A 57,671-nucleotide genomic window follows, 5' to 3' on the forward strand; every position below is an offset into this window, starting at 1 on the left:
ACGGCGTTGGCGGGACTCCGGCGGGCGGCGTGAGACGGGCACAGCGTTGGCGGGACTCCGGCGGGCGGCGTGAGGTGGGTGCGGCGGGGGCGGGACTGGGGCGAGTTTTGTGTTTTAGGTAGCTTTAGGTGTATTTGGTACAACTAAAAGCGGCCAAAATGGCTCGTTAACAGGTTTAAGTGTATTCTCTGCAACTAAAAATCAGATTTTCATCTCCACAGTTACTCCGAGCCGATTTTAATTGTACAGAATACACCTATCTCAGCTATTCTGGTTTTGGGCGGTCTTTTAACTGTACCAAATACATCTATTTGTATTAGTGCTAACGACCGTTTCCCTCCTCACACAGAACATTTTCCACCCTTCCCTTCCCCCACTTGCATACTCGTCCCTTAGCCCTCCTCTCCGGACCCATTGTGTTCGGTTTTTCGCTATTCGGTTTCTCGCACACATTCGGCCGGTCGACTTTTGCGGCGTGGGCCAATAGACTACTTTCTTATTCCCCTGCCCAGCCTCACCACGGGGTGTCCACGTATGGTTGATGAAGATAGGAAAACTGCTGATTTTGAGTCTGAACCCTATAAAAAAAGAGCCTCTATAAAAGAGACTCTTCCCGCAAAACCGGCTGGCCCGCCGGGTCTGAAACTTCTATTTGCTGTGCACCTCAAAGATGGCGAACTTCAGATAATGCCCCTCGTCCACCCCGAGAATCTGCGGATGGTCCTTGCCTGCGGCCCGCCATTCGATCAGTCTCAGCACCTTGCCGGCATCCTTGGCCGCTTCCATGATCGTATCGAGGAACAGCTGCGGCTGCATGTGGTATGAACAGCTGGCCGTGACCAGATATCCCCCGTCATTCACCAGCTTCATACCCTGCAGATTGATGTCCTTGTACCCGCGTACGGCACCTGCCACTGCGCTTTTGGTCTTGGCAAAAGCGGGCGGGTCCAGAATCACGACATCCCATGTGCGTCCGCCCCCGGCGGTCATCGGCTTCGCGGTATCTGCCTTGGCAGCCGGTTTGCTTCCGCTTGTCCCTTCTGCCGCCGCGCCGCCCGTAGCACGCTCGGTGCGTTCCTCCTGACCCTTGACCTGATTGCGCAGGAAGGCAAATGCATCATCTACCACGAATTCCACCCGGTCGCTGAATCCGTTGATCTCCACATTGGCCTTCGCACTCTCGATGGCATGCGCAGACACATCCAGGCAGGTTACCTTCTTGGCACCGTACTTGCAGGCATGCAATGTGAAGCTCCCCGTATGCGCAAAGCATTCCAGCACAGTCGCACCATCCCAGTACGGGAAGGTGACAGGCTTGCCGCTTTTGTTGACCGGCAGCGTCTGAAGTGAACCATCCTCGGCTGCTACGTTCTGCAGTGTAATTCCGCTGCGCCCGCCCCAGCCCTTCATCAGCGGAGCAATCGATGCTCTATTCTCCCGCTGATCGAAGAAGTAACCGGTCTTCTGCCCCTCTTCAATATCAACGATGACCTTCAGCCCGTTCTCACTTACAGTAATGTGGCGCGGGCATTCGCCGTAGAGCACACCCGTGGTCTGTTCCAGTCCCTCCAGCTCCCGCACACTGACATCGCTGCGCTCATAGATGCCACGCGGCGCCATCACCTGCACCAGTGCCTCCACAATCTCGGAGCGGTGCTGATCCATAGCCAGTGTCAGCAGCTGCACCACAAGGACTTCACCGAAGCGGTCAATGATCAGCCCCGGCAGAAAATCCGCTTCCCCATAGACCAGACGGTAAGCGTCCGCCCCCGGCAGGAAGCGTTCCCTGTGCTGCAGACAGTCCGAGAACCGCTGTGCAAAAAACGCCGTGTCCATCGCCGCCAGCTTATGCTGCGACAGAATTCTCACCCGGATCTGTGAAGCCGGATTATAATACCCGGTAGCCAAGTACCGCCCCTGATGGGTCAGAACATCCACCAGTCCGCCTGGCTGCGGATCTCCGTCTACAGATGCTACTTCACTGGCGAAGACCCATGGATGGCCCTGCTCCAGTCTTTTTTTACGGTTGCGTTCCAGAATTACTGATGCCAATACCTTCAACTCCCTATTCTTGTTGCCAGATTAATATACATGTCCTATGCCTGGCGTTCATATATTGGTACAACCCCCGTTCAAAAAGGAGCCTGTCCTTATGATCCGTGAACTGTTATTCCCTGTCCTCTACGGTCTTGTCATATTCCTCGCCGGCATGAAGGTGATGGAAGCCTCGTTGTCGCGGCTGGCCGGTCCGTTGCTGAAGCGCAGCCTGCACAAGGCGACCTCCACACCAGCCAAAGGCCTGATCGTCAGCGCCCTGCTATCGGCGCTGCTGCAGAGCAGCACCGCTGTAACGGTGCTGACCATCGGCATGGTCAATGCCGGGCTGCTGACCTATGTCCGCACGCTTGGCATTATTCTCGGCAGCAACATCGGCACCTGCCTGACAACGGAGCTGATCAGCCTGCAGATCAGCATGCTGGCCGCGCCGCTGTTGATCGCGGCGCTCTGCCTGTGGGCCGCTGCCGTGATGGCCGGCGAGCTGGCCCCGCAGTCCTGGCGGCTGCTTGAAGCCTGCCGCCGGATCTCGGGACCGCTGCAGTTCATCTGCCTCGCGGTCACCGGCTTCGCGCTCGTCCTGTGGGGCATCGCGGTCATGCAGTCCATCGGCCCTGCTCTGGAAGGCAGCACCCTGTTCAGCTGGTTCCTCAGGCATGCCGCAACCAGCGCACTCTGGGGGCTGGCCGCCGGGGCTGTGCTGACGGCGATGGTGCACAGCAGCGCCGCAGTCATCGGCATGGCGATGGGCCTCGCCGCCAGCGGCGTGATGCCGCCTGGGCTTGGCATCGCCATCGTCCTCGGTGCGAACATCGGCACCTGCGTCACTGCCGTCATTGCCGCCATCGGCAGTACGCCCTCCGGCGTATTCGTCGCCTGGTCGCATGTGACGCTGAATGTCGGCGGCGCCTTGCTCTTCCTGCCCTTCACCCAGCCGCTGCAAGCCCTGTCCGCCTCGATCGGCGGCGGACCTGCCGCCCAGCTCGCCCATGCCCAGACTATTTTCAACGTCGTCTGTTCGCTTGGTGTACTGCCGTTATGCTATCTGCGCGTCTGGTCCAGGCTGGAGCAACGGCTGCAGTCCTGAGTCTTCCAAGAATCGTAATCGCAGTCCTCATTATACTTCAAATCCGCCCTGCAGTACTAATCCAAAGCTTTATTGCATAAGAAATTTATCCTTTATTGATTTTATGGGATTTATACGCATAATTGTAACTAAGGGAGATGATTTCAAGGTTGAGTAAACAAAATATCAGCACAACAGTTTCAGGAGATTTAATTGTTACCCATCTAATTGGCAAGATTAACACAGATGATGTGAATGAATGGTTCCATGGGTTCGAGCATGCTTGCCAACAATTCATTTCCGAGAATCGGAAATACAAATTGCTGGTGGACCGAAAAGGATACACGCCAGATCATTTTTCTGTTCAAAAAGCATGGAAAGATAAGTTCTTCAATGAAACCCTATTGAATCACAGCAAGGCAATTGCGTTTCTCCTTGAGGAAGGGGAGATCATGAATTATTTACAACAATCCAACACCAAAAAATCCGTGAATTTTTTTGATAATTATGAACAAGCATTGATTTGGTTGAATGAGTATTCAATATAAAGCCTTACAAATTTCCAGTTCATTGTGAGTCAGCGCTCTGTCATAGCAACAATTTTATAGAATTACAGAAAAGATCCTAAAAAAAGACCTAGGGCCACCGATATTGGCTCCGGGTCTATATTTACATCAGCTTCTTAATCTTATCCAGCGGCATTTCAACAGCCTTAGAGACCGCTTCGGGAGAAAATCCATTAAGCAGCAATTTACGGATGAGCTCCGCCTGACCTTCTTCTTTTCCTTCCGCTTTTCCTTCAGCTTTGCCTTCCTCAATACCTTCCGCTTTGCCCTCTTCGTATCCCAACGCTTCCAGGCTGGCATCAATTCCATAATGACTTCTCCCTCCTCGCTCCTTATTAATCTTGAGCATTCCGATTCCTCACCATAAACAAAAAAAACTGCACACCGTCCATATAGACGAATGTGCAGGTCTTGTTGCCGCTCAAACCGCAAGCAGTATTACACTATTTCACGCTAACAGATACCGAGACTGTCTTAGTCCCCAGTTTTCCTTTAATAGATGCGGTTCCCTTGCTCACTGCTGTAATCATCCCGGTGGCATTCACCTTGGCGACAGCAGGCTTGGAGCTGGTCCAGACCATGCTTCCTGTGACAACTGCAGTGCGGCCGGTATCATACAGCGCGGTTACCACTACGTTTTTGCCTGCGCCTGGTGCAAGACTTAGCCGGTTCTCACTGACCGTAAGCTTCATCAGTTTGGGAACAACCGTAATCTTAATCGTCGCCTGAATGCCCTGATAGGAACCGGTTAAGGTAGTTGTACCCTCTGCCAGCGCTTTGACGGAAGTACCCTTAATGGAGGCCACGGCAGGGTTCGAGGATTCCCAGTTCATTGCCCCCGAGAAGTTGGCAGATTTGCCGTTAGAGAAATACCCTGTGGCCTTAATGCTCTTGGAGGCCTTGATATTCATCTCCAGCGTTGCCGGGTCCACCACCAGCTTCACGACCTTCTGTTCAATCGTTACCGGAACACTGATGGTCTTGTTGGAGTAGGTTCCCTTTAGAGTTGCCGTACCTTTGACCAGTCCCTTGATGGTCTTGGCGGCAGTTGTCTGCTTAAGGACGGCATTGCTGCCGCTCAGCTCCCATTTGATGGTTCCCGATACATCCAGCTCGTCGCCATTCTCCAGCACAGCCTGGACAGCGGGCAGTGGCAGCTCTTCACCAATCACTACTCCCAGAGCAGCATCGGGTCCGATCAGGACAAGCACTTTATTCTGAACCGTTACATTAAACTGAACGCTCTTGGAGCGGATCGTTGCAGCCGAAGCGGAGGTCACTTCGCCAGTCTTGAGCTTCCCGGTCAGGATGGCCGTACCTGCCTTGCCGCCGACAAACTTCCCGTCCTTGATGGAGACAATCTCTTCATTCGCAGAGGTCCACTCCATCTCATCGCTGATATCCAGCTTGGTGCCGTCATACTTGGTTCCGGTCACCTTCGGCAGGCTTACTGCATCCGCCGTGTAGATTTCCTGCTCCGTCTTCTCCAGGCCCAGCTCCGTCAGGGTTGGATAGACGGTGATCTTGAAGCTTTTGCTGATGCCCAGATAGCTGGCCTTAATGATTGAAGTTCCTACCGCTTTACCCGTAACAGTGGCATAAGCGTTGCTTGCATCCGCCGAATTGGCGGTTACTGTAGCATTCATCAGGTTATCCGAGGTCCAAACGGCGGACGCTGTTTCGTTCGAGGTTGAATTGACGGCATTCCGCATTGCTGCGGTTACGTTCAGACTCTCCCCCAGGAAAAGCGACTGGTCGCCGGAAGGCGTCAGCAGCAGCGCTTCATAAGGCGCACGCACATAGACATCCACCGACTGGGTGACACCCAGATAGCTTGCGGTGATGACCGTTTTACCCACGCCCAGGATGGTAATCTCACCGTCTTTAACAGTAGCTACGCTCTCGCTGGAGCTGCTCCATTCCACCTCATTGCCCAGGGTAATCTCCGGACTTGCCGAAGTGGCTTTGGTCTTGGCGGTCAGCTTGGCCGGATGGTCCCCGACCAGCATTTCCATTTCCTTGACGATGGTGTCATTCTTGTCTTTCAGCACGATAGCGGCATAAGGAAGCTCTACCACCGCTTTGATCGTTTCGGTTAATCCTTTGTACTTGGCGGTAATGGTAGCCTTACCTTCACCGACCAGCGTAATCTTGCCTGCAGCAATGGTCAGCACGCCTGTATTCGAGCTGCTCCATTCCGTGTCCTTCGTGACATCCTTCTCCGCAGTGGCCGATGTTCCGCCGATGGCGGTGGCCGTAACAGACAGCAATTCCTCTTTGTCACCTAATTTATAGCTGCCCTCTGTGCTGCGGGTCAATTTCAGTTCCTTAAAGGCATGGGTGACCGACACCTCTACAGAGGCTATCGCATTATTGAGAGTTGCTGTAATTACCGCCGTTCCGGAATTCACCGGTGTAAGCTGGCCATTTAATACTGTAACTACTTCTTTCTTGGAAGAGGTCCATGTTGCGGCTGCCGTCACATCCCGTTTGGAAGCGGAGCCCTCTACATTGGCATATAGCTTAAGCTGCTTCGGTGACTGGCCAACGGTAAGCTCTACCTTGGCTGAGCTGTCGAATTCAATAGAGATAGTGTCTCCAGCAGCGGCAAAGACGTTTACCGGAAAAGCGGCCACAACGAGCAATATCATAATGAGGAGCGTTTTTGTCATTTTCCTGTACACGGTCATCTGTTCTCTCCTTAGACGGTCTGATTATCGGTGGACTTTTTGCCACTCTCTTCCACTATATCGACAAATCCGGCCCAAGTCTTTACCCCATTTTCCATATTTCACGATTCCCGGGCAAATTCAGGTCTTTGTAACTATATAAATTGTATTTAAAAAGCACTTAAGATTAGCAATTGAAGCATGGTCGTCGTTGCGGTGAACATTTGGCCCTCCGGCCGCTGTTGTATTTGGATTTCTTGATTAAAACCGCTTCTCGCGGTAGAAATCCAAATACAAAGGCGGTCGCTATCGCTCCTACAGTTCCAAATTTCCCCTCCACTTCTTTTGCTCTTTTGATTATTTATATATTTTTTAAGTCCAATTTAAATAGCTAATTACGGGATAACGAAAAAATGGATGTCTTCCTGCCGTCAAAGGCATAGAAGACATCCTGTAGCAGTCTGTCCGGTCAGGGGGTTGCCACTGCCCGGCTAACACTGACAAGCTCGCCCCGGCATTCATTCACGCCGGCTTCGGTTACCTTCACCTGGCACAGCTCGCCCTGCAGCGAATCGTCGCCGTCAAACAGAACCTGCAGATAGTTATCGCTGAAGCCGTGCTGTACGCTGCGTCCCGCCGAGCCTTTGGCAGCCCGTTCTGGAATGACGGACAGCGTCTTGCCGACGAACCGCCGGGCATAAGCTAGCTGCATCTCTTCAGAGAGGTCAATCAGCTCCTGCACACGCGCATTCTTGATCTCCTCATCGACCTGATTCAGCATCCGCGCAGCCGGGGTTCCGGTCCGTTTGGAATACGGGAAGACATGCATCTCCGAATAGTTGACCGCCTTCATGAAGTCGTAGCCTGCCCGGAACATCTCATCCGTCTCGCCCGGGAAGCCGACGATCACATCCGTTGTGATCCCCACATCCGGCATAGCCTCTCGGATCAGCTGCATTTTGGCAAAATACTCTTCCGTGGTATACTTCCGGCGCATCGCCTTCAGCACCTCGTTATGGCCCGCCTGGAGCGGAATATGCAGATGGCGGCACATCTTGGTGCTGCGGTTCAGCACCTCCAGCAGCTTCTCATCAATCTGGCTCGCTTCAATGGAGCTGATGCGGACACGCTCCAGCCCGTCCACCTTATCCAGCTCCCAGAGCAGGTCAGCGAGGCGGTAGTTGTCCAGATCATCCCCGTACCCGCCAGTATGGATGCCGGTCAGCACGAATTCCTTGTATCCGGCCTCCACCAGCTGATGCGCCTGGGCGACAATCGATTTCGGATCACGGCTGCGCGACAGACCGCGCGACCAGGGAATAATGCAGAAGGTACAGAAGTTGTTGCAGCCGTCCTGTATCTTCATGAACGCCCGCGTCCGGTCAGCGAACCCGGGCACATCCATCTCCTCGAACTCACGCGTCTTCATAATGTTGCGGACCGCATTCACGGGCTGGCGTGACTCCTGAATATTCTTTACATGCGTCATAATCTGTTCACGGTCCTGGTTGCCGATCACCAGATCGACTCCGGGAATATCGAGAATCTCTCCAGGTGAGGTCTGCGCGTAGCAGCCGGTAACCGCTACGATGGCGTCTGGATTGCGGCGCACTGCGCGGCGGATCATCTGCCGGCTTTTTTTGTCGCCCGTATTGGTCACTGTACAGGTGTTAATCAGATAGACATCGGCGGACCCCTCGAAATCTACCTGCTCGTATCCATCATTCTTAAAGAGCTGCCAGATGGCCTCGGTATCATAGAAATTGACTTTGCAGCCCAATGTATAAAAAGCTACAGATGGCATGGTTTAAGCTCCTCCCATTTCTCCGGATTCATATAAAATGCAGGCGGCGGCAACCATACCTGCGGTTTCACAGCGCAGAATACGCGGCCCCAGCCCGACAGAGACGGCTCCGGCCTCCTCAGCCAGTCGGCATTCCTCCGTACTGAAGCCGCCCTCCGGCCCTACAACAATCATCACTTTAGCCGCAGCTTCCTGCGGAAGCGATGCCAGCCATGGCGCGGCTGCGCTGCGGAGCTGGAGGCCCTCTTCCTTCTCATAGCAGAAATAGACGGCGTCATAGCTGCTGAAGCTCTGAAGCAGCTGCTTCCAGCTGAGCGGTGAATGCACCTGCGGAACAATATTCCGGTGCGCCTGTTCGGCAGCCTCCTTGCAGATTTTGCGCCAGCGCTCTAGCCGCTTGCTCTCCTTGCGCTCATCGTACTGCACGATGGTCCGCTCTGAGAGGAACGGCGTGAAGGCTACAGCCCCGATCTCCGTGCATTTCTGAATGACTGTCTCCAGCTTGTCCCCTTTGGGCAGGCTCTGGGCGACAGTAATCTGAATGCGCGCTTCATGAGTCATGGCCAGAGGCTCCAGTATGTTCACGGTGACGAGGCCGATCTCTATGTCAGCAATCTCGGCCAGCGCCTCGCGGGCCACGCCGTCGCTGACGATCAGCTTGTCTCCGGCCTTGCCACGCATGACCTTGGCGATATGGCGGGCGTCTTCACCGTCAATGCTAACCTTGTCTTGTCCGAACTGTGCCGGAGTTACGAAATAACGCTGCATCTCTCAACCTCATTCTGTCCGTTATTCAGCGTAAAAGCGGCGTAGTCCCCGCCAAATCAGGTCCCGGCCGCCGCTTCACACGTATCATTCATCTACTTAATAATCACATTATATTCTACAACGTTTGCCATGCACTGAACAGTCCCTGTCCGTAATGCCGTACTCAGACCCCGAACATCTTTAGGAACAGCTGGAAGAAATCATTACCCGTACGTGTCGCCCAGTAGCTAAGCGGTTCTATCGTATAGGCGCGCAGACCCGGAATGAAGATGATCAGCAGGAAAAGGAAAACCGTATACTGCTCATACTGCTGAAGTCTTCCACGGATCGGACGCGGTGCGATATCCTCTACAATCCGGTAACCGTCCAGCGGCGGCAGCGGAATCAGGTTAAATACGAAGAGGAAAAAGTTGAAGTGAATGAACATCCCGAAGAACCAGATCAGCGCCCGGAGCACCTGCTCGTTCTTAATCGAATCCATCGTGCCCGTTCCCACAAGAATCGCATAGATCAGCGCGCCCAGAATACCGAGCAGCAGATTGCTGATTGGCCCGGCGGCTGAGACAATGACACCCATCAGACGGGGACGGCGGAAGTTATCCCGGTTCACGGGAACCGGACGCGCCCAGCCGAAGCCGGCAATCAGCAGCAGAATGATGCCGAAGAGGTCAAAGTGCACCGCCGGATTCAAGGTCATACGGCCCAGCAGGCGTGCAGTAGGGTCCCCGAATTTATTGGCAAAATAGGCGTGGGCGAATTCATGCACCGTAAACGCAATAACAATCGTAATCAGAAAAAACGGAAGCTGCTGTAAAGGATATACTAAAAATTGATCCAGGGAACCCATGTCTACCTCTTTCCGGCTGTGAACGCCACCCAATCTTCTTCGCGGGTTACTTCTAAAATCTCGAAACCGGAGGACTTCAGCGCTTCCGCGACCAGCCCCTCCTTATCCTTATAAATCCCCGAGGTAATATAGATCCCCTCCGGCTGAAGTGCACGGTAGACATCGTCCGTGAACAGCACAATAATCTCGGCCAGAATATTCGCCACGACCACACGGACCGGCAGAGTCACTCCCAGCCCGTCTGCCGCCGCGGCAACAACAGGAACGGCCTCTTGGTAAGCCGTATTGCTTGGCCGGGCTGAAGGCCACATCTCTCCGGCTGCGGTATCCGCCGCCCCCTCACCGCCCAGCAGCGAGAGCAGATCGCTCTCCTTCACGGTGATTGCTGACTCCAGCCGGTTCAGCGCCACATTCTCACGGGCACTCTCCACGGCGACCGGGTCCAGATCCAGCGCCAGGACAGAGGCGGCACCGAGCAGCATCGCTCCGACAGCAAGGATGCCGGAGCCCGTACCTACATCGATGACCTCGTCACCGCTGACAATATGCTTCTCAAGAGCGCGAAGGCACAGCGCCGTTGTCGGATGCGTCCCGGTTCCGAAGGCCATACCGGGGTCAATCTCAATGATTTTCTCATCGGCAGAGGCCGGGGTATATTCTTCCCATGTCGGCTTAATGGTCAGCCGCTCCGAGACGCGCAGCGGCTTGAAATACTGCTTCCAGGCATGAGCCCAATCCTCCTCATCCACCGTTTTCCAGGAGATCTGTGCCAGCCCGGGGTCGATGCCGAACTCTCTCAGCTCTTCCACCCTTGGCGTCACCTCGGACACAACCGCGTCCATGTCCACCGATTCCGCATAATATCCTTTAATGACCGCTTCCCCTTCGGGGATGTCATTGAGCGGTTCATCGTATAATTCACCGTAACGTGTATCCCGGTTTTTATTCAGCGTCCCGGATTCTTCAATAGAGACTCCGCCCGCTCCGGCCTCAACCAGCAGATTGGATATCATCTCCTGTGCTTCCTCGGTTGTATGTACCGTCAATTCTTGCCATAGCATGGTAATAAATCCTCCTAAAAGTTTTGCAGCATAGTTTCTAAGTTAGTATAGCATTTCTTACCCGTTCAGCGCCAAACTGCGTTCAACTCTCTACGGCAGACGGGGTGCTGCGGCAATAACAATCCAGCGCATGGTCATCTACCATCCCGGAAGCCTGCATAAATGCATAGCAGATCGTCGAGCCGACGAACTTCATGCCTTTGCGCTTGAGCGCCTTGCTCATCAGATCGGACTGTGGGGTCGTCGCGGGAACCTCGGCTCTGTTCTTCCAGTGATTCACCACCGGCGTCCCGCCGACAAAGCTCCACAGATAACCGGCAAAGCCGCCCTCTTCCTCCCGGCAGATCTGCCGGTACACCTGTGCATTGGTAATCACTCCCTTAATCTTCAGACGGTTGCGCACAATCCCCACATTTTGCATCAGCTCTTCGACCTTGTCCTCCCCATACAGCACGATTTTCTCCGGATCAAAGCCGTCAAAAGCCTCGCGGAAGCCCTCCCGCTTCTTCAGCACCGTATACCAGCTTAGCCCGGCCTGCATGCCCTCCAACATCAGCAGCTCGAACAGCTTCAGGTCATCAACCAGCGGCTTGCCCCATTCTTCATCATGATAAGCTATATATACCGGGTCCGAGTTTACCCAGTCGCAGCGCTTAATTTCCATAGTTATTCTCTCCTTTGTCTTATAATTCTGGCAGCTATTCATAGCCATATCTTCTAACTGTATACGAAAAAAAGAGAAGAACACAAGGTTCTTCCCGTTAAAATAATGAAATAATGTTATTATTGTCCTTGCAGCTGTACCCGTGTCTCTTTGTCCGGTTCATTGGTAGAGTAGAAGAACATGTATATTGAAGCTTCTGTTCCCTTGAAGTTCTCATAAACATCAATGCTCCGGTTATTTCCGTCTCCGCGGAATTTCGTTGAAACGATCTTACTTACGATCCGGTCCTTACCGGTACCGATATGAGTCTGGTTCACGCCGCCAAACTTCGGATCATCGCTCCTCGTCTCCACATAGAGATCCTCACCCTGCATATAGTAGGTCCACTGTACCGGATAACCGCCGGTCTCCCGGATCACCGTCTGCTTCTCGCTGGAGATGTTGGTTAATTGAAGCGGCTTCTTATCATCCCCATGCCGGATAACCTTATAATTACCTACAAGCGTCATTGGCGTGTCTTTGGTAATCTCCAGGTCCGACGGCCGCTCGAAGCGCACTGCAATCAGCTCTTTGTCCTCAGACATGGAATACCATAATCCGCCTTCCAGCGTCCGGCCGCCCACCTCGAGAGAATAATTGACATACGGCAATTCAGAGAACGGCTTAGCTTTGCTGCGAACCGATACACGGACCTGCGTAGGTGTCACAACCATCTGCTCAATACGATTATCTGTATTTCCTGCTTCCAGGGGCAGATCCAGCGCAGTTTTGATTGTCGCGCCCGCCATCTTCTTCTTGCTCAGTTCAAAATCAAACGCCCAAGGACCGTCGATGTTCCTTTCAAGCTTCGTGTAATCCAGCTTATAGACGGTTTGATCCTTCGGCACATCGGCAGGTTTGTAATACTGAACCGAGGTGTATTCTCCGTTATCTCCCGGCTTACCCATTGCTCCTGCCCGGGAGTTCTTTACAAGCTGCCCTCCCCGATAAGCAGTGATTTGCGGAAAGGCCCAGTTCTTGGCTTCCGGATCATCGAAGATGGCGGCAGTGGAGAGCATCAGATGGTCAGTACCTTCCTTAAAGGGCTGTACGCTGAAGGATTCCAGTCCATCCCGGTTCACAGGAAAGCTCTGCCGCTCCGGCGAGTCCGTATCCAGCTTCAAGTCTACCTCCTGCTGCGAGTACAATTGAATCCGCTCAGCCGTCAGACTTACCTTGGCCGTCTCTTGATCCGGCGTCCAGTCCGTCTCGAAATAACCGTTGTACCGCTTGTTCTTCTCGTCCCACTGCTGATTGTTGAATTCCTGGTTGCCGCTGCGTCCCGGGCCATCCTTGAGAGTCATTCCATTGATGTTCCACAGCTTGCCGTCGCCCCCGTCCGGACCCACATCCAGACTATACAGAATCACTGTCCGGTTCTCATCGGTGAGCGCTGTATGCAGCGTCAACGTTACTCCATCCTTGGTGATCGTCTGGCCCAGCGGCTGGCCCAGGTTCTGTGACAGCGCCGCCTCCACCCCGCTCCGGTGGTCCAGCAGGCTGCCCCAATCATATTGCACGGCGGCATACACAGGAACGGCCATTAGCACTACACTGAATGAGGCTGCTACAGTGACCTTGCGCCAGTTGCGGTGGCGGACGCGGCTCCCTGCTCCGGCATGGCTGCTTCCCTTGGAAGAAACATATCCGGCCTGCTCAATCCGGCCCCACATTTGCTCGAAATCAGGGTAATTCAGCTCCTGATCCTCATTTAAGCGACGCTTTAACTGTGCTTCGGTTCTGTCCATATTCATCGTCCTCCTTCGTTATGGGCTGAACGCCCGCTTCTTCCAGAATCCTCTTCATCATCCGTAGCCCCTTATGCTGTCTGGACTTCACAGTTCCCAGCGGGATATCCAGCATCTTGCGGATTTCCTCCAGACTGAAATCATGCATATACCGCAGCGTCAGCACCGCCCTGATCTTCGCCGGGAGCCGGGACATGTATCCCGCCCATTCCAGCTTCGTTTCCTTCTGCTCCACCAGCTTGTCTACCAGCGGCTGCGGATTCTCCCTGAACATATGGAGATGGGCCGCCAGCTTCTGCTGCAGGCTGTTCCTGCGCTTCAGGTGGTTCAGGCAGGTGTTGACGGTGATTTTCATAATCCAGGCCTTCAGATATTCAATGCCCTGCCACTCGCTGCGGAAGAGAGTGATGAATACCTCCTGACACAGATCCTCAGCATCGGCAGCATCGTGCACCATATAATAGCAGGTACGATATACCTCCTTGCTGTAGGTTTGGAATAATTCCCTGTTGCCCACTTGAGCATGCCCTCCTTTCTTGTTTGAATTACCTTTATAACAACCCCGGGCTTCAAAAGGTTCATTTTCAGCAGCATATCCAGCTATATGTACTAAAAAAGCAGCATGTCCACCTGAAAAGCACAGGCTGCATACTGCTTACAATAGATTGTCCGGGAATAACTGCTCTATTTCAGAGCAAGCACAGCTTAGATAATATTCATGACCTCGCGCGCCTGGTTATCCAGTTCCTGTGCAGAGGTAGCGATCAGCGTGAATTCATCCAGCGCCACTTGAATCTGCCGCTGGCTGAGCTGCACATTATCCTGCACCTGGTTCAATCCCGTTGATATTCTGCCGACCTCTTCCGTAATGGCCTGGACACTGTCCCGGACTTCGGTAATCTGATCCTGCACCATCGCAGACAGCTTTCTTACCTCCTTGGCCACCACATCGAATCCCCGGCCGAATTCTCCGGCATGTGCAGCCTCAATCGCTGCATTCAGGGCAAGCAGATGAGTCTGGGAAGCAATATCACGGATGGTCTGCACTACGCCGCGGATCGCCGCAGCCTGCTTTTGCAGACTTAGCAGTGTTTCGGTATTCTCGGTCGACACCTCGGCAATCCTGTCAATACTCAGCAGCAGCTCCTGACTCCGCTCAATTCCTTTGTCCGCACGCTGATTAAGGCTATCCGCCATGCCCTGCATTAGCTCCACGACATGGCTCATGTTGTTTTGTCTCTCCGTAATGTTAGTGGCCACCTTGGATACGCCGATGACATGGGTATTTGTCTCATCAAACACCGGCATATATGTAGCTTCCAGCCAGACCGAATTCCCCTCTGCGTCCATCCGTTCAATTTTGTCCTGGAAGCTCCGGCCAGCCATTAAATTCTGCCAGAACAACTCATAATCCGGACTGTTCACGAATGAGGGGAAGCACAGCTGGCTGTGCTGCATGCCGTACATGTCCTCCGCTTTGTATTTCACTGACTGGGCAAAGATCTCATTGACATAGGCGACACGCCGATCCAGATCAAAGCGGATCATGGCAAGGTTTTTTTCCAAGGCTTTGACAACCAGTTCGTCTGTAACTGCTTGGTCTGCTAGATTTTCCATGTTGACTGCTCCCTATACATCTCAATTTTTAACTGATATGCGGACGACTCTCGCTTATTTCACTTTACTCTTATTAACGGCTGTTTCGGCTTTTAAAATGATAAGATTTTTTAATTCCCTATCTTAATTCCCCACACGCTGTCCTTCCGGTAGGCAGCCGCTTCCTGCAGCTCTGGAAGTCTCGTATCCTGCGGATAATGCCGCTCCAGATACTGGACGAAGGCCTGGCGCAGTCCGATCTCCTTATCCAGCTTGTTGAATTCATTGGGGTGCTTTTCCATTTCGGAGATGGAAGCTTCCCAGCCTCCCAGATCTGACGTCTCCGACTGTTCTGCTCGAACCTTTTCAGCAAGCATTCTTAGCTCCCGGTAAGCTCGTTTCACTTTCGAGGAATAGACCTGCTTCTGGTTCATGAAGGTCAACAGTGCCACTAGCAGCGCCAGCCCTACCCACATTATCACTGTATTCACTTATGTATCCTCCCGGCCTCGCATATCACTCCATTATACACGCCAAAACACAAAAATACCCCACTTACGCAGGGTATCCGTAGCAACAATTCGTCTGCTCATCTCTTCTTGACTTCACCGAATTATTCTTTCTTCATAATCTCTCCCAGCTGCCGCTTATCAGCCTCACGGGAACGGTCCATGGCCTCTATATCATCCTGATCTGCTTCAGCTGCTGAGAATTCAACATCCTCGGCCTTCGCCTCATAGAGCATTTTCATTTTTTCGGTTTTGGAAAAGATCTTCGAGTTCTCTCTGTCCATAGCTTGCCATCAGCCTCCAATGTATTTATCTGATACTCTAAACTTCAGATCAATCCGCCGGCTTCCTCAATCAGCGACATCGCCTGACCATGGACAGCCGCATCAACAATAACCGTCAGCAGAATATTTCTGCCTGTCGGCCCGCCATCCCCGCCATGGCTCATTCCGCTCCCGCTCGTATGCGCCGCAGCTAATATGCCCGTATGGTCACTGACGGCCGTCATCGAATCCATGCTCGCCAAATTGCCGGTAACCGGATTTACTCCCGGCTCCTGCCCGCTTCCCCCAAACCTGCTGAACCGGTCAATGGAAATCTCCTCTGCACGCAGTGCCTGCAGCTTACGGGAGACCCCTTCCGCTTCCTCCGGGGTTTTGAAGTAGGCCAGTATACTTTTTTCAGACATGGGAATTCCCCGCTTTCTGCCTGGTGTCCATAACGTACAAGCTTACTTGGCTATTTTGGATTTCCGGACATGATTTTATACATTTAGGGTGGTTGGCTGTGACTCCAGCGAAGTTCTGGATTTTCACCCGCTGTAGTCCGCAGATTTCATTATCCAGAAGCCACACTTCTAAATTTCAGCCCTGTTTTTCCAACCATCATTCATGTCAGTATTCATGACGATAATTGTTTTTTTCTCTGTTATTTTGTATTTTTTTGTCTTTTAATTTCTTCATAGTAGTTTTAAAAGTCTATTTGTGTCATATAACATTCCGCATGAAATGAAAACATTCTCAAAACTCTATAAATTTTGTGTAGATTTTACAAATAACCAGTGGTAAAATCTTCTTAATATTTTTCCTAGTAATCTTGACGGAAATAAACCGGATTAATAGAAAAGGAGAATCCGGCTACTGTCTGTAGCAGGAGAGATGTAAGCCAGAACCAACATCATATTGTGGAGGGGATTACATTTGGAGTGGACAAAATTACCTCGTAAGCTATCATTACTAACTTTATCATTGGGTGTGGCTGCAAGTATGATTCCAGGCGCGGCATTCGCCGCCAGCAGCTTGAAGACACCCGTATCAGGCAATCATCTTCCAGCCTTGATTCCAGCGAATCAGCCTTATATTTCTCCACAGATTAACACCAAATCCTCAAATCTTGTCCGGGTTATCGTTCAGCTCAGCGGCCAGCCTGCTGCCGTCGGCAAGTATGCTGCCAGACAAGGAATTACAGCGCTCGCCAATACAGCGACTGAAGCTGCAGTGAACAGCCAACAGGAAGAAGTACTGGATAAGGCTGAAGCCAAGAAGATTGACCTGACCGTCAATTACAAGTACGACACGATTCTGAACGGCTTTGAAGTCACCGTTCCGGCTGACAAAATCCCTGAGCTGGCGAAGATTTCCGGCGTGTCTTCCATTTATCCGAACAGCACCTGGTATGCTCTCCCTGATCAGACAGTGACCGAAGTGACTTACAGAAACGACAATGCTCCCCTGAAGCAGATTCATGCCGATTGGGCGGCTGACCAAGGCCTCACCGGGGCCGGACTGAAGGTCGGTGTAATTGATACCGGTGTGGACTATACGCACCCGGATATTGCCCCGGCTTATAAGGGCGGCTATGACTCCTTCTATCAGGATAATGATCCTTATGAAGAAGTTCCGCTGACTCCTGAAGAAGATACCGAGTATGGCGTAGGCTATGCGGGAACTTACCACGGTACGCATGTAGCCGGCACCATCATCGGTCAGTATGCAGCAACCGGCGATATTGCGCAGAAGGGCGTAGCTCCCGGGGCTGACCTGTATGTCTACAAAGTATTGGGCCGTAATATTGATAAGCCGAACACTTCCTCCGGATCTTCCGCTCAAGTCATTGACGGAATTGAACGTGCGGTCAAGGACGGCATGGATGTCATCAACCTGTCGCTCGGCTCCGATTCCGAGAAGGATGTGAATTCCCCAGATTCCATCGCGATTAATAATGCGGTTCTCTCTGGAGTAACTGCTGTAATCGCTAATGGGAACAACGGAGAAGCAGGTTATTTCTCCATGGGTTCTCCTGCTGCCTCCCAACTCGGAATTTCGGTAGGTGCCGTTAATAGCCCTATCAAAGCGTTCTCCGGTGAGTTCAAGGCAGAGATTACGGGTTCAGTCACTTCAGTGACTTATGACACCTATAATCCGTTCCATGTCATGGCCTATGAATTGGGTCAAACAGACTTTGCCGATATTATTGGAACAGAGCCGGTTAAAGTGTTCTACGCTAATTTAGGCGCAAATGAAGATTACCCGGAAGGAAATTTCGGTGAGAAAACTGTTGTTCTGGTATCCCGTGGCGATCTAGCCTTTGTAGACAAGATTGCTAATGCCAAAGCTCACGGTGCCAAAGCTATTGTGATCTTCAATGGTAATTTCCAGACAGTAGACGGTAAGAAAGTAGCTATTCTGGAAGAGAGCTATACTGACCGTTCTGACTTTATCGGTTCCAACCTTGGCGATGGATATGACAACATCCCTACGCTGGACCTGAAGGGCTCCCAAGGCCGCGCTTTAGCCAGAGCCATTGTTGCTAACGGCAACAAACCTGCTTACTTTACTTTCAGCTCCGAATATCCGATGGATATGACCGCCGGCGATGAAGTGACCAGCTTCTCCTCACTAGGACCGAACTTCGACGGTAAATTAAGCATTAAGCCGGACATCGTAGCTCCTGGTGACGGAGTGCTGTCTACGTGGCCTGCTTATGGCAAAGGTCATCCAGGAACTGATTATTCCAAAGCATACAATCGTATTAGTGGTACAAGTATGGCAACACCGCATGTAGCAGGCTTGGCACTGCTGATCAAGCAGGCACATCCAACTTATACACCATTAGACATTCGTGCCGCTCTGGCCAACACAGCAGATCCTGTGTTCTACCAGGATGCGCCTGAAGATTTCTATCTTCAAGGTCCTGGTCGCGCCAATGTAGAAAATGCCATCATCACTCCGGCCCTGCTGCAATCGATAGAGCCGATCTCTATTCTGGACAAGAACTTTATCCCGCAGAATGTAATCAACTACAATCCGTCTACAAGCTTTGGCACCCTGCTTCCCGGTTCTGAAGCTAGCCAAGTGCTGCAATTAAAGAATATGAGCGATACTGCGCTTACCTATTCTGCTTCCGTGGAATGGAATTATGGTGATCCCAAGCATGTATCTGCGACGCTCGACAAATCATCGGTAACTGCCGCCGCAAAAGGTGCCTCCACGTTCAACCTGAAGGTTACCGTCGCTGCTGATACCGTGCCGCAAATGCTGCAAGGTAATGTCGTCCTGGAAGCAGCAGGACAGCCAACTCTGCACTTGCCGTTTGCAATCAATGTAGATAAGACGACCGAACAACCTGATTGGGGCACAGGCATTCAGGAAGCTGCACTGAGCCAGCCGATCGTCTACACCAATTCAAGTGCTATTCTGAACTACAAGCTGAAAGCAAAAGATATTAACTACTATGAAGTGAATCTGATTGGCTTGGATGATATCAAGAAAGGCTCCTTCCAGGTATCCACGACCGGTGCGCCGGATAAGTTCTTCGAGCCTGGGAACTATAGCACGGTTGTATCATCCACCTATCACCCATATGACCACAATGGTGATCCAATCTTGGATGCTTACGGCAACCCTGCGGTGGCCGGTCTGACCGATGGAGTCTACAAGCTTGAGGTTATCGGCATTAAAGCCAAAGATAACACCAAACCGATCAAGATTGACTATAACAATGATGAATACTACAGTACCTACACCTCATTCCGCTTTATCACTGTCTCTGACAGTGGAAACAATGGCGGCGGCGGTGGTGGAGGTGGCGGTACAGTAGTTACGCCAACACCTGTGGTGGTTCCAGAACCTGTGAAGTCCCTTGTTGAAGAAGGCGTTCAGCAAGTAACGGTAACACCTCTAACCGCATCGAAGGATGGTGTAACGACAGTAACCGTGAGCGACAGCGATCTGAAGGCCGCTCTGGCCAAAGCCGCTACTGTCAAGACAGCCGTTGTTATCTCTCTGATCAGCATCTCAGATAAGTCTGCTGAACTGAGCCTGACTGCTGATCAGGTGAAATTACTGTCCGCCATTCAAGCAGGCAGCACCCTTATCGTGAATGTTGGCGGATCTGCTGTAGCCTTGCCGGTATCCTTATTAGCCGCTTCCCCTGCAGGCCAGAGCTTGAAGCTAGTAATTAAGCAAGAGCCAGACGCAGCCAGCAAGCTGATTGCAGGTACTCCGGGTGCCCAGGTTATTGGAACCCCGGTATCCTATGAAGCTTCATGGACTACAGCTACAGGCAGCACTTACTTGAACGTTCCAACCAACGTGTTCATCAAGCGCACCTTTACTGTACCTGGCAAGATTGAATCCAAGACCGCAGGCGTACTGTTTGAGAAAGACGGACTGGTGACCCCGGTTGCTTCTGTCTTCACACCGCAAGCCGATGGAACAACCCTTGTGACCGTAAGCCGTCCAGGCTTCTCCGTGTATGCAGCAGTCAGCAAACCGGCAGCAGCCTTCACAGACATCGCGAATTCCAAATCAGCGGTTGCCATCCAGACGTTGGCCGACAAACTGATTATCCAGGGAACCTCGGCAACAACTTTTGCGCCGCAGAACAATCTGACCCGCGCTGAGTTCACAGCACTCTTAACCCGTGCACTGGGTCTGCGTACCGATGCTGGCGTAACCTTCTCCGATGTGAAAACAACGGACTGGTACGCCAAGGATGTCGCCGCAGCCTCCAAGTCTGGTCTGATTCTGGGCATAGGCAACGGCAAGTTTGCACCTACGCAAAAAGTAACCCGTCAGGAGCTCGCCGTCATTCTGGACAGAGCGCTGAAGCTGACAGGCACTGAACTGAAGGCTGTAGCCAATCCTTCGTTCACAACCTACTCCGATAGCGCTAAGGTAGCTCCTTACGCCAAGGACAGTCTGCAAGCCCTGACCAAAGCCGGCATCTTCGCCAGCGAAACGGGCATTGCCTTCAATCCAACAGCTCCGGCAACCCGTGAGACAGCAGCCGCTGCACTCTATGAATTGCTGAGCAAGAGCGGATTGATTCAGTAGAACGCTCCGCGCAAAGATTAACACATTTAGCCCCTCCACTTCCTGGATAGGAAGTGGAGGGGCTTTACTATTGTTTATGAAGACAGTAGATATTAAGTAATATCTGCAATTCACCCATTAATCCAAAAAGCTCGCTGAGTGCTGCTTCGTTAATCACTTTTTTTCTGAGCGGCACTACTATTTCAATGGTAATCCCATCAAGTGAAGCAATAATTTCTTCCACTCTTTGATCCATAGCTCCTCCTTATTCGTTATAAGGAAAAGGAAGCATTTTATGCTAAAATCTTAATATCCTACATCTATGTATATTGTTTTAACCTAGTAGCTCGTCAGCTCTAAACGTATGAAAATTACTTTAACTAATGGTTTGCTGAGTGGTTACCTCACCCCGATTAGGGGCAAGGGGGAGGCTTAATTGCAATTCGTACAACTAAATCGTCCGATATGCCTCCTAATCTCCGTTTAGATGTAGTTCGTGCAATTAAAATGCCCCTATACCTGGATTTTCGTCCACCCGGGTAAATGTAGTTGCACAAAATACAATTAGAAGAGGATGTCCATCCGTTTCACTGTTTTTAGTTGTACAGAATACACTTATCCCTGTTTTTTCACTACATACTTCACCGCTTTTATGGAATGAAATCGCTTGTTTAATTCTGATGGACTAGAAGATCTAAACACTAGTTTGGGAAGGTAAAGGTGATTAAATAACATGGATAATAAGGTGGTAGCTAGAGTTAGCTGGATTCCAACGGAACAAGGTGGGAAAAAGAGGTTTCCTTTAATAAACTATTCAACAGCTGCACATTTTCATTATGATGTGGCAGATCGGGATTGGAGTGTTGTACTAAATATTATTTCAAACTATGATAACTATGAAACACTCTGTAATATAGAATTTTTGTTTCCTGAGAAGGCACCGGGAAATTTGCTTTTTGTAGGAAGTACATTTGAACTTTATGAACATAGAAAAGTTGCAGATGGAGAAATAATTGAAATCGAAAAAGAAGAAGTAATGCGTTAAAGTGTTAAACATAAAACTAAGGATAAAGCCCCTTCGTTTCCCATACGGGAAGTGAAGGGGCTTTACTTTTGTATATGAAGACATTAGACAAAACTACTCGTATAACTTCTTAAATTCATCCATAATTTCTTGTAAGTTAGCAAAATCCGAATTATCTATAAGCTCTTGAACTGAAATTTCCTCAGTATCTTGCACCCTCTTGCCAAAGATTTCTCTCATCTTGCTTCTCATTTTAGTAAGATAAGCAGTGAATTCATTTTTAACTTTTTCCTCCTTAACATAACCAGCCTGCACATCCAATTGGGTATATATGTGAAATAAGATTTCCACTAATTCTTTCTGTATCCATTTTTCATTAGTAAGTAATTTCTGCAATTCACTCATTAATCCAAAAAGCTCACTGAATGCTGTTTTGTTAATAACTTTTTTTCTAAGTGGTACCACTATTTTAATGCTGATAGCTTCAAGTGAAGCAATTATTTCTTCCACTCTTTTATCCATAGCTCCTCCTTATTCGTTATTAGCAAAAAGCCCCCAATCTCCTCTTCCAAGATTGGGGGCTTGCTCTAGTTGCTACGCTATAAATTCGTTATCTTTCAGTCTCCCCGAAAAGCCCGCTTCACGCGGTCGAAGAACGACTGTTCCTGCTCATGCGTGTTCTCTCCATTGTAGGAGGCGAACTGGCGGAGCAGGTCCTTCTGCTCATCGCTGAGCTTGCTAGGTGTGACTACGATGACGCGGACATGCTGGTCGCCGACGCCGTTGCCGCGCAGATGAGGAACCCCTTTGCCTTTGAGGCGGAAGAAGGTACCGGTCTGGGTGCCTGCCGGGATCTTGAGCTTCACCTTCTCGGTCAGCGTTGGGATCTCAATCTCGTCACCCAGTGCCGCCTGAGCGAACGTCAAGGGAACCTCGCACATAATATCGTTGTTCTCGCGCTCGAAGAAATCATGATTCTTCACGCGAATCACAATGTACAGGTCTCCGGCCGGGCCGCCGCGTGTGCCGCCTTCGCCTTCACCGGTCATGCGCAGCTGCGCGCCGTCATCGACACCGGCAGGGATACGCACATGGATCTTGCGCTGTCTCTTTACCTTGCCCTGGCCTGCGCAGGTGGTGCATTTCTCTTTGATGATTTTGCCTGTGCCGCTGCAATGGGAGCAGGGACGGCGGTTACGCATCTGTCCAAGCGGTGTATTCTGCACGAATTCCTGCTGTCCGCTGCCGTGGCAGACGGAACAGGTCTCCGGCTTCGTACCCGGCTTGGCTCCGGAGCCGAAGCAGGTATCGCAGGTCTCCGTGCGCGGAATGGTAATATCGGTCTCTTTGCCGAACACCGCTTCCTTGAACTCAATGGTCATCGTATACTGCAAATCGCCGCCGCGCTGTGGGGCATTCGGATCACGCCGTCCACCGCCTCCGCCGAAGAACATATCGAAGATATCACCAAGACCGCCGAAATCTCCGCCACCGCCGCCAAAGCCGCCGCCCATTCCCTGATTAGGGTCAATATGCCCATATTGGTCATACCGCGCACGCTGTTGCCCGTCACTCAGGACATCATAGGCTTCCTTAACCTCTTTGAACTTGGCCTCAGCATCACTGGCCTTATTCACATCGGGATGGTACTGGCGCGCCAGCTTGCGGTAGGCCTTCTTCACTTCTTCTTCTGAAGCATCTCTTCCGAGGCCCAGAACCTCATAATAATCACGTTTATCTGCCACTGCTTTCACCTCCGTACATCGTTAATTCTCCCCATTTACAAGGTAAAAGGAAAGCCAAAACCCGGGATGCCCCGGTCTTGACCTTCCCTCTCACCACCATAGAACTTATCGTCTAAGGTTACCCTTGATTCTTCTCATCGTCAACCACTTCGTAATCCGCATCTACCACGTTATCCTTCTTGGCATTGCCTTCAGAAGCATCCTGGCCCGCTTCAGCGCCCTGCTGCTCCTGTGCAGCCTGCTCATACAGCTTCACGGACAACTGTTGCACAATCTCATTCAGCGCCTCTGTAGCGGCAGTGATTTCTTCCAGGTTGTCGGTTTCAAGTGCAGCCTTCACCTTGTCCTTGGCTTCATTCGCTTTGTCGATCTCGGAAGCATCGACCTTGTCACCCAGATCCTTAATTACTTTATCTGTGGAGTATACGAGCTGGTCAGCACCGTTCTTGGCTTCGACCAGTTCTTTACGCTTGCGGTCTTCCTCAGCGTGCAGCTCGGCATCCTTCATCATCTGTTCCACTTCTGCGTCGCTCAGACCGCTGGAAGAAGTGATGGTGATCTTCTGGCTTTTGTTGGTGCCTTTATCTGTAGCAGAGACGTTAACGATACCGTTGGCATCGATGTCGAAGGTAACCTCGATCTGAGGTACGCCGCGCGGTGCCGGTGGAATCTCGTTCAGCATGAAGCGTCCCAGTGTCTTGTTGCCGTTCGCCATCTCGCGTTCACCCTGCAATACGTGGATTTCCACGCTAGGCTGGCTGTCTGCGAAGGTCGAGAACACCTGCGATTTGCTTGTAGGGATCGTAGTGTTGCGCTCAATCATCTTCGTGAACACGCCGCCTGCAGTTTCAATACCGAGGGACAGCGGAGTGACGTCGAGCAGAACTACGTCTTTTACATCACCAGTCAGTACGCCCGCTTGAACAGCAGCACCCAGGGCTACTACTTCATCCGGGTTAACGCCCTTGTGAGGCTCTTTGCCGGTAAGCTTCTTGATCGCATCCTGTACGGCAGGAATACGGGTGGAGCCGCCGACCAGTACGATTCTGTTCAGATCCGCAGGGGTCATTCCGGCATCTTTCAGCGCTTGACGTGTAGGTCCCAGCGTGCGCTCAACCAGGCTTGCAGTCAGCTCGTCGAACTTGGCACGGGTCAGGTTGATCTCCAAGTGCTGAGGCACTCCGTCAACTACCGTGATGAACGGAAGCGATACTGTAGTTGTAAGTACGCCGGACAGCTCTTTCTTTGCTTTTTCTGCAGCATCCTTCAGACGTTGAACAGCAGCCTTGTCCTTGCTCAGGTCAATGCCCTGCTCTTTCTTGAATTCAGCTACGAGGTAATCCATCACCAGTTGGTCAAAATCATCTCCGCCCAGACGGTTGTCACCGCTGGTAGCCTTCACTTCAAAGAAGCCGTCGCCCAGTTCAAGGATGGATACGTCGAAGGTACCGCCGCCAAGGTCATAGACCAGGATCGTGTGATCTTCCGATTTCTCCAGACCGTAAGCAAGAGCTGCTGCTGTTGGCTCGTTAACGATACGCAGCACTTCAAGGCCGGCGATTTTGCCTGCATCCTTAGTAGCCTGACGCTGGCTGTCATTGAAATAAGCAGGAACTGTAATAACCGCCTGAGTTACAGGCTGGCCCAGATAGGCTTCAGCATCGGATTTCAGCTTCTGAAGAATCATTGCCGAGATTTCCTGTGCAGAATAGTCTTTGCCGTCAATGCTTTCTTTGTGGCCTGTACCCATGTGGCGCTTGATCGAAGCGATGGTACGGTCCGGGTTCGTAATGGCCTGGCGTTTTGCCGTTTCACCAACGATGCGCTCGCCGTCCTTCTTGAAGCCTACAACCGATGGGGTTGTACGCGCGCCTTCCGGATTCGGGATAACGACGGCTTCGCCGCCTTCCATAACGGCAACGCAAGAGTTCGTGGTTCCTAAGTCAATACCGATAACTTTACTCACAGTAATGTGCCTCCTCAGAAATAATGTGAAGCCCGGGGCTTCATCCATATTTATTATCTTATATAGAACAGATCTACATGCTGACTTTGACCATGGCCGGACGAAGAACCTTATCCTTCAGGAGATAGCCCTTCTGGACCTCTTCCGTCACGATGCCTTCCTCGTACTCCTCGCTCTCCACCTGCATGATCGCCTGATGATATTCAGGGTTAAAAGGCTGCCCTACCACTTCCATAGCTGTAAGCCCTTCAGTCTTAAGGACTCCCTCCAGCTGACGGAAAATCATATTCACGCCTTTGATGAACGCTTCAGCGTCTGCACCTGCTGCAGGAGTCGCCAGTGCGCGTTCAAAGTTATCCATTACCGGGAGCAGCTCAGTTACGAGCTTAGATGTTGCGTACTGCGCCAGCTCTTCCTTTTCTTTCTGGGTCCGGCGGCGGAAGTTATCGAAATCAGCCTGCACACGCAAGGTACGCGCCTGATGTTCATCTGCAAGCTCCTGCAGCTTTCTGTATTCCTCATTGCCTGAAGCCGCCTCGCCGGCCTCTTCAGCCGTGAATGAGCCGCTGTCTGCTGTGGTATCAGTCTCTTCAGCCGCAAGATTGTCATTCATCGAGGGGTCATTCTTCTCATTCATTTCCTGAACCTCTTCCTCTTTCAAGTTGTCTTCACCTCCTTAGTATCATTCGCGATGGACTAGTACACTCTGTTCACTTATACCAGTGTGCCAGCATCGCTGTCAAATCCCGGGACAAAATCCCCAGAATACCCATTACACGTGCGTACTCCATACGGGTCGGACCCAGGATGCCGATGCTCCCCAGCGGCTTGCCGTCCAGTGAATAAGTGGCGGTAATCAAACTGCAGTTGGCAAAAGCCTCATGCTTATTCTCTGTACCAATGCGCACCTGCATTCCTGCTTCGCTGCTGGCCGGGGTGAGCATCTTGAGCAGCGTAGGCGTCTCCTCCAGCAGATCGAGAATCGTCTTCACCTTGTCGACGTCCTTGAACTCCGGCTGGGTCAGCATATTCGTGGCTCCGCTTAAGTAAATCCGCTGATCATGGTCGCTTTCCAGCGCCTTATCCAGCACCTGCATTAATTCTTCATAATGGGAGATGTGGCGCTGCATTTCTTCGCCCAGCTCGGAATAGAGCTGACTCTTCAGCTTGTAGAGCGGTACATTGACCAGCTTGCTGTTCAGCAGATTCACGACCTTCTCCATCTCGGAGACAGATATCTCCGGGGGAAGACTCACGGTCCGGTTCTCTACCTGCCCGGTGCTGGTAACGATAATCGCCACAGCGGTCTTGTCATCGAGCGGGAGCAGCTGGAAATGGCGCAATGAAGTATGAAAAACCTCCGGTCCCAGCAGGATGGAAGTATAATTCGTCATATTGGACAGGATCATTGCCGCATGTTGGATAACCTGCTCTGTAGCATTCAGCTTCTCGGCGAAAAAAGCGCGGATCGTGCCCAGTTCGGCCGTTTCGGCGGAATTCCACGGTACCAGATGATCCACATAATAGCGGTAGCCCTTATGGGACGGGATTCTCCCTGCCGACGTATGAGGTTGCTCCAGATAACCCAGATCCTCCAGATCGGCCATTTCGTTGCGGATCGTGGCTGGACTGTAGCCCACATCCCCGCGTTTCGAGATACTGCGCGAGCCTACCGGCTCAGCGGAAGAAATATAGTCATCGACAATGGCATTCAGTATCATTCTCTGGCGTTCAGTTAACATGTTATTCCCTCCTATCCGGCTGTGGCTCCGATTCGTTAGCACTCTAGTGAGATGAGTGCTAACCACTAATACAAAAATACCAAACTGACCTCGGCATTGTCAAGTGAGTTCAGCAACTTGATTGCGCCTATTTTAGTCAAAGCAAGATTTTGTATATTTCACCGCAACCATTTCCCGGACAATGCCGTCCAATACTCAGGGAGTGATAAAAATGCGTTTCAAGAAAACAGCATTATGGGCTATAATCGCAGGCCTCTTAACTGCATTAGCACTTACGGGCTGTACTGGTAAAATCTTACCGGTCAAGTGCATCGGTGTGGATGCGGATTATGCATCCATCCTGCAATGGGACAGCGTCATGTACTACGATGATACCGGTCCTGACCCCGCCCCACTGGGCAAAGGCAAGGAGATCGGCAAAATCACATACAGCAAATCCGAGCAGGAGTGTCCACGCGCTGGGCTGCAGGATGGAGATGCGACAACTCTTAAGACAGGCACACCGCTCTACGAGGTAGAAGGCTATAAGACATCGGCGAGACTCTGGGCGGGAGACCGGCTGTATGAAGCACGCAACAACCCTGACGCCAACACCCTTAACGATCTGCTGGATATCGAGGGAAAAATACAAACTGTCCGTTTTGTGAGCGGCAATGACGGTTCTGACCTCATGGACTTTACCCCGGAGGCCAACGCCGTATTCATCCGCGAATTCCCCAAGCTGGAATACCTCCCGTTCGAGCAGCTGTACAAGCAGACCAAGGGCTGGGTAGGAGACAAATACTGGCTGGAGATTGAGATGACGGACGGGTCCAGCATCGGAATTACTTATAATACACTGTCCCCTTCCTTTAACCCTTCCGCATATGCTACACCGGAGCTTGCCGAACTGGTGGAGCAACAGCGCAAGCTTATCTACGCACAATAAACCGGTATCTGCAAAAAACCACTGTCACCCTGAAGCATCAGCTTCCAGGTGAACAGTGGTTTCTTATTATATAGTTTACCGGGGGCTAGAGCCCGCCGGATTAGTCCAGTCTCTTCAGCACGGCGATCTCGTCGCAGGCATGCTGCTTCTTGCAGTTCACACAATCGGTCCAGACCTTCTCGGGGAAAATCTCCTTCTGCACCACATCGAAGCCGTTCTTAAGGAAGAAGTCTACAGCATAGGTCAGTGCCATAATCTTCGGAATCTGCTGGCGTCTCGCTTCTTCAACCAGCTTCTCCAGGATCATCGTTCCTACACCTTTGCCCTTGCCTGCATCATTCAGGCCAATCGAACGGACCTCCACAAGATCACTTCCGAGCCGGAACAAGGAACCGCAGCCGACAAACTTGCCGCCGATCTCAGCGATCACGAACTGGTCGATCTGGCGGGTCAGTGCTTGCCTTGAACGGGGCAGCATAATCCCCTGCCTGGCATACTCCTCTATCATCAGATACAGCGGCTCTACATCCTCCACCGTAGCATTTCTGCATATCACTTGCTGCTCTCCTGCTGGAGAAGCCTCTTGGAAATGATCCGTTTTGACAAGCACCTTGACTCACCCCTTGTTGTTAATATGAATAAATATACAACAAGGTGAATTACAATTCAAGAGGTATTTCAAAATTAAACCTCTGTCAAAGCACCGACAAATTCCCCGAAAACATCGTTGCCGAACAGGATTCCCTGCTTGCTCAGGCGATAGGTGTCCCCGGCCTGCTCCAGCAGCCCGGCCTTCAGCATTTTATGCAGCGGCCCTGCAAAAACAGCCTCCAGCGGCTTTCCGAATTGTGAGCGGAACGCCGCATCCGACACCCCTTCGCGCATCCGCAGGCCAACCATCATGAAATCCTCCATCGCCTCCTGCTCGGAGATCTCAAAGCTGTCCAGACGCGGCAGCCCGCTGCGCGAAGCCTCGTTATACGGGTTCACGCCCTTGATATTCATGTGCCGCTGCCGGCCCACATATCCGTGCGCCCCTGCGCCCAGACCGTAATAATCCTCGTTGCGCCAGTACGTGATGTTGTGGCGGCTCTCCAGCCCCGGCTTGGCAAAATTACTGATCTCATATTGCGTATACCCCGCAGCCTCCATGGTAGACATAAGCAGCAGGTACATCGCCAGCTCATCCTCTTCATTCGGCAGCGGAAGCTTGTTCTTGTTGAACAGAGTGTGGAACAGCGTGTTCTCCTCCACCTTCAGGCTGTAGATGGAATAATGCGGAAGGTCCAGCGCCAGCGCCTTGTCGATACTCTCTCTAAGCATATCCACCGTCTGGTTCGGCAGGCCGAACATCAGATCCAGCGACAGGTTATTAAGCCCGACCGCACGGGCATTCTCCAGACTGCGGTATACGTCATTCACATCATGAATCCGGCCGATTCCGCTCAGCAGCTCATTCTGGAACGCCTGCACCCCGAAGCTGACCCGGTTGACGCCGCCTTCCTTCATGACTCTGAGCTTATCAATATCGGTAGTTCCGGGGTTAGCTTCCATAGAGAACTCAATATTCTCGTCCCACTGCGGAAAATGCCTGCGGACCGATTCCAGGAAATAAGCCATCTCATCAGGCTTGAGGACAGTAGGCGTACCCCCGCCGACAAAAATCGTCTTGATCACACCCGGAGGCGTGTGCTGCACGGTCAGCTCCATCTCGCGGTCAAGCGCATGGAGATAGTCCATCACCGGCTGGTCCTTCAGCACGTAAGAGTTGAAATCACAATAGAAGCATTTATTGGTGCAGAACGGGATGTGAATATATACGGCCTCAGGGGGACGGCCATGGTGTGCAGTGCTCGTAGCTGTATTCATTAGCTGTCTCCTTTGTTCTATTAATATACAGGCCTGCCACACTACCTGCTGCTAAAAAGCAAGAAGAAACGGCTGCACCGCCCTGCGTAGGACGGCACCCGTTTCTGCGATAAACCGAAAGCTCCGGGGGAGCTTATATGCTGCTACTCAATCTGAAGCACGGCCATGAACGCTTCCTGCGGCACCTCGACGCTGCCGACCTGCTTCATGCGCTTCTTCCCTTCCTTCTGCTTCTCCAGCAGCTTCCGCTTACGCGAGATATCGCCGCCGTAGCATTTGGCTAATACGTTCTTGCGCATGGCCTTAACGGTCTCACGCGCAACCACCTTCGTGCCGACGGAAGCCTGAATCGGCACCTCGAACATCTGGCGGGGGATAATACCGCGCAGCTTCTCACAGATGACCCGGCCGCGGTTGTAGGCGCGGTCGCGGTGAACGATGAAGGACAGTGCATCGACCTGCTCATTGTTCAGCAGGATATCCATCTTCACGAGATTGGACTGGCGGTAACCGGAGATCTCGTAATCGTAGGATGCATAACCCTTCGTGCCGGATTTCAACTGGTCGAAGAAGTCGTAGACGATCTCGGACAACGGAATCTCGTACGTAATGGTTACACGGTTGCTGTCCAGATACTCCATGTTGACGAATTCGCCGCGTTTGTTCTGGCACAGCTCCATAACGGTTCCCACGAAGTCGTTAGGCACGATAATGGCTGCTTTGACATACGGCTCTTCGATGAAGTCAATCGTCCCGATCTCCGGATAATGCGACGGATTGTCGATCTGAATGGTCTCCCCGTTCGTCAGCTTAATGCGGTAAATAACGCTCGGCGCGGTAGTAATCAGCGGCAGATTGAACTCGCGTTCGATCCGCTCCTGAATAATCTCCATATGCAGCAGCCCCAGGAAGCCGCACCGGAAGCCAAAGCCAAGGGCGCTGGAGCTCTCCGGCTCGAAGCTCAGGGAAGCATCGTTCAGCTGCAGCTTCTCCAGCGCTTCACGAAGGTCATTATAATCAGAGGTCTCAATCGGATAGAGACCGCAATAGACCATCGGATTAATTCTGCGGTAACCCGGCAGCGGCTCAGCAGTCGGACGCTTGGCATCCGTCACGGTATCACCGACACGAGTGTCGCCCACATGCTTAATCCCGGCCACAATGAAGCCGACATCGCCGATGTTCAGCTCGGGTACAATGGTCATACGCGGCATGAATGCCCCCACCTCAATAACCTCAAAGGTTTTATCAGTGGCCATCATTCTGATCTTGGAACCGGCACGGATACTGCCGTCCATTACGCGGACATAGACGATTACGCCCTTGTACGGGTCATAATGGGAGTCGAAGATCAGCGCCTTAAGCGGTTCTTCCGAGTTTCCAGTCGGCGCCGGAACCTGCTTCACGACCTGCTCCAGAATCTCCTTGATGCCAATGCCTGCCTTAGCGGAAGCCAGAACGGCTTCGCTGGCATCCAGCCCGATGACATCCTCAATCTCCTGCTTCACCCGTTCAGGATCTGCATTCGGAAGATCGATCTTGTTGAGTACCGGAAGAATCTCCAGATTGTTGTCAAGCGCCAGATACACGTTGGCCAGCGTCTGGGCCTCAATCCCCTGGGCTGCATCCACTACCAGAAGAGCGCCTTCACAGGCAGCCAGACTGCGGGATACCTCATAGGTGAAATCGACATGCCCCGGTGTGTCAATCAGATTCAAATAATATTCCTGGCCGTCATCGGCACGGTACGTCAGGCGTACGGCCTGCAGCTTGATGGTGATGCCCCGCTCGCGCTCCAGATCCATCTGATCCAGAACCTGCTCCTGCATTTCACGCGAAGTCAGCGCACCCGTATACTCCAGAATGCGGTCAGCCAATGTCGATTTGCCATGGTCTATATGTGCAATAATCGAAAAATTGCGAATTTGTTGTTGTCGTTTCTGAACGTCAGTCATTCCTTACCCCCACAGACAGCCTAATGTTAATCCACTTATTATAACAGTACGGGCTTCACCCATCAATCCCGCCGGACGCTGGAAAAGAAAGAAACCGCCTGAACCCTCTGCAATCGCAGGGTGAATCCTGCAAAAAAACACAAAAACGAGTGCGGACTTCCATCATCCGCAGCCGCTTTTGTGCTAAACCTCGTTCCAGCCCAGCTCCTGCTCACTCCTCCGACGAGTCGAAGAGGGAGACCACCCAGCGGATGCCCTTCTGCGAAGCCTGCTGGAGCAGGCCAGCGGTCTTATCCGCCAGCACATCCACAGTCGGCTTCTGCTCCTCCGGGATCAGAATCTGCTCAGGACTGAGCGCAGAGTAGTCCTTCACCTCCTGCTGCGGGAGGCTGCCCGTGCCGCCAGCCGTCTGCGCCTGTGTACCTGCAACCGGCTGCTTCATGGGCAGCATGGTGTAAGCGCCCGTTACGGGATCAATAGTCACGGGCACATATACATAAGCCTGGCCGCCCGGGGCTGTACTGGCAGCCGGAACGTACGCAGTTCCGGCCGTAACGTTCTGTCCAGGCGCGCTGCTCCCGGCTGGCTTACTCCAGTCCGGCAGTATACCGGAGACTCCCGAACCGCCGCCGCCGAACTGCAGTCCGATCAGCAGCCCCACGCCCGCCCATATTCCGACCATTACCAGCTTTTTACCGAACCGTGTCATATTCTCCGCTCCTTTTCAGCTATAATCCGTTCAGGAACCTGTTGATGTCTCTGCCCCGGTGCCTCCAGATTGCGTACTGCCCTGATCTGGCGCAGCTGCCTTCTCGGCATCCCGGCTGCTCCAGTACACATCAGCGATGGCATCCGCCAGAATATTCGCCGTCCGCTTCAGCTCATCGGCGCTGTTGTCAATTCCGCCTACCTCAATCAGCACACTGTTCGGGGACAACGTCTGGTTATATTCCCCATTATTCCCGTTTCCGGACGATTTCCCCCATATCCCGCGTGAAATTCCAGGATAATTTTTCTCCAGCAGCTGATGGATTTTATTGGCGAAGGCCTCGTTTTGTTTCCAGTTTTTATTCGCATGCCCCAAAATAAAATATACCTGGGCATAATTTTTCCCGTTAATCAAGGCTGTTGTTTTGCCGTGCCGCTGCGAATCACGGTGAATATCAATCAGCTCACTCATGTTCTGATTGGAGGCCATGGCCGATTTCACAGTCATACGTGAATATTTATAAGAGAAGTTCCAGTTGTAGCCCGGTACCTCTGTAGCATAGTCCTCCTGGGCATGGACAGTTCCGATCCCCCGCTCTTCCAGCCTCTTGGCAATATAGGAGCCTACCAGCATGACATTCTTGGAAGGGACTGCCGAGCTGGGGTTGTCGCTCTGTGCGCCAAGCAGCGGATTATAGGCCTCCCGGGGATGGGAATGATAAACGAGAATACGCTTAACCGAAGTATCTCCTGTGCCATTCTCCGCATCTCCGCTTCCGGAGTAGCCCTCGTCAGGTTCTGTACCGGACGGGTCAGGGACAGGCGAAGCCTCGGGCTCTACCATGCCTTCCCCCGGGCTGTCATGGCCATTACCAGCCTCAGTACCGTTCCCTGAATCCGGCGGGGCTCCAGGATCGCCCCCTGCTCCGGGATCTTCCCCGGTGGCCAGTTCATCGCCCCCCGGATGATAATCGGCCGGTGCTCCTGTACTTCCCCCTGAGCCTTGCCGCAGCAGGAAGGGATCATCGGCAGCAAGTCCGGGCATCTCACGGGAGACCAGACTCTTGGGATCACCAGGATCAACACTGGTAAGCAGCCGGAATACGAAGGAGGTCACCTTGTCCCCGGAGAAGGCTGAAGGCTCCTCGCCCTTCGGCAGATGGGGGACCTCCATGCCCAGCAGCTCCATGAAGAATCCACTGGAGAGCGAAGCCGCCAGACCTTTCATGGAAGGAATGGGCGAAGAATTCAGCTTCTGCCCGGCCAATCCGCCAGCTCCAAGCAGCATGAACAACACAAGCGAACCTCCGGCCAGCAGCAGCATCGTCCTTCCCAGCGACAGAATATCCATCAGCCGTCCGCGCAGCCGCCCTATATTCCATAGCTGAAACCATTTTCTGTTCATGATTGTTATGTCCTCCTCTAAGCCCTCTGTAATCTCTCATACTCCAAATCTATGAGCGGAAGGGTTGTGCTAGAACCACAGAATGAGAGATAGCAGGGAGCAATAGATAGAGAAGTGAAGCGGCAGCATTGCAAAAAGCCCGCCACCAGTTCTGCATTATAGCAGACGGTGCGGGCGAGGTGATAAGTGACAGATCAGTGAGTGTAAGCTCCGACATTGCCCGGATCTACCGCTTCATGGAGTGCAGCATTCAGTCCGCTTGCCACAATGTTGGCGATCTCTTCAATGAATTCATCGATCTCTTTGGGGGTCACAATCAGGTCATGCCCCAGCGGCTCAAGCACTTCCTTCACCAGGGCGAGACGCTCCTGCTCAGATATATCGTCAAGGAGACCCATAATTTCTTTGGTGTGAGCACCGCCGTCCGCCATCTGCCCGAAATGGGTTCGCATCATCTCCAGCACATTGTTGACGATGGTGGAAGCATAGCAGACCGTCGGGACGCCGATGGCGATGCAGGGCACGCCCAGCACCTCCTTGGTCAGCCCTCTGCGCTTGTTCCCGATCCCTGAGCCCGGATGAATGCCGATGTCCGCAATCTGGATGGTGGTATTGATTCTCTCCAGTGAACGGGAGGCCAGCGCATCAATAGCTATAATGACATCCGGGCTGGTGCGGTCCACAATCCCCTGTACCACTTCGCTGGATTCAATCCCCGTCAGGCCGAGCACTCCGGGAGCAATAGCACTGACATTCCGGTACCCGGGCGAAATCTGGTCGGGCACCAGCTCATAGAACTGGCGGGTAATCAGCGCATTCTCAACGACCAGCGGGCCGAGCGAGTCGGGCGTCACATTCCAGTTGCCCAAGCCTACGATAAGGACCTTGGAATCGCGGTCAATGCCGATTTCATCCAGAAAGTGCTCGAATTCCCGGGCAAACACTGTGGAGACCTTCTGCTGCAGCCCGGTGTCCCCTCCGCGCAGCCCAGGCACCTCCAGGGTCACGTAATTGCCGATAGCGCGTCCAATCGCCTGAGAACCGGCAAGATCTGCTACAGCAAGTCTCGTGACCTTGATGCCGTCCGCTTCTTCCACTTCCTCATTGACACCCGGGATCGGCGTATTGGCGTGCCGCTCTGCCATTTCCTTCGCTTCCACTGCCAAGTCCGTACGTACCGAATACAGCTGAAGATCCAGTTCCATTCTTAGTTCAGCCTCCTTTTGCATATTGCTGATAGTGTGCGAGAGAAAGCCTCTGTTTATACAAACCGCTCTAAGGGAATTACAAAGCTTTTTATCTTGCTTTTTGCTACCCTTCATGCTAAACTATTTTAAGTTGTGAATCATTTGTTGATTTCGAATGTCTTTCAGGAGGTGAATGCAATGCCAAATATCAAATCCGCGATAAAACGCGTCAAGACGATCGAGAAACGCCGTGCACTGAACGCTTCCCAGAAGTCCGCTCTTCGTACAGCTGTGAAAACTGCTGATGTAGCAGTGACTGGTACGGAAGTTGAAGTAGCTCAGGCTGCTTTCCAAGCGGCTTCCAAAAAGCTGGACAAGGCTGTAACTAAAGGCCTGGTTCATAAAAATGCGGCTGCCCGCAAAAAATCCCGCTTGGCTAAGAAATTGAACGCTCTCAAGGCTCAAGCCTAAGCCAAGGGCGACAATCATAACGAGCACTGAAGAACCTGACCGCTATGCTGCATACGGTTAGGTTTTTTTATGCTCGTTAACTTCCTTCATTGAACTCCACTGTACAATCAAAGAGCCTGTCCATCCCATGATACACGCGGGTGGACAGGCTCTTTGATTCGTTCCATGTAAGGCCGCTCTATTCAGGCTCCAAGGCGCAGCATGAACATCTCCAGCCCCAGCACCTTATCAACAGCTCCCGTCTTCATCTGATAGTCCAGATCCGCCAGAATACTCAGGATCTGCCGCAGCCGCTGGCTTCCGAACTTATGAGCCTGCTCTCCGGCAAGCTTCACTGCATACGGATGCAGTCCGAGCTGGGAGGCAATCTGTCCCTGCGAATAGCTAAGGGCTGACAGATCCTTGACCTGCAGGATGATTCTGAACTGCCGGGCAATCAGCGAAGCGATCTTGATCGGCTCCTCCCGCTGCTTGAGCAGCTCATAGAGCGTATTCAGTGCCTTGTCCAGGCGCAGATTCGCGATATCCTCGACCAGCGTGAAGATGTTCTGCTCTGTTCCCCGGTGGACCAGACTCTCCACCGCTGCCGCATCCACCCGCCCGCCAGTACCGGCGAACAGACACAGCTTGTCCATCTCTGCAGACAGACCCTGGAGTCCGGTTCCGCTGCTTGCAATCAGAACCTCCGCTGTCCCCGGCGCAAGGGAGCAGCCGCGTTCGCGGAAGCCCTTCTCCACCCAGCGCAGCAGCTCCTCCGCACCCAGGGGATTGAAGGCCAGCACGGTGCCGGCGGTCTTGATGCTTTTAACAATTTTTTTACGTTCATCCAGCTTGTCGCCGTTCACCATAAATACAATCACACTGAACTCGGCAGGGTGCTGCATATATTCGCTCAGCATCTCCACGTTATGTTCCAGCTTCGCCTTCTCCTTGCCTGCCGTGAACAGAGCCGCATCCCGCACCAGCAGGAGCTTGCGTTCTACCATGAACGGAACCGTCTCCGCCTCTTCAATGACCGCCTGAACCGGAGTTTCGGAGAGATCGAACGGGATCACCGCGAAATCGCGGTCTTCTTTGGGGATCAGGTGTTCCTCCAGCATGGCCGCGAATTCATTCATCCGGAACTTCTCACTGCCGTACAGCAGGTACAGCGGAGAGACCTTTCCTTGCTTGATGTCTTTGGCCGCCGTTTTGGCATCCATCCCGCCACTTCCTTTTTCATTTACTTGCCTGGTCCGTATCAGACACATACATTCGTACATTTTAACAAAAAATCGGCTGAAAACATAGGTATCACCATTATGACTTTGTCCTGACCGGGGCGCAAGCCAAAACGGAGCAACCTCGGCAGCCAGGGCCAAAGTTACTCCGTTTCAGCGGCGCATCTATATAAACGACGGAGGGAGCAGCTCTAGAAACTCTCCCGGCCGCCGGTCATACCGATGATACTCGCATAGCCTGTAATTCATGTCCTCTTGCCTTAGCATATTCCGCAGGCCGGAAGAACGTTCCGGTTATTTATCGGACGTTGCCGCGTCCGGGGTAATAGCCGGGCTGGTGACCGGTGAAGCAGACGCCGCCGGAGAAGCGGTAGGCGCTGAAGAGTTGGCAGGAGCCGGAGAAGCGGATGGAGCAGGTGTTGCGCTCTCTGCCGGAACCGTGTATACCTTCGTCGTCTGCGTACCGTCCTCAAGCTGTAGCACATAAGTGAACTGGGTGCCGTCTTCCGACCACACACCGGAGACCCAGTTCCCCTCCAAAGGAAGCGAAGTTAATACTGTCCGTTGTTGTTCTTCTCCTTCTGCGGTTAAGCTATAGATTACAACATGCTGGCCAGTCATCTCAGCCATATGCTGCCCGTCGGGTGAAGTCCACGAGGAATCTGCGACCATCAGCATGGCTCCTGCCTCGTTAGCGGCTGGAGTCGGCGCTATCCGTGCATCTCCCGCAGCCGCCTTATCATCCGCTATATTCTCTTGTGTTGGCGCACTCGACGTCGTGCTTTGGGGCTCTGCCGACCGGCTATCCGCTTCCTTGGTGCTCTTGGGGCGGTCCGCCGGAGGCGAAGTAGCGGCGCGGTTGCTGATCGGAGCTTCGCTTACCGCAGGCACCTTGTCTGAAGGCATACCACCGCCGGCTGCGGCTGGTTGATCAGCACCCTCACTGGGAGCAGGCGGTGCAGATTTCAAATTAACGTCTGCAGATTCACTAGGCGTGGCCTGATCCATCTTTCGCAGCTCACTGCTGCCGCCGCTGTTATTCTGTCCGTCCGCCTGCGGGGCGTCTGCACTGCTCTCCGTACTCATGCTGGAGTTCGCCGCTCCGCCGCTCATTAATTGGGATGACATATCCAAGTCTGCGCCTGGCAGACTCTTCGGCATATTGAATACGGCGATGAGCAGAATCACCGCTGCCGCCGCAGCACCAATGCCTGTCCGCGCAGCCAGTGAAGGGCCCTTAGACTTCTTGCCCCGGTTATTTGAACGGGAGAAGGGAATAACCTTCGGATCTTCCGGCTCCATTACGGCAGGCTCTTCCGGGACACCGCGGTCCAGCTGTTCAAGCTGAGGCAGGATAGAGTCAACCAGACTGAAGGGGGGCTTCACGTCGGGAAGCTGCTCCAGCTGCTGGGAGAGCAGCGTCAGCCGGTCCAAGACTTCCGCGCAGGAAGGACAATCGTCGATATGACGGAACATTTCAAGCATTTCTTCCTGACTGAGATCATTATCTAAATAGCGGTGCATCCATTCCATCACCTCCGCGCACTTCATCCTGACACACCACCTTTCTGATACTCCTGAAGTCTATTCTGCAGCTGCTGCCGCGCCCGGAACAGGTACGATTTGACCGTGTTCAGAGGCAGATCCAGACAGTCTGCAATCTCGTTGTAAGAAAAATCCTGTAAATAGCGAAGCACGATTACCGTCCGGTGATGCTCCGGAAGCTGGTCGATGGCCTCGCGGATATCCTCCGCCAGATAACCCGACATCACTTCGCGCTCTACGTTATGTTTTTTATCCTGGAACACCATTTCGTGTTCATCGATAGAAACGGTAGGCTTCGTTCTCCGGAATTTGTCTATACATATGTTGGTTACTATTCGCTGAACCCATGTTTTGAACTGCGCCTTCTCCTCATAGGAGCCGATCTTGGTGTACACCCGGATCAACGCTTCCTGGGAGGCATCCAGAGCATCCTGTTCATTATGCAGAATGTAGAAGGCCGTCTTATATACATGCCCTTCAATTTCTCGCAATAGGGTGATTAGAGCGTCGCGATCGCCCGCTTGAGCGGCTCTGATGAGTCCCTGCTCCACCACGAAGGTTCCCCCTCTCTATGCAATCTTACTGACGCGCAAGACTGCGAATTTGTTGCAAGCCTGTAATGATTATTTTGTAGTCCACAATCCCTACTAAGCATACAAGGGATGCTGCTATCATTCAAATACTCTTTTCATAGAAGTTGGTTACAGAAATGACATGAGAAGCAGACCGTCCCGTACCTGACTTACGCTACGACCGAGACGGCTCCTCTAATGTATATAATGTAGTTGCGCACACCAGGAGCACAGCATAATTCTCCCTGGAGTCATCATCAAGCACATATACTTCCCCCTGCTCAAAAAGTTGCGGATGATTATAGTTACGATACAGTTTATAGATGGCTCCCGCGCTCACCCTGCAGCCGTGGACTGCAGTTCGAATCTCCACATAATCGGCTTCTTCCACTACCAGTGTCGGGTACAGCTTGCTGCGAAGATCGTCGCCAGTCATGGCATCACCTTTCAGGTATACTTCTCAATGTCCGCAGGCGCCTCTGCACTCTGCCTCTATTATAAGTATTGCCCGAAGCGGCAGCAATTCCATCATTTAGGCATATCTACATTCAACAAAAAAATGCCCTGCCCCATAGGGGCAAGACATTTCTGTTGTACATGTATTTTACTTGCCTTGAATCTCCTTGAACTTCGCTACATACTGAGCAGCCAGCTCTGTGATCTGGTCATAGCGGCCTTCCTTGGCCGGTGCGGTCAGGTTGCCGCCGATGCCGACAGCGATGCAGCCGTTCTTGATCCATTTCTCCATATTGTTCAGATCCACGCCGCCGGTAGGCATAATGTTGACATGCGGCATTGGCCCCTTAACCGCCTTGACATAGTCCGGTCCGAACGCACTGCCAGGGAACAGCTTCAGCACATCCACACCCAGCTTCAGGGCTTCCTTCATCTCATTCAGCGTCATGCAGCCCGGCATGTAAGGAATGCCGTACAGATTACACATCTTAGCAGTATCCTCTTCAAAAGACGGGCTGACCACAAATTCCGAACCAGCTAGAATAGCTATTCTTGCCGTCAGCGGATCAAGCACAGTACCGGCACCAATCACGGCGCGGCCCCCGTATTCTTCCACCAAGCGCTTAATCGCTACTTCGGCTCCCGGAGTCGTGAAGGTAACTTCAATATTATTCAGTCCGCCCTCGATACAAGCCACCGACATGGCATAAGCATCATCGGCATTATCCGCGCGGATAACGGCTACTACGCCAACAGAGGTGATATTCTGTAATACTTTAATTTTCTTCATGATTGTTACTTCCTCTCTGGTTATATATTCATAAGAATAATAATTTAGATAAACTAATTTATCTATTTTACTAACATCAGGCTTTATCCTTCTAAGAAAATAGTAATAACATTGCCGCTAACAGTCAATATATATTTATTCAGGAAGCGTTATCAATCCTTCGAAAATATTCAAAAACGCTTATGTATCAAGGGAAAACGAATGTCTTCCCCTGTTTCCTATACAAAATAAGCCCTCAGAATGAGCATTGCTATATTGTACAAAACCGTTTTATGTGATAATTTCAACTTATATTCTATTCCAAACCATAAACTAGGATCTAATTATACCCCTGCTATGCTTCCGAAGCGAGTTTTGCGAAGAAGACGCAAGGAGTGTATGCTATCAAAACTTTTAGGAGGAACTATTCATGAATAAAAAGCTGGATGCAGTCACCTTCGGGGAGCCGATGGCCATGTTCTACGCCAATGAAGCCGGCCCCCTGCATGAGGTCACTACCTTCTCCAAGGCGCTGGCAGGTGCGGAGAGTAATGTAGCCACCGGATTATCACGCCTGGAGCATCTGACCGGTTATGTGACCAAGCTTGGCGAAGACAACTTTGGCCAGTTCATCACCTCGGCGCTGAACAAGGAGAAGATCGATACCGCGAGCATCACAACGACCAAGGAATTCTCCACGGGCATGCTGATCAAATCCAAGGTACTCACTGGAGATCCCAAGGTGGAGTATTTCCGCAAAAATTCCGCCGCCTCCAAGCTGAGTCTCGCCGACTTCGATGAAGATTACTTCGCTTCCGCAGGCCATCTGCATGTGACCAGCATCTCTTCCGCACTCTCGGCTTCGTGTCACGAGTTCTCGCTGCATGCCATGGAGTTCATGAAGCAGCGCGGCAAGACCGTATCACTGGACCCGAATCTGCGCCCGACCCTGTGGCCGGACACGGAGACTATGGTTAATACGATCAACGACCTGGCTACCCGTTGCGACTGGTTCCTGCCCGGACACGGAGAAGGCAAGATCCTCACCGGTCTTGACACTCCGGAGGAGATTGCCGGGTACTATCTGGAGCGCGGCGTATCCCTTGTCGTAATCAAGCTCGGTCCTGAGGGCGCTTACTACAAGACGTCCGCTGGTGAAGAGGGTTATGTGGACGGTTTCAAGGTCGAGCAGGTTGTCGATACGGTCGGTGCCGGAGACGGCTTCGCGGTTGGGGTGATCAGCGCTATGCTGGAGAAGCTCAGCGTAGCAGAAGCCGTGAAGCGCGGCAATGCGATCGGCGCACTCGCCGTGATGTCGCCTGGCGATATGGACGGACTGCCGACCCGCGACGCGCTGGAGGAGTTCATGAGGGCAGGCGTATAGCCAAAGAGCAGGTGCTCTGCTGCCGGCAGCGCCAGGCTTCAGCATGAACACACATTAGCACAGCAAAAAGGGTGTCCCTGAGCCGACAGACGGCTGGGACACCCTTTTGTATATGTAGCGTGAGAGAGGTGTGTCTGAATTGCAGGTAGTACAGCATGGTTATGGCTCAGTTACAGCTCAGTTACGATAAGTCAGTTTCATCCGAGCATTGTTCCTGCGAACCAGCAAGTCGTCATTCCCAGCAGTTCGCGCGGCAAAGTACATAGTCTTGCTCAATGTACATAATCCTGCTCTCAAACTATAGACTTACGGACCGGAGAGCCGTTATTTGGGGAATTGCTGCACTATAGCAAGCCTAACGGACTCAGATGACGTTAAGCCGCACTTCGCGGGCATCTAGCGCCCTAAATAGCAATTTAACGGCTCCTGAGTCCGTAAAACTTACAAAACCCTTCTTTTCCGCACAATAACGGCCCCTGGGTCCGTAAGCCGTGGATTCCTGAGCAGATTTCCTATATGTTGTCACCACGATGGACCTTTCGCCGGCCCCGACCTGCTCTATTCCGGCTTAGCCGGCGGCTGCACCGACTCCCCCTGCTGCAAGGAAGGCGGGAACCTGTAGGTGATGGGCATCGCGCTGTCCGCATCGTTGATCAAAGAGAGCATGATCTTGGCCGCCTGCATCCCCATCTCGTAAGCCGGCTGGCGGATCGTTGTAATATCAGGATTATAGATCCGGGCGAATTCGGCATCGTCAATGCCGATGACCGACAACTGGCCGGGGATCGCAATGGCATTGCGGTTCGCATATTTAAGAATTTCGCCCAGCACCAGATCATTGGCGGCAAGCAGCGCTGTTGGAGGCTCGGGAAGCTGCAGCAGCTCGTCCAGTGCAGATGCGATGTCTTCGCGTGACACACTTCGCATATACGAACCCAGCAGCGGCAGACCCGCTTCCTCCATCGCTTTTTTGTACCCGCTCATTCGCTCCTTGCGCGGGGTAATCGCATGTACGCCAAGCGGCAGGGATAGAATAGCAATCGCTTCATGGCCGTGGCCGGTCAGCTCCCGGATAGCGGTCTTCACCGCCATCTCGTTATCCAGCAGCAGGCTCTGGGTCGTGATCCCGTCAACCAGCCGGTCCATGAAGACCAGCGGATATTCCGCTTCAATTAATCTGGTGTAAGGCGCAGGCTGATCTCCCGCCGGAAAAATAATCAGGCCATCCACCTGACGGGCGACCAACGTCTCCACATAAGTATTCTCCTTATCGGCATTCTCGTCCGAGTTGCAGATGATCACCTGAATCCCATGGCGCTGCAGCTCATTCTCGATCGCCCGGATACACTGGATGGATAGCGAATAATCAATATTGGCTACAATAATGCCAACCATATGTGTGCGGTTCTGCTTGAGACTGCGGGCAAGCCCGTTGGGCTGGTAATTCAGCTCATCGATAACCTCGGCAATGCGGTTTTTGGTCGCCTCACTCATATACTTGAACCGTTTATTTAAAAATTGCGAGACTGTGCTTTTCGATACGCCTGCTTTCTTAGCCACATCCTCAATAGTCAGCTTCTTCATTGATCCCGCTCCACTCTTCGATATCGAACTCCAAAGTAAACATAAACCAGGTTTACTTAGAGATATTATCAAAAAGTATAGCTTTTTTTTAGTAAATTATCTATATGAATAGATTGAAAATACGAAATAAGTGGATAGGGCGTCTAAGGCGTGAGACAAATACACTAAATGACTGGGCCGCACAATGGTAACGGACAGAGATGCGCTTATTTCCCCGAAAAGCAGCATTATAATAGCCCTGCGGACTCCAGTGCTCTTATTCACTGTTACTCAGCCGATAAAGACGCGTTTGAACTACAATAAGGGCCTTGCAGTCCGTAAGCGTGGTCAAATATGCCAAATCGAGAATATAAAGGCTTCACTGGGTTTAGAATAGATAGTAGACGCCACTTAACGGACGGAGGGATAATAAGGATCACGGAGGTGTGTGGCCATGGGTGAACAACGAAAACGGTACAATGAAGAGTTTAAAAAGCAGACGGTAAAGTTTCTACAAGAACAGACGAAGAGCTTCGGGGAGTTAGCGGAAGAGCTGGACATCCCCAAGAGCACGCTTCATCAATGGATGGGACAATACCGGGAGCTCAAGAATGAACCTGTAGCCAGTGTGGATCGGGTGAGGGAGCTCGAAGCCGAGTTGAAGGAAGCGCGCCGTCAACTCCAGGAGCGCCAAGATCAGCTCGCCGACCGGGAGGAAGAACTGGCCATCATAAAAAAAGCAGTGCACATCTTCAGCAAACCAAGGAACGCCGATTCCAGTTCATGAAGGAACATCGCTCCGCGTTTCGCTTGGAGAAGATGTGCATCACCTTGCAGGTATCCAGGAGTGGATATTACAAGTGGCTCGGAGCCAAAACCAGTGCACAGGCTCTCCGTAAAGCGGCCGTGCAGGAGCGAATCCGCTACCATTTTAATGACCATAAGGGGCGGTATGGAAGCCCGAAAATCACTCGACTGCTGCACCAGGAAGGCTATACCCTCACCGAACGTACGGTGAGTGTGTACATGCGGCAAATGAAGCTCCGCTCGGTGGTCTCTAAGCCGTACCGTGTACAGACCACGGATTCCAAGCACAACAACCCTATTGCCCCGAACACACTGAATCAAGAGTTTACCGTCGACAAGCCCAATACCGCCTGGGTGACAGATATTACGTACATCCCCTGCCGTGGAGGCCGCTTGTACCTGGCCAGCGTCATGGATCTGTGCACGCGCGAAATTGTAGGGTGGCGGTTATCGGACCACATGGAAACCAGCTTGGTCTTAGACGCCTTGCAGGCTGCCTATCAAGCCAAGCGACCCGGCCCGGGGCTGCTCCACCACTCGGATCGGGGATCGCAGTATACCTCCAAGGAATATACCGAGCAGTTGAGGACGTACCAGATGGAATCAAGTATGAGCCGCAAAGGAAACTGTTACGATAACGCTTGTATTGAATCCTGGCACAGTATCTTGAAGAAGGAGCTCGTTTACTGTAACCCGCGTTTTAAAACTCCCGGGCAGGCGTACCAGGACATTTACCAATACATTGAGTTTTACTACAACCGCAAGCGAATGCATGGCACGCTGGGGTATCTTTCCCCCGCCCGATTCGCTAAGCAGTTTACGACGGCATCCGTTGCGTGAGTATCTACTTTCTTGACAGAGGTCCACACAGTCCGCAAGGGACATAGATAACAGGCAAATTGGAGGACTCCCTGCCTTCACAGGAATTCCTCCATCGACCGAATGGAACATCTCATGATTAGCAAACTATTCCAGCACACATCCTGAACCTGTACTCTAAGATGATCATTTTTCTATTGAGGAGGCATCAATTTTCACACCGTATTCCTCATACCACCAGTCGTAGAACCACTGGTTGCCCGTCTTCATATCAACTTTTGTACTCCGCTGCTCTCCGTTAACTTCGTAATGAACTATGGTCATAAGATCTTTAGAATCAAGGGTAAGCTCTCCATAATGGAGCTTGGAGGGTCTTTCTACATTCTCTGTAGTGATTTCGCCCGAAAGAACCTGAGCACTGCCAGTTGCAATATCATACAGCTTATTATGCTGTGTATAACCGCCTCTTCCATCATCCGTATAGTAAACAATCAGAAGCTCTGCTTTGTCGGGATTAACGGCCATAAAGGATTTATAAAGCTGATACGATTCCTCTGCGACCAGTAACTCTCGGGGAACAGCAGTCTTCCCCTCAGCTGCCGCTCTGACATCCATCACAAACAGCTTAGCTCCTGACCTTTTCTGATTCTCTCCAACATTATAGCTGCCGCTGAAGAACAAAAGATAATCACCAGCCCCCAATAAACCTCCCAGCGACAAATAAGATTGTGCGCCTCCGGCATACAAAGGAAAGACATACAACCGCTGTGCTGAATCCTCAGATAGCTCTGCATGCCCTTTTGGAGTCAAGTAAAGAGTATATGGCTCTGTATTGTGTGTGTATTTAGGCTTTAGATAGTCAACCATTGGCGGCGGAGGCGACCAGACGATTCCGGCGGAAGTCTCAACAGCCATCGCAGCACTCTTATTACGGTCTAGCGGAAGAGGCATATAATACTTAATCCCGCCTAGCTCAAACTCTGCCGAGATCATGTATAGACCCAGGCCTTGCGGAGGCGCCGAAGGAGACGCCGAGGGCGTAACCACAGCCACTCCCGAGCCAGGCTTAAAGACCGCTGCCAGCCCCCCTGCAGGATCGAGCCCGGCCCCTGGGCCAAACGGCCAGATCAGCGTGACGAGCAGCAGGATGGCTGCCAATCCGCCAAGGGCGGCCACCCGCCCGAACGGGCGGCGTAGTCCGCTTTTGCCCGATGAGCCTTCTGCCGCAGCCTCTTCAATCCGCGCCATGAGCTGTGGCGTGAATCCCGGCTCTGCAAGCGGGTTCCGCCCGGCTTGCTTATACCAGTCCTTCTCCCCGCTCATCACCTTCACTTGCTCCTGCTCTTGTTTTGTCTTCACAGGTCTTCCTCCTTTATCGCCGTTCTCACTTTCTCTCTGGCCCGTCCGAGCCGGGATTTGACTGTTCCCTGCGCGATCCCGAGCAGAGCGGACATCTCTGCCACCGGCAGGTCCTGCTGAATATCCAGCACCAGCACCTCCCGGTACTTGTCCGGCAGCTCCATGATAATCTCCCAGATGCGGTTAGCGTATTGATTGCCGATGGCCTCTTTCTCCGCAGACAGGGAGGCCCGGGTGTCCTCATGTTTGCCCAGCGGAGCGAACCTCCGCCAGAAGCTGTTACGCCTTAAGCTGAATGCTGTATTGCGTGTGATGGTCAGCAGCCAGGTTTTTAGAGTAGCCTGTCCCCGGTACTTGCCGATGCTCTTGTAGGCCTTAAGAAATACTTCCTGGCTGATATCGCTGGCCTGCTCCCGGCTGCGGGTTAAGAAAAAAGCATAATTCCATACATCCTGTCCGTAAGTCTCCATCATCTCGCGAAGCGATACCGATGAGGCACAGGTCATGCTATACGTTAGTTCTTTACTCTGCATGTTCTCTCCCCTCTCACCTAATAAGACTCCTGCCGGCGGATATGGTTCCCTGTTATTGTAAAACTGAATATGCGGATTGCACTTTCTGCAATAGAATTGCCGATATTTGCCGTTAATCTCCATTCTATTGTATTTCCGAGACAATTTCATAATTCAGTTTACTGAAAAGCAAGACTGACCCAAAGTCTAAGGTCATGTTTTTAAAAAATCAGGCGACTTTCTGGGAGTTTCTCATCTGCTGGTTCAACTTGTCTAACGCAAATTTACTCAAATTGTACGCGAGCGTACTAAGCTGGAAATCGACACTTGCCCGGACACCACGGTGACGTGTGCGTTTCATCCCGAAATACTCTTTGAGATAGGCAAACACACGCTCCACTGCCGTCCGCTTGTTGTACAGCGTGGTAAAACTTTCGCTACCTCTTGCGGGATAGGTGTGCAAACGCAAATCCGTTTGTATGCGAATTTTAAACACTTTTTGGCAATCGGTACCGGAGAGCGCACAGCCTTTGCATTCGCTAGGCCGGGTGTACTTCAGGGTCTCATACTTGGCATCAAAACTGTCGTAACGGTACGCATGTCCTTGAGCGCACACCGGCGTGTAATCCAGATTCATTCCTGCAGGCGGGTCTTTGTGGTGAATCAGGGAAATCGCAGGATAGGCGCCGAGCGAATGAATCAACTGGTAGATCGCCGCGCAGTCGTAGCCTTTGTCGCCCAAGATATGCTGGACCTTTAGCCCCGGAAACTTCAGGAGCAGGCCTTTGAGAAGGACGACCGCCATCCGCTGGTCATTCGGATTGGCCGAACTAAAGAGGCCACTGAGGATATACTGGCTGTCCGTGTCGACCAGCAGATTCGCCTTGAACCCGTAATAGCTGGTCATTCGGCCCTTCGTATTTTTCTTGTCACAACGCGCAGCATGCCGGGGCAACGCGGTCAGCAGTTCATCGTACGTGTAAGGCAACATCGCTTCAATGGTTTTCTGGAACGGTCCGAGACTTTGTTCATAGGCTTCCATTTCCTCGCGCCGACGTTCCTTTTCGGCCTGGGATGGACGACCTGGCTTGCTGTACTTGGGTTTCTTCAGCGGCTCGTTCACCGCCTTCGGCTCAGGCTCGGGAGATTCGAGCTGAAGTTGCTCGGCCACCGGAGCTTCGCCTTTCTTTTGCTCCCGACGAGCCGCACGACGCTTGGAAGCTGATTCGCTAAATTGGCAATCCCACGCCTCGACCATGGAGGAATCCACCGCAAGATGGGTGCCGCTCACAAAACCTTCTTCTAGGGCAGATGTGACTAGGCGATCCTGAAGTTGTTCCAGCATTCCCGTTTGCTCCAGCGCATGAATCAAACGGGAATAGGAAGCCTGGCTTGGAATGTTGTCCGAGCCCGTAAACCGGCACTGGACTCGAAATTCGTGGCTATGATTCAGTCGCCGGACCAAGGCAGAGATAAACTCTATGTTCTCCATTTTGGCAATCAGCAGCGAGTAGATCATGGCAGGTACGTTTAATTGTTCAGGCCGTCCGCGATGGTTCTTTTTCCCCAGTGCGGACAGAACTGGAGCTAAATGTAAGTGTTCAAAGATTTGGCTGTATTTATCTTCTGGACCCATCTGGAGCAATTCCTCAAAGGAAAACAGTTCTTCTTGTCGAATAGAATAGATAGGGATTACCTCTTTTCTTCTCGGGTGTTGGTTTCGTCGCCTATCACTTCGAGAATGTGGGGAGGTACTCCTTTTTCTGTGCTCAAAAAAGCCAGGTATAGCAAGGGTTTTGAATTATGAAATTGTCTCTTTCCTGCATTAGAATTTGAAGAATCTGCTCAATTAGCCCCTGTTAGCTGAAATCAAGTGTACAAAATACAACAGATCTGACTTCCTCCTAAATTTAAGGAGCATCTAATGTACGAAGTGCAATGAAATCCAGATCCCCCGAAGGCTAAACGCTTTCAAAAATCACAGCCGTCTTCCCTTCCCGCAAGCCCCTGTCTGCACCATTCCGCAGCCCCGAAAATTGCTTAAAAAAAATACTAATAAATTATAAGAGAATAGAATGCAGGCGGGGCGTGGGATTGGCGGTTTCAAGCTCTGTTTGGAGGGGCCGTAGAGGTCTGTCTGTCTCTTGACTTTTCAATATATGGTATATAAAATGATTAAGCATTACTAAATATAGTGTATATAAGAGCTAAGCCCATAAATCTAGTGATTTCGCCCAAGTTCATTTGTCAAGTAGAAAGAGCTGTAGAATGGGCAACATGTTATAGGAGGTTAGGAGCCATGTTGATTGCTTACGATTCCAAGACCGGCAACGTCAGAAGATTCATTAATAAACTGAAGCTTCCGGCGGTTCAAATCGAAGAGCATATGACGATCGACGAGCCTTACGTGCTTGTTACATACACTACCGGATTTGGACAGATTCCAGAGAAGGTGTCAACATTCCTTGAACGAAACCATTCCAGGCTCAAGGGCATCGCCGCGAGCGGCAACAAAAACTGGGGCGAGCTATACGCGCACAGCGCAGACTTAATTGCACAGCGTTACAACGTACCGGTGGTCGGCAAGTTTGAATTGTCGGGAACCTTCGGGGATGTACAGCGCATAAAACAGGAGGTGGACCGGGTTGCGGCATATTGAATTGAACAACATGTTGATGAAGAGAGACGAAAGCGGCTTTTTCCAATTGGATAAGGACCAGGAGGCAGTAGCCGAGTTCATGCAGGATGTGGAGCGGCGTAGCCTGACCTTCACGGATACGAAAGCCAAGATTGATTATATGATTGCCAATGACTACTACGAGGACCTGTACGACCGCTACTCCGCTGCTGAGATGGAGGATGTCTACCGGATCGCCCATGAATATAATTTCCGCTTCCCTTCCTATATGGCGGCTTCCAAGTTCTATACCGACTATGCCGTCAAAACCAATGACCGTAAGCAGTACCTGGAGCATTATCCGGACCGCGTAGCGGTAGTGGCTCTGCATCTGGGACGGGGTAACGTAGAGACTGCCCGTACACTGGCCCGCTCGATGATGGAACAGCGCCTGCAGCCGGCGACACCAACCTTCCTCAATGCCGGTAAAAGCCGCCGCGGCGAGATGGTCTCCTGCTTCCTGCTGGAGATGGATGACTCGCTCAATTCAATCAACTATGTGCTGAATACCTGCATGCAGCTGTCGAAAATCGGGGGCGGCGTTGCGGTCAATCTGTCCAAGCTGCGCTCGCGCGGCGAGACCATTAAGGGTGTAGAGGATGCGGCCAAAGGCATTATGCCTGTCCTGAAGCTCATGGAAGACGGCTTCTCCTATGCGGACCAGATGGGCCAGCGTAAGGGTTCGGGTGCGGCTTATTATAATATTTTTGGCTGGGACGTACTTGAATTCCTGGACAGCAAGAAGATTAACGCCGACGAACGGACACGCCTGAAGACGTTGTCTATCGGCCTGATCGTGCCTAACCGCTTCTACAAGCTCGCGCAGGACAATCAGCCGCTGCATGTGTTCGCTCCTTACACAGTCTATCAGGCGTACGGTACGCACTTGGATGACATGGATCTGGACGTCATGTATGACACCCTCCTTGCTGATCCGCGCGTGAAGAAAAGAATCGCCATGAGCGCACGCGACATGCTGACCAAGATCGCCATGATCCAGCTTGAATCGGGCTATCCGTATATTATGAATAAGAGTAATGCCAATAACGCGCATGCCCTGCGTAATGTGGGCCAGATCAAGATGTCCAACCTGTGCACCGAGATTTTCCAGTTGCAGGAGACTTCAGAGATTAACGACTACGGTCAGCAGGACGAGATCCGCCGCGATATCAGCTGCAACCTGGCTTCCCTCAACATCGTGAACGTGATGGAGCACGGCAAGATCCGTGAATCCGTACATGAGGGCATGCTGGCACTGACGGCTGTCAGCGATATGACTACTGTCTCCAACGCTCCGGGCGTAGCTAAAGCGAACAAGGAAATGCACTCCGTAGGTCTGGGTGTAATGAACCTGCACGGCTATTTCGCCAAGAACAAGGTGGCTTATGAGAGTGAGCAGGCCCGTGATTTCGCACGCACCTTCTTCATGACTATGAACTATCACTCGATTGAGAAAAGTATGGAGATTGCCGCTGAGACCGACGAGACCTTCTATGGCTTCGAGCAGTCGGACTATGCGAGTGGCGTGTATTTCGACCGTTATATAACTACAGACTACCGTCCGGTTACGACAAAAGCACAGGAACTGTTCGAAGGGATCTACATTCCTACAACTGAGGACTGGAAGCAGCTGCGTGACAAGGTGATGAAGCACGGCCTGTACCATGCTTACCGTCTGGCAATTGCGCCGACCGCAAGCATCTCGTACATCCAGAATGCGACCTCCAGCGTCATGCCGATTGTAGAGCAGATCGAGACCCGCACGTATGCTAACTCGACCACCTACTATCCGATGCCTTACCTGCGTCCGGACAATGTGTTCTATTATAAATCCGCCTACCAGATGGACCAGTTCAAGGTAATTGATCTGATTGCGGAGATTCAGCCTCATATCGACCAGGGTATCTCAACGGTTCTGCATGTGAACAGTGATGTTACAACCCGTGAGCTGGCCCGCTCTTACCTGTATGCGGCGCACAAAGGGCTGAAATCCCTGTACTACACCCGGACCAACAAATTGTCTGTCGAGGAATGCCTGGCCTGCTCCATCTAAGAGGGGCACAGGTACAGAAAGGGAGAATATACGATTATGAGCGCAATCCAAGCCGTGAACTGGAACCGTCCCGACGACGATTTCTCGCTGATGTTCTGGAACCAGAATATTATGCAGTTCTGGACCGACGACGAAATTCCATTATCCGATGACAAAATGTCCTGGCTCACGCTGAGTGAGATTGAAAAGGACTCTTATATGAAGGTGCTGGGCGGACTGACCCTGCTGGATACGATCCAGGGCGGTGTAGGGATGCCACAGATTATGGAGCATGTGGACGGCTTGCAGCGCAAGGCGGTCCTCGGCTTCATGGGCATGATGGAGCAGATTCATGCGAAGTCGTACAGCAGCATTTTCACCACACTGGCTTCCACCGAGCAGATTGACGGGATTTTCCGCTGGGTGGAGGACAATACGTTCCTGCAGTTCAAGGCCCAGACGATCTCGGAGTATTATCAAAAGATTGAGACCAAGAAAGACCTCTATCTGGCGATGTCCGCATCGGTTCTACTGGAGAGCTACCTGTTCTATAGCGGCTTCTTCTACCCGCTCTATCTGGCCGGACAAGGCAAAATGACCTGCAGCGGCGAGATCATCGACCTGATCCTGCGTGATGAGAGTATCCACGGCGTCTATGTCGGCGTGCTGGCCCAGGAGATTTTCGAAGAGCTGTCCGAAGAAGACCAGAGCGATGTCTACGAGACACTGGTCGGCCTGCTTCGTCTGCTCCACGCGAACGAGGAGCAATACACCGAGCAGATCTACGCACCGATCGGTCTGGTGGATGAAGTGAAGACCTTCCTGCGCTACAACGCCAACAAGGCGATGATGAACCTCGGCCATGATCCGCTGTTCGATGAGGAAGAGATTAACCCAATCGTCCAGAACGGGATCAGCACCCACACGAAGCAGCATGACTTCTTCTCGAAGAAGGGTAATGGGTATGTGCGGGCTATGAATGTGGAGCCTTTGCGGGATGAGGATTTTAAGTTTTAAGATAAGCTGAATCTAAGAACCCGGCTCTCAGCTCAGCCGTCACTACGGAGGATATTTGGACTTCCGGCCGCTGTTGTATACAGATTTCCTGATTAGACCGCTGTTCGCGGTAGAAATCCGTATACAAAGGCGGACGCTACCGCTCCTACAGTTCCAAAATCCCCCTCCGATCCTTCTTGCTTTTCGTTATATTCTTTGATTCAACTTATAGAGGTTGTATTATAGATAGAGTACCCGGTCGCTTGGACAAGCTGCCGGGGCTTTTTTTTGTGATACACCTTTTCAGTTCCCTCAAAGGTTCTGAATAAATCATCGAAACCCAAGCTTCACTTTTCACTGAAACGGTACCGTCCCGAAAAGGAAGACAAAGCCGGTTCTACTTATGAGACCATATTGTTACTGGGACGTAGGAGTAGGAGTGGCTATTTTACAAGAAAGAGGTGGAACGGGATGGCGATACATATTCAGGAGTACGGAGACCCGGATGGGGCTTGTCTGATGGTCTTCCTGCATGGCGGGGGCGTGAGCGGGTGGATGTGGGAGAAGCAGGTGGCGGCGTTCGCCGGGTATCATTGTCTGGTCCCGGACCTGCCGGGGCACGGGTTCAGCCGGGAGGATACGGAGTTCACGATCCGCAGCAGTGCGGAGGAGCTTGCATTGCTCATCGAGGAGCGGGCTAAGGGACGAAAGATCGTTGTCACCGGCTTCTCGCTGGGCGCACAGGTATTGGTTCAGATGCTGGGGATAAGACCGGAGCTGATTGATTATGCCATCATCAACAGCGCGTTGGTGCGGCCGATTCCCTCCGCCAGCAGACTGATCGGGCCGGCGGTCAGACTGTCTTTTCCGCTGATTAAGTACAGATGGTTCGCGAAGCTACAGGCTAAGACGCTCTATCTGGGCGAGGAGTACCTGGAACGGTATGTTGAAGAGAGCCGGCAGATGGAGCTGAAGACGCTGATCCGGGTGCTGGAAGAGAATATGTCGTTCCGCATTCCAGCCGGGTTCAGTGAGGCCACAGGCAAGATACTGGTTACTGTAGGTGAACGTGAGAAATCTGTCATGAAGCAATCCGCCCGGGATCTGGTTGCCGCAAATCCCCGCTGCATGGGCGTGGTGATTCCCCGGATGGGACATGGCCTCTCTCTGGCGAAGCCGGAGCTGTTCAATAAGCTGGTCGAGGCCTGGATTCAGGGCGGGGAGCTGCCCGGGGAATGCAGAAGAATCTGATTCCCTCAGGCGCGAAATGACGCTAGTTCAGATCCTCCCTGATTTTGTAGCGGACAGCAAGATAACTTAGTATTAGAATCGCTGCAACCGCTACTCCGAATGTATGAATCAGCTCAGCCGTGCTGCCTAGATCCTTGACCCGTACGAGCGTGTTGATCAGCAGATATTGCGTCAGATGAGTGCCTGTGAACTGATTCTCCAGCGCCCCCAGTACCATCCCAATCACATTCAGAGCCAGAACGAAGCCGGCGCTCAAGCTGATGAGCAGGTTCTTAGTCATCATAGCAATGCAGAGAACAACCAGCGAGAACGCCCAGTGCAGCAGGAATTGGCCGACCAGCAGAGTAATGAGCATGCCCAAGTCTCCCAGATCCGTCTGACCCATAAACAGTCTCCTGCCGATTCCGTCTGCAATTAACAGGATCAGGAACAGCATTGCCACGAATAGGGCGAGAATCGCCATTTTGGAGAAGACGGAGTGGATTCTTGCCTGTCTCATGGAGATATAATTCTTGTGGAAGCCGGAATTCCATTCGCTCATATAGAAATAAATCGTGAACACGGCGATATAGATCAGCATCCAGGAAGGCGGCTGTGAGATCACAAGCTGGATGAACTCACTCTCCGTTAAGCTGCTGAGCAGCGGACGGCCCTCCACCGGTTGCTCGTATTGCTTCATCATATAGATGCCGAAGATCTGAAAGGCACAGAACAAAAGCAGCAACAAGTACATAATCTTGTTTCGCGTGAAGCGGTACAGGTCCATCCGCAACAGGTTAATCATGGCGTTCACCTGCACTTTCCGTGCGTCCCAGGAAATACTGCTCCAGGCTCTGCTTATGTCTTGAGATGGAATCTACCATTATCCCATGCTGCGCCAGCTCCTGGACGATCTGCCGGATGCGGATATGCTCGTCGTATACATACACCGTACGGCTGTCCACCACTTTATATTGTGTAATCTTCAGCTCGCGCTCCAGCACCGGGAGAGCCTCCCGGGCTTCCTCCACGCTAATCTCGATCCGTTCCTCGCAGCGCTGCTGTAATTCTTCCTTGGAGATTACCTCGGCGAATTCCCCCTGATGGATAATGGCATACTTGGTGGCGATTTTGGAGAGCTCCTCCAGAATGTGGCTGGAGATCAGAATCGTCAGACCCGTTGCGTTCAGCTCCAGAATGAGCTCCCTAATCTCTACAATCCCTTGCGGATCAAGCCCGTTAATCGGCTCATCCAGAATCAGCACATCGGGACTTCCAAGCAAGGCCACCGCAATTCCCAGCCGCTGCTTCATGCCCATGGAATAGCTTTTAACTTTGGCGGTATTCTTAGGGTCCAATCCTACGAGCCTCAGCAATTTCTCTATCGTGGTCTCCCTGTCGCTTAGACCATATGCGATGGCGAGCAGCTTCAGGTTCTCATAGGCCGAGATGTTCGGATATAACCCGGGCTGCTCAATCAGTACCCCCATCCGCTCGAAAAAAGACTGCTCCCCCGCCGCCGCACGGTTGAAAAAATGGAGTTCTCCCGAGGTCGGATATACGTGTCCGCTGATCATTTTGAGCAGCGTGGATTTGCCCGCACCGTTCTTGCCGATGATGCCGACAATCTCTCCTCTGTAGATTTTGAGATTGGCATTCCTCACCGCTGCTTTCGATCGGTACATCTTGGTCACTCCGCATAGTTCAATGATGCAATCTGTCATGTCTGCCACCTCCTTACCCTAAGTTAACAGGATGAAGACTAATAGTTCGCCAACAAAAGGTTAAGAAAGTTCAAAGTTCATCATGGACTCAGCCGGAAGCCGATGCCCCAGACCGTATCGATATAGGCTTCGCTGTCGTGCGCTTTGATTTTATTGCGGATATTGCTGACATGTACCGTTATCGTCTTGTCCTCGCCCAGATAGATCTCCTCCCAGGCCAGCTCATAGAGATCCTGCTTCGTGAACACGCGTGAGGGATTCCTGACCAGCAGCTCGACAATCCGGTATTCCTGGCGGGTCAGAGCGAGCACGCTGCTATGAATTCTGACACTGTAGGCCGTGCAGTCCAGTACCAGATTTTTATGCCTGAACTCCTTCACCGGCTCACCGGCAGCTGTCCGCTGGATATGGACATGGATGCGGGCGATCAGCTCCTCCAGCTCAAAGGGCTTGGTCACATAATCATCAGCGCCCAGCGTGAACAGATCCAGCTTATGATCCAGCTGATCCTTTGCCGAGAGGACAATAACCGGAATCCGGGACTTCAGCTCCTCACGCAAACGATGCATAAATGCCTCGCCGGACAATCCGGGCAGCATCAGGTCCAGGACAATGAGGTGGTACTCCTGCTCTGCCAGATTCAGCATCCCTTCACTGCCCGAATAGGCCCGGGTACACTGAAAGCCTGCGGCGGTAAGCCCGTCATGCAGAATTGCGTTAATATGCTCGTCATCCTCAACGATGAGAATTCTTTTGCTGTTACTATTGAGAGGGATGCCCATGGGGGTGCTCCTTTCCCGCTTTTGCGAATTCGATATCAATGCTGAAGATACCGCTGGCGGAATTGGCCGATGCGTCGCCGTTCATTTTCTCCATCAGCGCCTTCACAATCGAGAGTCCAAGACCTGAGGAATGCCGGGTACGCGACGGATCTTCTCTGTAAAAGCGGGTAAAGATCTTCTCCGTATCCACACTGCTGCCTGGCTTAAGCCGATTGGTGAAGCGTATACACAGCATCTCCTGCCTGTCTTCAACCTCTACGGTCCACGGGCCTTCGCCGTGGATGAAATAGTTGCCGATGATATTGGTAAAGATTCGTTCCAGCGCATGGATATCCCCCATCACCCGGGGAGAACGCTCCGGCAGCCGAAGCTCAGGCTCATTCCCGGACCGGGTAAAATCATCAATGAACGTAAACAGGTTCCGCTTCAACACCTCCATAACGTCCAAGGGCTGCAGCTCCAGACTGTATTCGGGATTCTGCAGCTTGGTATAGAGGAACAGCTCGTCCACCAGCTTAATAATCTGCTGTATTCTCGACTGGGCAAGCGCTACGTACCGCCCCTTCTCCTGCTCCGCCTCTGTCTGCAGCGCCAGCTGAAGGTAACCATCCAGCGAAGTGAGCGGCGTGCGGATATCATGCGACAGACTGGTAATCGCCAGATTCATCTCCTGATTTTTGCGGCTGAACTGTTCTCCCATCGCTTGCTGGCGGCGTAACAGGTTATTGCACTCCCGCACCAGCCTGCCGATCTCCCTTGGCTTCAACTGGGTCGCTACCAGCTTACGGGATTGATGCTCCATGATAAAAGACAGCTGGCTGCTGATCTGACCGACCTGTCTCCGGTAGTTCAGCAGGTACACAGTCTGGGCAATCAGCAGCAGCAGGAGTCCTGCCAGAACAATAAGGATACGATCAACTCCTCTCATATGGTTTTATTATATACGATTGAGAGAGGCTTAATAGTAACACAAAAAGCTACGCTTATACCCAAACTATTTGGGGTAGCGTAGCTTATTTCAATGGCCTTCATCATCCCAGCGCTAACTCATAAACAAATAAAATAATATCTCCGATCTAAACGGTATTGATGTGCTGAGTTCTGGAGATTAATAGAATCGGGTAAAACGGATTGGTACATAGAAGACAGTACTCTGGATTCAAGAGCGAATACCCCCTCCTGATGATTATTAAATAAACTCTTGTGATTCTTTTAGTGTGTTGACTTAAGGAGTTATGGCAATCCGCCATATCCAATTATAAAAATTTATTTATTATTTTTCACACTTATCGTTACAATTTCATTTTTAGCAATTTGAGTATTCTCAATAGGAGATTGGCCAGTTACTATTCCATTCTCTACAAGATAATTATTGGCATCTTCTTTTATGTTTACACGCAAATTAAGATTTTCTAATAGTGTTACGGCTTCTTGCTCAGAAAGCCCTACTAGGAATGGGACATTGGATTTTTTTGGATTTTCTCTGTAAGCAAAAACTATACTAATTGCAATAACTA

At 51.9% G+C, this 57,671-nt stretch carries 53 protein-coding genes (1 of these 53 running past the window's edge); 13 read left to right on the forward strand and 40 right to left on the reverse strand.

Annotated elements, in window-relative coordinates:
* Positions 1–648: 648 nt before the first annotated feature.
* Positions 649–2,052, reverse strand: coding sequence for a class I SAM-dependent rRNA methyltransferase (locus C173_RS29680; RefSeq protein ID WP_036732195.1), 1,404 nt, complete (start codon positions 2,050–2,052; stop codon positions 649–651).
* Positions 2,053–2,152: 100 nt separating this feature from the next.
* Here C173_RS29680 and C173_RS29685 point away from each other — a divergent pair, with 100 nt between their 5' ends.
* Both C173_RS29685 and C173_RS29690 read left to right on the forward strand, forming a co-directional pair.
* Positions 2,153–3,142, forward strand: coding sequence for a Na/Pi cotransporter family protein (locus C173_RS29685; protein ID WP_036732197.1), 990 nt, complete (start codon positions 2,153–2,155; stop codon positions 3,140–3,142).
* A gap of 149 nt (positions 3,143–3,291) precedes the next feature.
* Positions 3,292–3,669 (forward strand): STAS/SEC14 domain-containing protein, encoded by a 378-nt coding sequence (locus tag C173_RS29690; RefSeq protein ID WP_036732199.1) that lies wholly within the window; start codon positions 3,292–3,294, stop codon positions 3,667–3,669.
* 121 nt (positions 3,670–3,790) lie between these two features.
* Here the strand turns inward: C173_RS29690 and C173_RS29695 are convergent, their stop codons facing one another.
* The 13 genes from C173_RS29695 to C173_RS29755 all read right to left on the reverse strand — a co-directional run bounded on the left by C173_RS29695 (position 3,791) and on the right by C173_RS29755 (position 16,080).
* Positions 3,791–4,036: a hypothetical protein gene (locus C173_RS29695; RefSeq protein WP_036732200.1), complete on the reverse strand. Its 246-nt coding sequence runs from the start codon at positions 4,034–4,036 to the stop codon at positions 3,791–3,793.
* Between the two features lie 94 nt (positions 4,037–4,130).
* Positions 4,131–6,359 (reverse strand): Ig-like domain-containing protein, encoded by a 2,229-nt coding sequence (locus C173_RS29700; RefSeq protein ID WP_235192073.1) that lies wholly within the window; start codon positions 6,357–6,359, stop codon positions 4,131–4,133.
* Positions 6,360–6,825: 466 nt separating this feature from the next.
* Positions 6,826–8,160 carry a tRNA (N(6)-L-threonylcarbamoyladenosine(37)-C(2))-methylthiotransferase MtaB gene (gene mtaB, locus C173_RS29705; RefSeq protein WP_036732203.1) on the reverse strand — a complete coding sequence of 445 codons (1,335 nt, stop codon included), beginning with the start codon at positions 8,158–8,160 and terminating at the stop codon, positions 6,826–6,828.
* Positions 8,161–8,163: 3 nt separating this feature from the next.
* Positions 8,164–8,928 (reverse strand): RsmE family RNA methyltransferase, encoded by a 765-nt coding sequence (locus C173_RS29710; protein WP_036732204.1) that lies wholly within the window; start codon positions 8,926–8,928, stop codon positions 8,164–8,166.
* A 163-nt stretch (positions 8,929–9,091) separates the two neighbouring features.
* Positions 9,092–9,775 (reverse strand): site-2 protease family protein, encoded by a 684-nt coding sequence (locus C173_RS29715; protein WP_036732205.1) that lies wholly within the window; start codon positions 9,773–9,775, stop codon positions 9,092–9,094.
* Between the two features lie 2 nt (positions 9,776–9,777).
* Positions 9,778–10,836, reverse strand: a complete 1,059-nt coding sequence (gene prmA, locus C173_RS29720) for a 50S ribosomal protein L11 methyltransferase (protein WP_036732207.1) — start codon at positions 10,834–10,836, stop codon at positions 9,778–9,780.
* An 82-nt stretch (positions 10,837–10,918) separates the two neighbouring features.
* A complete protein-coding gene (locus C173_RS29725) occupies positions 10,919–11,500 on the reverse strand; it encodes a DNA-3-methyladenine glycosylase I (RefSeq protein WP_036732209.1) in 582 nt (193 codons plus the stop codon).
* 119 nt (positions 11,501–11,619) lie between these two features.
* On the reverse strand, positions 11,620–13,287 hold the full coding sequence (locus tag C173_RS29730) for a DUF4179 domain-containing protein (RefSeq protein WP_036732211.1): 1,668 nt from the start codon (positions 13,285–13,287) through the stop codon (positions 11,620–11,622).
* Positions 13,247–13,804 carry an RNA polymerase sigma factor gene (locus C173_RS29735; RefSeq protein WP_036732213.1) on the reverse strand — a complete coding sequence of 186 codons (558 nt, stop codon included), beginning with the start codon at positions 13,802–13,804 and terminating at the stop codon, positions 13,247–13,249. Before C173_RS29735 ends, C173_RS29730 begins: the two co-directional genes overlap by 41 nt.
* Before the next feature lie 188 nt (positions 13,805–13,992).
* The gene (locus C173_RS29740) at positions 13,993–14,904 is read right to left on the reverse strand and encodes a methyl-accepting chemotaxis protein (protein WP_036732215.1); all 912 of its coding nucleotides are present in this window, start codon (positions 14,902–14,904) and stop codon (positions 13,993–13,995) included.
* A 110-nt stretch (positions 14,905–15,014) separates the two neighbouring features.
* Positions 15,015–15,374: a hypothetical protein gene (locus C173_RS29745; RefSeq protein ID WP_036732217.1), complete on the reverse strand. Its 360-nt coding sequence runs from the start codon at positions 15,372–15,374 to the stop codon at positions 15,015–15,017.
* A 122-nt stretch (positions 15,375–15,496) separates the two neighbouring features.
* Entirely contained in the window at positions 15,497–15,676 is a 180-nt protein-coding gene (locus C173_RS29750; RefSeq protein ID WP_036732220.1) for a YfhD family protein, read from the reverse strand.
* 44 nt (positions 15,677–15,720) lie between these two features.
* Positions 15,721–16,080 carry a hypothetical protein gene (locus tag C173_RS29755; protein WP_036732222.1) on the reverse strand — a complete coding sequence of 120 codons (360 nt, stop codon included), beginning with the start codon at positions 16,078–16,080 and terminating at the stop codon, positions 15,721–15,723.
* Positions 16,081–16,690: 610 nt separating this feature from the next.
* Between C173_RS29755 and C173_RS35575 the strand changes: the two genes are divergently transcribed.
* Positions 16,691–20,728: a S8 family serine peptidase gene (locus C173_RS35575; protein ID WP_327196507.1), complete on the forward strand. Its 4,038-nt coding sequence runs from the start codon at positions 16,691–16,693 to the stop codon at positions 20,726–20,728.
* Between the two features lie 67 nt (positions 20,729–20,795).
* Here C173_RS35575 and C173_RS34400 read toward each other — a convergent pair whose 3' ends face one another.
* Complete coding sequence (locus C173_RS34400) at positions 20,796–20,963, reverse strand: hypothetical protein (RefSeq protein WP_155991689.1); 168 nt, start codon at positions 20,961–20,963, stop codon at positions 20,796–20,798.
* Positions 20,964–21,440: 477 nt separating this feature from the next.
* On the opposite strand from C173_RS34400, the gene C173_RS29765 reads away from it, so the two are divergent.
* Positions 21,441–21,752, forward strand: a complete 312-nt coding sequence (locus C173_RS29765; RefSeq protein ID WP_036732226.1) for a hypothetical protein — start codon at positions 21,441–21,443, stop codon at positions 21,750–21,752.
* A 93-nt stretch (positions 21,753–21,845) separates the two neighbouring features.
* Here the strand turns inward: C173_RS29765 and C173_RS29770 are convergent, their stop codons facing one another.
* The 5 genes from C173_RS29770 to hrcA all read right to left on the reverse strand — a co-directional run bounded on the left by C173_RS29770 (position 21,846) and on the right by hrcA (position 27,184).
* The gene (locus C173_RS29770) at positions 21,846–22,253 is read right to left on the reverse strand and encodes a hypothetical protein (protein WP_036732228.1); all 408 of its coding nucleotides are present in this window, start codon (positions 22,251–22,253) and stop codon (positions 21,846–21,848) included.
* A 95-nt stretch (positions 22,254–22,348) separates the two neighbouring features.
* Complete coding sequence (gene dnaJ, locus C173_RS29775) at positions 22,349–23,476, reverse strand: molecular chaperone DnaJ (protein WP_036732230.1); 1,128 nt, start codon at positions 23,474–23,476, stop codon at positions 22,349–22,351.
* 118 nt (positions 23,477–23,594) lie between these two features.
* Positions 23,595–25,442, reverse strand: coding sequence for a molecular chaperone DnaK (gene dnaK, locus C173_RS29780; RefSeq protein ID WP_036732232.1), 1,848 nt, complete (start codon positions 25,440–25,442; stop codon positions 23,595–23,597).
* Between the two features lie 73 nt (positions 25,443–25,515).
* Positions 25,516–26,103 (reverse strand): nucleotide exchange factor GrpE, encoded by a 588-nt coding sequence (grpE, locus tag C173_RS29785; RefSeq protein WP_036732234.1) that lies wholly within the window; start codon positions 26,101–26,103, stop codon positions 25,516–25,518.
* 49 nt (positions 26,104–26,152) lie between these two features.
* A complete protein-coding gene (hrcA, locus tag C173_RS29790) occupies positions 26,153–27,184 on the reverse strand; it encodes a heat-inducible transcriptional repressor HrcA (protein WP_036732236.1) in 1,032 nt (343 codons plus the stop codon).
* 211 nt (positions 27,185–27,395) lie between these two features.
* Here hrcA and C173_RS29795 point away from each other — a divergent pair, with 211 nt between their 5' ends.
* Complete coding sequence (locus tag C173_RS29795) at positions 27,396–28,112, forward strand: hypothetical protein (RefSeq protein ID WP_036732238.1); 717 nt, start codon at positions 27,396–27,398, stop codon at positions 28,110–28,112.
* Between the two features lie 100 nt (positions 28,113–28,212).
* Here the strand turns inward: C173_RS29795 and C173_RS29800 are convergent, their stop codons facing one another.
* The 6 genes from C173_RS29800 to gpr all read right to left on the reverse strand — a co-directional run bounded on the left by C173_RS29800 (position 28,213) and on the right by gpr (position 35,254).
* Positions 28,213–28,722, reverse strand: a complete 510-nt coding sequence (locus C173_RS29800) for an N-acetyltransferase (protein ID WP_155991690.1) — start codon at positions 28,720–28,722, stop codon at positions 28,213–28,215.
* 74 nt (positions 28,723–28,796) lie between these two features.
* Positions 28,797–29,981, reverse strand: a complete 1,185-nt coding sequence (gene hemW / locus C173_RS29805) for a radical SAM family heme chaperone HemW (protein WP_036732240.1) — start codon at positions 29,979–29,981, stop codon at positions 28,797–28,799.
* A gap of 143 nt (positions 29,982–30,124) precedes the next feature.
* On the reverse strand, positions 30,125–31,936 hold the full coding sequence (lepA, locus tag C173_RS29810) for a translation elongation factor 4 (protein ID WP_036732242.1): 1,812 nt from the start codon (positions 31,934–31,936) through the stop codon (positions 30,125–30,127).
* 211 nt (positions 31,937–32,147) lie between these two features.
* Positions 32,148–32,645 carry a hypothetical protein gene (locus C173_RS33215; protein ID WP_051478637.1) on the reverse strand — a complete coding sequence of 166 codons (498 nt, stop codon included), beginning with the start codon at positions 32,643–32,645 and terminating at the stop codon, positions 32,148–32,150.
* Positions 32,646–32,675: 30 nt separating this feature from the next.
* The gene (gene spoIIP / locus C173_RS29820) at positions 32,676–34,049 is read right to left on the reverse strand and encodes a stage II sporulation protein P (RefSeq protein ID WP_036732244.1); all 1,374 of its coding nucleotides are present in this window, start codon (positions 34,047–34,049) and stop codon (positions 32,676–32,678) included.
* Between the two features lie 194 nt (positions 34,050–34,243).
* A complete protein-coding gene (gpr, locus tag C173_RS29825; RefSeq protein ID WP_036732245.1) occupies positions 34,244–35,254 on the reverse strand; it encodes a GPR endopeptidase in 1,011 nt (336 codons plus the stop codon).
* A gap of 180 nt (positions 35,255–35,434) precedes the next feature.
* Here gpr and rpsT point away from each other — a divergent pair, with 180 nt between their 5' ends.
* Positions 35,435–35,707 carry a 30S ribosomal protein S20 gene (gene rpsT / locus C173_RS29830; protein ID WP_036732246.1) on the forward strand — a complete coding sequence of 91 codons (273 nt, stop codon included), beginning with the start codon at positions 35,435–35,437 and terminating at the stop codon, positions 35,705–35,707.
* A gap of 182 nt (positions 35,708–35,889) precedes the next feature.
* Here the strand turns inward: rpsT and holA are convergent, their stop codons facing one another.
* The 5 genes from holA to C173_RS29855 all read right to left on the reverse strand — a co-directional run bounded on the left by holA (position 35,890) and on the right by C173_RS29855 (position 40,290).
* Positions 35,890–36,909: a DNA polymerase III subunit delta gene (gene holA / locus C173_RS29835; RefSeq protein WP_036732248.1), complete on the reverse strand. Its 1,020-nt coding sequence runs from the start codon at positions 36,907–36,909 to the stop codon at positions 35,890–35,892.
* Positions 36,910–37,221: 312 nt separating this feature from the next.
* Positions 37,222–38,478: an anti-sigma factor family protein gene (locus tag C173_RS29840; RefSeq protein WP_036732249.1), complete on the reverse strand. Its 1,257-nt coding sequence runs from the start codon at positions 38,476–38,478 to the stop codon at positions 37,222–37,224.
* Entirely contained in the window at positions 38,475–39,026 is a 552-nt protein-coding gene (locus C173_RS29845; protein ID WP_036690462.1) for an RNA polymerase sigma factor, read from the reverse strand. The genes C173_RS29840 and C173_RS29845 overlap by 4 nt, the downstream gene beginning before the upstream one ends.
* A gap of 193 nt (positions 39,027–39,219) precedes the next feature.
* Positions 39,220–39,480: a hypothetical protein gene (locus tag C173_RS29850; protein WP_036732251.1), complete on the reverse strand. Its 261-nt coding sequence runs from the start codon at positions 39,478–39,480 to the stop codon at positions 39,220–39,222.
* 168 nt (positions 39,481–39,648) lie between these two features.
* Positions 39,649–40,290, reverse strand: a complete 642-nt coding sequence (locus tag C173_RS29855) for a bifunctional 2-keto-4-hydroxyglutarate aldolase/2-keto-3-deoxy-6-phosphogluconate aldolase (RefSeq protein ID WP_036732253.1) — start codon at positions 40,288–40,290, stop codon at positions 39,649–39,651.
* Between the two features lie 409 nt (positions 40,291–40,699).
* Here C173_RS29855 and C173_RS29860 point away from each other — a divergent pair, with 409 nt between their 5' ends.
* Positions 40,700–41,653, forward strand: coding sequence for a sugar kinase (locus C173_RS29860; RefSeq protein ID WP_036732255.1), 954 nt, complete (start codon positions 40,700–40,702; stop codon positions 41,651–41,653).
* A gap of 558 nt (positions 41,654–42,211) precedes the next feature.
* Here the strand turns inward: C173_RS29860 and C173_RS29865 are convergent.
* On the reverse strand, positions 42,212–43,237 hold the full coding sequence (locus tag C173_RS29865) for a LacI family DNA-binding transcriptional regulator (RefSeq protein ID WP_036732257.1): 1,026 nt from the start codon (positions 43,235–43,237) through the stop codon (positions 42,212–42,214).
* 433 nt (positions 43,238–43,670) lie between these two features.
* Here C173_RS29865 and C173_RS29870 point away from each other — a divergent pair, with 433 nt between their 5' ends.
* Both C173_RS29870 and C173_RS29875 read left to right on the forward strand, forming a co-directional pair.
* Positions 43,671–44,003 (forward strand): transposase, encoded by a 333-nt coding sequence (locus C173_RS29870; RefSeq protein ID WP_036732259.1) that lies wholly within the window; start codon positions 43,671–43,673, stop codon positions 44,001–44,003.
* Entirely contained in the window at positions 44,000–44,863 is an 864-nt protein-coding gene (locus tag C173_RS29875) for an IS3 family transposase (protein WP_081751409.1), read from the forward strand. The genes C173_RS29870 and C173_RS29875 overlap by 4 nt, the downstream gene beginning before the upstream one ends.
* Before the next feature lie 165 nt (positions 44,864–45,028).
* Here the strand turns inward: C173_RS29875 and C173_RS29880 are convergent, their stop codons facing one another.
* The 3 genes from C173_RS29880 to C173_RS29890 all read right to left on the reverse strand — a co-directional run bounded on the left by C173_RS29880 (position 45,029) and on the right by C173_RS29890 (position 48,349).
* Positions 45,029–46,201: a hypothetical protein gene (locus C173_RS29880; protein ID WP_036732261.1), complete on the reverse strand. Its 1,173-nt coding sequence runs from the start codon at positions 46,199–46,201 to the stop codon at positions 45,029–45,031.
* Positions 46,198–46,734, reverse strand: coding sequence for an RNA polymerase sigma factor (locus C173_RS29885; RefSeq protein WP_051478639.1), 537 nt, complete (start codon positions 46,732–46,734; stop codon positions 46,198–46,200). Before C173_RS29885 ends, C173_RS29880 begins: the two co-directional genes overlap by 4 nt.
* 208 nt (positions 46,735–46,942) lie before the next feature.
* Positions 46,943–48,349: a transposase gene (locus C173_RS29890; RefSeq protein WP_051478644.1), complete on the reverse strand. Its 1,407-nt coding sequence runs from the start codon at positions 48,347–48,349 to the stop codon at positions 46,943–46,945.
* A 663-nt stretch (positions 48,350–49,012) separates the two neighbouring features.
* Here C173_RS29890 and nrdI point away from each other — a divergent pair.
* The 4 genes from nrdI (at position 49,013) to C173_RS29910 (ending at position 53,669) form a co-directional block, all read left to right on the forward strand.
* Positions 49,013–49,372 carry a class Ib ribonucleoside-diphosphate reductase assembly flavoprotein NrdI gene (gene nrdI / locus C173_RS29895; RefSeq protein ID WP_036732265.1) on the forward strand — a complete coding sequence of 120 codons (360 nt, stop codon included), beginning with the start codon at positions 49,013–49,015 and terminating at the stop codon, positions 49,370–49,372.
* Entirely contained in the window at positions 49,359–51,443 is a 2,085-nt protein-coding gene (gene nrdE, locus C173_RS29900; RefSeq protein ID WP_036732267.1) for a class 1b ribonucleoside-diphosphate reductase subunit alpha, read from the forward strand. Before nrdI ends, nrdE begins: the two co-directional genes overlap by 14 nt.
* A gap of 36 nt (positions 51,444–51,479) precedes the next feature.
* On the forward strand, positions 51,480–52,439 hold the full coding sequence (gene nrdF / locus C173_RS29905) for a class 1b ribonucleoside-diphosphate reductase subunit beta (protein ID WP_036732268.1): 960 nt from the start codon (positions 51,480–51,482) through the stop codon (positions 52,437–52,439).
* A 450-nt stretch (positions 52,440–52,889) separates the two neighbouring features.
* Positions 52,890–53,669 (forward strand): alpha/beta fold hydrolase, encoded by a 780-nt coding sequence (locus C173_RS29910; RefSeq protein ID WP_036732270.1) that lies wholly within the window; start codon positions 52,890–52,892, stop codon positions 53,667–53,669.
* 22 nt (positions 53,670–53,691) lie between these two features.
* Here the strand turns inward: C173_RS29910 and C173_RS29915 are convergent, their stop codons facing one another.
* The 5 genes from C173_RS29915 to C173_RS29935 all read right to left on the reverse strand — a co-directional run.
* On the reverse strand, positions 53,692–54,453 hold the full coding sequence (locus tag C173_RS29915; RefSeq protein WP_036732272.1) for an ABC transporter permease: 762 nt from the start codon (positions 54,451–54,453) through the stop codon (positions 53,692–53,694).
* Positions 54,446–55,372, reverse strand: a complete 927-nt coding sequence (locus tag C173_RS29920; RefSeq protein WP_036732274.1) for an ABC transporter ATP-binding protein — start codon at positions 55,370–55,372, stop codon at positions 54,446–54,448. Before C173_RS29920 ends, C173_RS29915 begins: the two co-directional genes overlap by 8 nt.
* An 80-nt stretch (positions 55,373–55,452) precedes the next feature.
* Positions 55,453–56,154, reverse strand: a complete 702-nt coding sequence (locus C173_RS29925) for a response regulator transcription factor (RefSeq protein WP_036732277.1) — start codon at positions 56,152–56,154, stop codon at positions 55,453–55,455.
* Complete coding sequence (locus C173_RS29930) at positions 56,135–57,082, reverse strand: sensor histidine kinase (RefSeq protein WP_036732279.1); 948 nt, start codon at positions 57,080–57,082, stop codon at positions 56,135–56,137. The genes C173_RS29925 and C173_RS29930 overlap by 20 nt, the downstream gene beginning before the upstream one ends.
* Positions 57,083–57,420: 338 nt before the next feature.
* Positions 57,421–57,671 carry the 3' portion of a PASTA domain-containing protein gene (locus C173_RS29935; RefSeq protein WP_036732281.1) on the reverse strand. It continues 82 nt past the right edge of the window, so only the last 251 of its 333 coding nucleotides appear in the window; its start codon lies off the right edge, out of view; its stop codon occupies positions 57,421–57,423.

Source organism: Paenibacillus sp. FSL R7-277, assembly GCF_000517965.1.
Taxonomy (GTDB): Bacteria; Bacillota; Bacilli; order Paenibacillales; family Paenibacillaceae; genus Paenibacillus_AQ; species Paenibacillus_AQ silagei.

Coding starts and splice junctions, on each gene's coding strand:
- C173_RS29870 (WP_036732259.1), top strand. CDS start 43,671: ATGGGTGAACAACGAAAACGGTACAATGAAGAGTTTAAAAAGCAGACG.
- C173_RS29770 (WP_036732228.1), bottom strand. CDS start 22,253: ATGGATAAAAGAGTGGAAGAAATAATTGCTTCACTTGAAGCTATCAGC.
- C173_RS29925 (WP_036732277.1), bottom strand. CDS start 56,154: ATGGGCATCCCTCTCAATAGTAACAGCAAAAGAATTCTCATCGTTGAG.
- C173_RS29715 (WP_036732205.1), bottom strand. CDS start 9,775: ATGGGTTCCCTGGATCAATTTTTAGTATATCCTTTACAGCAGCTTCCG.
- spoIIP (WP_036732244.1), bottom strand. CDS start 34,049: ATGAACAGAAAATGGTTTCAGCTATGGAATATAGGGCGGCTGCGCGGA.
- C173_RS34400 (WP_155991689.1), bottom strand. CDS start 20,963: ATGGATCAAAGAGTGGAAGAAATTATTGCTTCACTTGATGGGATTACC.
- C173_RS29765 (WP_036732226.1), top strand. CDS start 21,441: ATGGATAATAAGGTGGTAGCTAGAGTTAGCTGGATTCCAACGGAACAA.
- C173_RS29750 (WP_036732220.1), bottom strand. CDS start 15,676: ATGGACAGAGAGAACTCGAAGATCTTTTCCAAAACCGAAAAAATGAAA.
- C173_RS29755 (WP_036732222.1), bottom strand. CDS start 16,080: ATGTCTGAAAAAAGTATACTGGCCTACTTCAAAACCCCGGAGGAAGCG.
- prmA (WP_036732207.1), bottom strand. CDS start 10,836: ATGCTATGGCAAGAATTGACGGTACATACAACCGAGGAAGCACAGGAG.
- C173_RS29685 (WP_036732197.1), top strand. CDS start 2,153: ATGATCCGTGAACTGTTATTCCCTGTCCTCTACGGTCTTGTCATATTC.
- C173_RS29730 (WP_036732211.1), bottom strand. CDS start 13,287: ATGGACAGAACCGAAGCACAGTTAAAGCGTCGCTTAAATGAGGATCAG.
- C173_RS29885 (WP_051478639.1), bottom strand. CDS start 46,734: ATGCAGAGTAAAGAACTAACGTATAGCATGACCTGTGCCTCATCGGTA.
- C173_RS29890 (WP_051478644.1), bottom strand. CDS start 48,349: ATGGGTCCAGAAGATAAATACAGCCAAATCTTTGAACACTTACATTTA.
- C173_RS29700 (WP_235192073.1), bottom strand. CDS start 6,359: ATGACAAAAACGCTCCTCATTATGATATTGCTCGTTGTGGCCGCTTTT.
- nrdI (WP_036732265.1), top strand. CDS start 49,013: ATGTTGATTGCTTACGATTCCAAGACCGGCAACGTCAGAAGATTCATT.
- rpsT (WP_036732246.1), top strand. CDS start 35,435: ATGCCAAATATCAAATCCGCGATAAAACGCGTCAAGACGATCGAGAAA.
- C173_RS29915 (WP_036732272.1), bottom strand. CDS start 54,453: ATGATTAACCTGTTGCGGATGGACCTGTACCGCTTCACGCGAAACAAG.
- C173_RS33215 (WP_051478637.1), bottom strand. CDS start 32,645: ATGACACGGTTCGGTAAAAAGCTGGTAATGGTCGGAATATGGGCGGGC.
- C173_RS29910 (WP_036732270.1), top strand. CDS start 52,890: ATGGCGATACATATTCAGGAGTACGGAGACCCGGATGGGGCTTGTCTG.
- mtaB (WP_036732203.1), bottom strand. CDS start 8,160: ATGCCATCTGTAGCTTTTTATACATTGGGCTGCAAAGTCAATTTCTAT.
- hemW (WP_036732240.1), bottom strand. CDS start 29,981: ATGAATACAGCTACGAGCACTGCACACCATGGCCGTCCCCCTGAGGCC.
- C173_RS29840 (WP_036732249.1), bottom strand. CDS start 38,478: ATGAAGTGCGCGGAGGTGATGGAATGGATGCACCGCTATTTAGATAAT.
- C173_RS29725 (WP_036732209.1), bottom strand. CDS start 11,500: ATGGAAATTAAGCGCTGCGACTGGGTAAACTCGGACCCGGTATATATA.
- holA (WP_036732248.1), bottom strand. CDS start 36,909: ATGGATGCCAAAACGGCGGCCAAAGACATCAAGCAAGGAAAGGTCTCT.
- hrcA (WP_036732236.1), bottom strand. CDS start 27,184: ATGTTAACTGAACGCCAGAGAATGATACTGAATGCCATTGTCGATGAC.
- C173_RS29850 (WP_036732251.1), bottom strand. CDS start 39,480: ATGACTGGCGACGATCTTCGCAGCAAGCTGTACCCGACACTGGTAGTG.
- nrdF (WP_036732268.1), top strand. CDS start 51,480: ATGAGCGCAATCCAAGCCGTGAACTGGAACCGTCCCGACGACGATTTC.
- lepA (WP_036732242.1), bottom strand. CDS start 31,936: ATGACTGACGTTCAGAAACGACAACAACAAATTCGCAATTTTTCGATT.
- C173_RS29930 (WP_036732279.1), bottom strand. CDS start 57,082: ATGAGAGGAGTTGATCGTATCCTTATTGTTCTGGCAGGACTCCTGCTG.
- C173_RS29855 (WP_036732253.1), bottom strand. CDS start 40,290: ATGAAGAAAATTAAAGTATTACAGAATATCACCTCTGTTGGCGTAGTA.
- C173_RS29695 (WP_036732200.1), bottom strand. CDS start 4,036: ATGCTCAAGATTAATAAGGAGCGAGGAGGGAGAAGTCATTATGGAATT.
- C173_RS29860 (WP_036732255.1), top strand. CDS start 40,700: ATGAATAAAAAGCTGGATGCAGTCACCTTCGGGGAGCCGATGGCCATG.
- C173_RS29740 (WP_036732215.1), bottom strand. CDS start 14,904: ATGGAAAATCTAGCAGACCAAGCAGTTACAGACGAACTGGTTGTCAAA.
- C173_RS29795 (WP_036732238.1), top strand. CDS start 27,396: ATGCGTTTCAAGAAAACAGCATTATGGGCTATAATCGCAGGCCTCTTA.
- C173_RS29865 (WP_036732257.1), bottom strand. CDS start 43,237: ATGAAGAAGCTGACTATTGAGGATGTGGCTAAGAAAGCAGGCGTATCG.
- C173_RS29920 (WP_036732274.1), bottom strand. CDS start 55,372: ATGACAGATTGCATCATTGAACTATGCGGAGTGACCAAGATGTACCGA.
- gpr (WP_036732245.1), bottom strand. CDS start 35,254: ATGGAACTGGATCTTCAGCTGTATTCGGTACGTACGGACTTGGCAGTG.
- C173_RS29875 (WP_081751409.1), top strand. CDS start 44,000: ATGAAGGAACATCGCTCCGCGTTTCGCTTGGAGAAGATGTGCATCACC.
- C173_RS29710 (WP_036732204.1), bottom strand. CDS start 8,928: ATGCAGCGTTATTTCGTAACTCCGGCACAGTTCGGACAAGACAAGGTT.